Source organism: Lamprocystis purpurea DSM 4197 (assembly GCF_000379525.1).
GTDB lineage: Bacteria > Pseudomonadota > Gammaproteobacteria > Chromatiales > Chromatiaceae > Thiodictyon > Thiodictyon purpureum.
Genome location: NZ_KB902496.1, coordinates 1 through 57,202, shown reverse-complemented (window position 1 = coordinate 57,202; position 57,202 = coordinate 1). Strand labels below are relative to the sequence as shown.

The window sequence follows — 57,202 nt, the reverse complement described above, 5'->3', positions numbered from 1 at the left end:
ACCAAGACACGAAGACACGAAGAAGAAAAGAGAGATAAGAAGCCATGAAAGGCTTCTCTATCTTTGTGTCTTTGTGTCTTTGTGAGAGGATTTCTTCTCTTTCTTCCGTGTCTCAGTGAAAAACCCTTGATCGGGCTCCCAGGCTCCAGCGACGATCAACGGGCTCACGCCGACTCCCCGCGTGTTCCGGATAAGCGATCGATCAATCCCTGCAAGTCGGCGAGGCCGACGGGTTTGACGAGATGGAGATCAAAGCCGGCAGCCGCGGTGGCTTGGTGGTGCCGGTCCTGACCCCAGCCGCTCAGGGCCACGATGACCACGCCGGCGCCGGCCGGCTCGGCGCGCAGGCGCCGACAGGTGTCATAGCCGTTCAAGCGCGGCATGCCAAGGTCCATCAGCACCAATTCGGGTTTGAACAGCGCCGCGATCTCAAGCGCTTCCATGCCATCCCTGGCGGTCCGCACCTCATGCCCGAGGATGTCGAGCAACAGCGTCAGGCTGTCCGCGACATCGACATCGTCATCCGCGACCAGAATCCGACGGTGCACCGGGCGCGTTGCCGGTTCGCTCCGACTGGGCGCCGCCGCCGGGGTCGGCGCGCTGACGCGCGGCAAACGGACGATGAACTCGGCGCCTGTACCTTCACCCGCGCTCTGCGCGGCGATGGTGCCCCCATGCAGGGCGAGGAGTTGCCTGACGATATTCAGTCCGATACCGAGTCCGCCGGGGCACCGTTCCCGCGACCGGTTGACCTGGGCGAACATGTCGAAGACCCGATCGAGCATCGCCGTCGGGATGCCGATGCCCGCGTCTTTGACCCGGAGCACGATGGTGTCGCCCTCCTGCGCAACACTGAGATCGATGCGTCCGCCGGGCTCGGAGTACTTGGCGGAATTGTTGAGCAGATTCGAAACCACCTGAGCCAACCGGATCAAGTCGCCCTTCACGCCCAGGGGCTCCGCGGGGAGGTGCAGGAACAGATCGTGCCGGCGTGCCGCGATCAGCGGCCGGCTGGTTTCTACCGCCCGCTGGACGATGTCCGCGACGGCGAGCAATTCCTGATGGAGTTCGATCTTGCCGCTGCTGATCCGGGCGATGTCGAGCAGATCGTCGACCAGCCGGGTCAGGTGTTGCACCTGGCGCTCGATCAGCTCGCGACACCAGGCGACCGCGGCGCCATCGTCGGCCGATCGTGCGAGGATGTCGGTCGCGCTGCGAATCGGGGCGAGCGGATTGCGCAGTTCATGCGCCAGGACGGCGAGGAACTCATCCTTGCGGCGGTCGACATCGCGCAGCGCCTCATCGATCCGCTTGCGCTCGGTAATGTCCTGGGAGGTGCCGAAGCCGCCCAGCAGTTTTCCCCCATCGCTGAACTCCAGCTCCGCTTTTTCGTGGATCCATTTGACCTGCCCATCCACGCTGGCCCGATGTTCGATGTCGTAGGGCTCCCCTTGAATCGCCGCCAGCCACGCTTGATTGACAGCCGCCTGATCATCGGGATGGATGGCGCTCAGAAAGGTTTCATAGGTCATCGGCGTGCCGACTGGAATGCCGAAGATGCGATGGGTTTCCTCCGACCAGGTGAGTACATTACGTTGGACATCCAGCCGCCAACTCCCGATCTTGCCCACGGCTTGCGCCCGTTGCAGGTCGTCCTGGCTGATGCGCAGTGCGGCCTCGACGGTTTTTTGTCTGGTGATGTCGAGCGCCATCACCAGGATGCGCAGCACCCGACCCGAGGCGTCCTTCAGCGGCACTTTGTCGGTGCGGATCCAGCGTTGCTCGCCGGACGGCAGGCGATAGGGTTCTTCGATCCCGAGGCGCGGTGCGCCGGTCTGAATGACAGTGAGGTCGTCCTGATAGTAGCGATCGGCCTCCGCCGGATAGAGCTCGGCGCAATTACGGCCTTCGATCTGCGCCTTCGGCAGGCCGAGTGAATCGGCAACCGCTTGATTGGCGCGCAGAATGCGATTCGTCGTATCCTTGTACCAAACCAGCGCCGGCAGCGAATCCAGAATGAGTTCCTGCTCCTGCTGCATTTGCCGCAGGGCCTCCTCGGTCTTCAGTCGCTCCGAGAGATCGCGGCAAATGGTCGTAATGAACTCGATATCGCCGGTCTCATCGCCGCGGTGCACCATGACGAGTTGCGATACCGGAACCTCGATCCCATCGTAGCGTTTCAGCGCGGTATCGCCGAGCCATTGGCCGTGTCGCTTGGCCGCGGCCAGGCCTTCGGTGATGATCCGTTGGTAAGCCCAGCTCGGGAAGCAGTCTGCGATACGCATCTGCCCCAGATCGTCCAGCGCATCGATTCCCAGGAGGGCACGCCCGGCTTGGTTGATATAGTCGATCCGACCGGTCAGGGTGCCGCTCGCAATCAGGTCGGTGCTGGCCTCGATGATGGCGGCCAGCCGCCAATTCGGCGCCTCGGTGCGCTTGTGCCGTTTGCGGGGTTGCGCATCCAACTCGGTGGGCTCTTGGGCAACGCGTTCCGAGCGTTCACGATCGAGTCGCTGATTCTCGCGTTCAGCCCATTGTTGCTCGGTGATGTCGCACAGGGTGCCGGCGCTGCGCACCGGTGCTCCGGCGGCATCGCGTTCGATGACGCGGCCGCGGCCGCGCAGCCAACGCCATTCGCCGTCCTGATGCTGGATGCGGAAGTGCGCCTCGACCACCGGGAGGTCACCCGCCACCGCGGCATCCATCCAGTGCCGCAGTTTAGGCCGATCGTGCGGATGGACCAACGCAAACCAGCCGTCACCGGGACGCTCCGCTTGGCATCGACCGAGCATCGCGGCCACCCGCGTGCACCAGCGCGGCTGGTCGTCGCGATGGTGATACTCCCACAGTCCAGTGGCGCCGGCCTCCAGCATCTGCAGGACAGACTGCGGATCACACTGCAACAGGTCCAATGCGGGTTCTTGAGACATGTGCGTCATTCTGCGGCTCGGATCAGGTGTGAATTAGCGTCGGATCAAGACTCGCGCAGCGCCGCGGTGACGGCCAGCGTTGCGGCCCGCAGCGCCGGGAAGAGCCCGCCGATGAAGCCGATGCCCAGCGCCCATAGCAGCCCGTGGAACATGAGTGCCGGGGTGACCTGAAATTGAAATACGATTTGACTGAAGTTCGACCCGAGGGTGGAGACCGCATAGCCGTTGAACATGGCCCAGGCGATACCCGCACCCAAGACCCCGCCGGCCAGGGCCAGCGCCATGGTTTCCAGCATCACCGCAACCACCACCGGGACCGCCGTGAACCCCAGGGCACGCAATGTCGCAATCTCGCGCGCCCGCGCGGCGACGGCCGCATACATGGTGTTGAGTGCGCCGAAGACGGCACCCAGCGCCATGATGACCGCCACCCCGGTGCCGATGCCGCGGATGATCCGGGTGAGGCGTTCCGACTGTTTGCTGTAGTAGGCGCGCGTGGTCTCCACGTCGACCCGCAACCGCGGGTCGGCGGCCAGTGCCGCGCGCAGCTTCTCAATGGCCGCCGGTGTCGTCAAGCGCGCCGTGACCGACTGAAACCCATTGCGTCGATAGGCCGCCATCAGCGATTCGGCATCGCCCCACACCTCCGACTCATGGGTGTCGCCCGACGCGAAGACGCCGACGATCCACCAGTCCTGACTGTTCAGCCGCAGTCGGCTGCCGATGCCCAGTCCGTTGAACTGACGCAGGGCGCCCGCGCCGACGATCAATTCGCGTCGACCGGGGGTGAAGCGCCGGCCGCTCGCGATTCGGACCTGCGGGCGCAGTGCCCAGACGTCCGGACCGACACCGCGAATCTCGAGATTCGCATCGGTCCCGGTGGCGCGCTTGGCGACATTGGCCACCACGACGATCTCGGCCGAGGCGATGGGCACATCGCGGGCATCGCGGGCGATTCCCGGCGCCTGCATGATGAGCGTGACCGCCGGCCGATCGAGTGCCGAGGACAACTCGGCATTGGCCCCGGCCCGCAGCACCATGACGGTATCGTCGCGCCCGGCCGCCTCCAGCGTGGCCGCGAACCCCGCCGCCATCGCCTGCAAGGCGACCAGCACACCCACCACCCCGGCGATGCCCACCACCACCACCGAGGTGGCACCCAGCCGCTCGGGGACCGTGGTGAGGCCGATCCAGGTGATCGCGAGTGACTGACGCCCGCTCCGGGTCAGGAGCAGCCAGCCGGGCAGCAGGATGCCGAGTGCGGCCAGCAATGGCACATTCATTCAGCGGCCGCTCAGCCGCCGTGCCGCTTGCGGTAGCCGTCGAGGAAGCGGGCGATCCGCTCCATGGCGTCGCCCAAGTCGTCGGTGTTGGGCAGGAAGACGACACGCAGATGGTCCGGATGGGGCCAGTTGAAACCACTGCCCTGCACCACCAGCACCTTCTCTTCCAGCAGCAGATCCAGAATGAAGTGCTGGTCATTGACGATGGGATAGACCTTGGGGTCCAGCCGCGGGAACAGATACAGCGCCGCCTGCGGCTTGTGGCAGGTGACGCCGGGGATGGAGGTCAGAATGTCGTGGGCGAGATCGCGCTGTTTGCACAGCCGCCCACTGGGGGCGACCAGATCGTCGATGCTCTGATAACCGCCCAGCGCCGTCTGGATGGCGTACTGGGCCGGGACATTGGCGCACAATCGCATCGAGGCGAGGATATCCAGCCCCTCGATATAGTCGCGGGCGTGGCGTTTCTCACCGGACACCACCACCCAGCCGGCGCGGTAGCCGCAGGCGCGGTAGTTCTTCGACAAGCCGTTGAAGGTCAGGAACAGCACATCTTCCGCCAGCGAGGCGATGGAGGTATGGGCGGCGCCGTCGTAGAGCACCTTGTCGTAGATCTCGTCGGCGTAGATGATCAACTGGTGGGTGCGGGCGATCTCGACGATTTCGCGCAGCAGTTCCACCGGGTACAGGGCACCGGTCGGATTGTTGGGGTTGATGACGACGATGGCACGGGTGGCCGGGGTGATCTTGGCGCGGATGTCGTTGAGATCCGGCAGCCAGCCCGCCCCCTCGTCACAGATGTAGTGACAGGGCGTGCCGCCGGCCAGGGAGACGGCGGCAGTCCACAGCGGATAGTCCGGCGCCGGCACCAGCACCTCGTCGTCACTGTCGAGCAGTGCCCCCATGGTCATCACGATCAGTTCGGAGACCCCGTTGCCGATATAGATATCGCCCACCTGGACGCCGGGGATCTGCTTTTCCTGGGTGTACTGCATGATCGCCTTGCGGGCGGCGAACAGCCCCTTGGACTCGATATAGCCGGCGGCGTTGGGCAGATTGTGGATCACGTCGCGCACGATCTCGTCCGGCGCCTCGAACCCGAACACGGCGGGATTGCCGATGTTGAGTTTGATGATGCGGTGGCCCTCTTCCTCCATCTGGTAGGCGCGGGCCATCACCGGCCCGCGGATGTCGTAGCAGACATTGGCCAGTTTGGTGGATTTCAGGACGGGCTGCATGGCGGGTACTTCCGGTTGGTGGGGGTGCGGGACGCGGTCCGATGAACCGAATGCGCCGGGATGGCGCGGCCGGAACGCGGATCGGGGCCGTTCTTGGCAAGCCGGTCAAGGTACTAGATCCCGCCGGGGGCTGGCAAATCCCGCGGCAACTACAGCAATTCCAAATTTGGGTGGCCGCCGCCAACAGCGTGTCGGCAGCGAGGCCGATGGTGGATGCGCTGCGCTTATCCACCCTACGAAACCNGCTCCGTTGTAGGGTGGATAAGGCGCGCCGCTCGGTGTCGGGGACCCGGCACGGCGGTCGCGCGCGCCGCATCCACCAGAGGTCGCGTGGTGCCGCCCAAATTTGGAATTGCTGCGGCAACTACCGGCGCTGCGACAGCCTGGAGCGCGTAGGATGGGCAGAGCGAGAGCGATGCCCATCCGGCCACCGCAACGCTTGAGGATGGGCAGCGCCCTCGCTTTGGCCTCGTGACACCGCTCCCGCGGTGTCACGCAGGTCTCGGGCGCTCTGCGCCCCGGAACCCGCTAGGGGTCTTCCCTGTCAACCCGCGGCCGTAGGTAAACGATGGATGCCTTCAAACCGCAGACCCTCGCGGACCTGCTCGTCTTTCCGGAGGCGTCATCGACCTGCCGCCGGACTGGGTCTGCGAGATCGTTTCCCCTGGCCATGAGCACAAGGACACCCACCATCTGCCGCTGCTGCTGAAGCGCCACCGGGTGCCGTATTACTGGCTGATCTGGCCCGAGGCGCGCACCCTGGCGGCCCATGCGCTGCGGGACGGCGAGTGGCGCGTCGTCATGACGCTGACAGCGGCGGATCAGGCGGTCGGTCGGGGACGGGCGCGCATCCCGTCCTTCGATGCCATCGAACTGGACCTGGCCGATCTGCTGGGGACCGCCGGACAAGACCTGCGGCCGTAGCGGATCGGCAGCCCATTGATGCCTTTCTAGCCATCGGTGGTAATAACCGGACGTAGGGGCGGGTTTCAAACCCGCCCCTACACCAAGGGTCTGGCCGGATATCAGGTAGGAAAGCTATAGCACCATTTTTTTCGTTGTCGTTGTCCTGATTTTCTCAGCGTTTCGGATGCGCTTGCATCCCACGGCATCACCGCCCGCTAAAGCGTCGGCCTCCGGTCGAGTCGCCTCGGTTACCGGAGGTCGGTCCGGGGCGGGATGAAGTTCTTCGGAAATCGCCTTATCCGACAACGACAACGACAACGACAACGATCTTGTCTCGTATGTCACTTGTTCTTGACGCGTGGCTTACGTGGATCAGACCGGCGTCATCCGCGTGCCCGGCGCTCAGGGGATATAGCCCGGCGCGTTCGGTCCCATATTCTGCTCGTCCTCCAGCGCGGCGTCGCGCAGGTCGACCGAGACCTCGGGCACGCCGCCCTCGTTGGTGGTCCCATCACTGAAATCCTGGACGTCCTGGCCGATGCCCGCATCGGCATCGCGCTGCGGGGCCGTGTCGATGACCCCGCGGACGTCCACATTGATGCCGTCGGTGATGACTTCCTCCTCGGCGGCGGCGGTGAGGCCGAGCGCCAGCAGCAGGGCGCCGATGGTCGCGCGGGTCAGATTCTTGGTCGTTGCAGTCTTGGGGCGCACGGGGTACCTCGTGGGTTGAACAGCGCAGGGGTAGGGGAACTGTAGCCCCAAATCAGGATGTGTCACACCCGACACGCTAGTCTAGACCGGATCGACGCGACCGGAGGTCGACGCTTGAGCGGGCGGCGCCGCGTCCGGCTGAAGCCTCGGCCTCCGGTCAGTTGGGCAGGTACCACGATCGTCCGCGACCACATCCCGTTGGACCGCACCCCCTCGCACCCGTTGCGCATTGCGCCGCCGGGTGGCGAGGGTTACTCTGTTTGCTTATCGCTCAACAAGCGCCCTCAATATGAGCGATAGCCGCTCCCTCTATGCCTCATGGTCTGGAACTGGCAACAACCCGACTGGCCCGCATTCGCCTACGACAGCCTGCGGCTCGCGCCGCTGGAGTCGCGCCTGCTGCACGAATCCGGATTCCTGTTCGGGGCCTTCGCCCATCTGAGCGACGCCGAACAACGGGCGCTGACGGTCGAGCTGATCGGCGACGAGGCGCTGATGACCGCCCGGATCGAGGGCGAGTTTCTGGACCGCGACAGCCTCCAGTCCTCGCTGCTGCGTGAGTTCGGACTGGCCGAAGACGGGCACCGCATCACCCCGGCCGAGGCGGGAATGGCGGAGTTGATGGTCGATCTGTATCGGCACTTTCAGACCCCCTTGTCGCACGCGCGGCTCTGGGCCTGGCACAGCATGCTGATGGCGGGGCGGCGGGATCTGCGCGAGGTCGGCGGTTATCGCACCCTGGAAGAGCCGATGCAGGTGGTTTCGGGCGCCGTTTACGCGCCGCGGGTCCATTTCGAGGCCCCGCCCGCCGGGCGGGTGCCCGCGGAGATGGAGCGCTTTCTCGGCTGGTTGGCGCGTAGCGCCCCGACCGGCGACCGCCCGCTGCCGACTCTGACCCGCGCGGGCATCGCCCATCTGTATTGCGTTACGATCCACCCCTTCGAGGACGGCAACGGCCGGATGGCGCGTGCCATTGCGGAACAGGTTCTGGCGCAGGGGCTCGGGCAACCCACGCTGATCGCTCTGTCGCACACCATCGAACGGCACAAGAAGGCGTACTACAGCGCGCTGGAGCGGGCGAACAAGACCAATCGCATCGACGATTGGCTTGACTATTTCGCCCATACCGTGCTGGATGCACTCGACTCCAGCCGCGCGCGGGTGGTCTTTCTCATCGGCAAGGCCAAGCTCTACGACCGCCTGCGGGGACAATTGAACGCGCGCCAGGACAAGGCGCTGGCACGCCTGTTCCGCGCCGGACCGGATGGCTTCGTCGGGGGCTTGAGCGCCGAGAACTATCGCGCGATCACCGGCAGTGCGCGAGCCACCGCGACCCGCGATCTTCAGGATCTGGTCGCCAAGGGGGCGCTTGTTCGCAGCGGGGAGCGTAAGCATACCCGCTATGCCTTGAATCTCTTGCCGGGTCAGTGACCCAAGAAAGCGTTGTTCTCTCACAAAGGCACAAAGATCACAAAGATCTTCAACGCGAGGGGGGTGATCAAAAGCGCTGGGGCCAGGCCTTTCGGTAGGATCAACCGCGCTGCCGCGTTGACAGCGCCCGCCCGCCCTGCGAAACTCGGGTCATGATCACGCACGCTTCCAATCTCAGCCTGCACCGCCGCCGCGCTCCGCGCGTGTGGCGCTGCTGCCGTGGCCTGTGGTCCGTGCGACGATGAACCGCTGATTCGCTTCATCCGCTCTCGGGCAAGGCCGCGGACCCGCCGGGTTTCGCGGCTTTTTTATTGGCGCGCGCCAGCGGTCCGGCCGTCGGAGGCCCTCTCATGCCGATTCCTGTTGCTTATCTTTCCATCATTCTCATCTGGTCCACCACGCCGCTGGCTATCCAGTGGAGCGCACTGGGTGCGGGTTTCGCCTTCGCGGTGACGGCCCGCATGGCGATCGGCCTCGCCCTGGCGATCCTGATTCTGCTCCTGTGGCGTTTGGGCTTTCCGAGGCACCGGGAGGCACTGGCGACCTATGCGGCCGGCGGGCTCGGTTTGTTTGGAGCCATGACGCTGACTTATTGGGGTGCTCAATATGTGCATTCGGGTCTGGTGGCGCTCGTGTTCGGTACGGTGCCGCTGGTGACTAGCCTGATGGCCGCGCTGTGGCTCAACGAGCGGGCGCTGACCGCGCCCCGGCTGGCCGGGATGCTGATCGGGCTGGCAGGGCTCGCGGTGGTCTTCAGTACTGCGGACGGATTGGGCAGCGACCGGGCCTGGCTCGGGTTGCTCGCGCTCCTGCTGGCGGTGCTGTGCTATTCGGCCGGGTTGGTGTGGGTCAAGCGCATCGGCGACGACAGCCCGCCGCTCGCCATCACCGTCGGGACCATGACGGTGGCCCTGCCGCTGTTCCTGCTGGTGTGGCTGGTGACGGACGGCGGCTGGCCGGATCAGTTGTCGGGCCGTGCCGCCGCGGCCATCCTCTATTTGGGGGTCTGCGGATCGGTGCTGGGCTTCGCCCTCTATTTTTATGTGATCCAGCACCTGGACACCGGACCGGTGTCGCTGATCAGTCTGATCAATCCGGTGATCGCCCTGATGCTGGGCAGCCTCGTCAACGGCGAGGTGTTGCCCGGCCGGGTCTGGGCCGGTGCCGCGGCCGTCATCCTGGGATTGGCCATCTATCAGTGGGAGACCCTGGCGGGGTTGCCGCGGGCTTGGTTTCCGGCGGCGAAGTCGTCCAACTGAAGCGGGAGGTGAGGGGGCCTTGACCGTAATCCCGGCCGGCGGCGTGCGTCGTCAGGGCTTCCAGCCCTGACGGTGTCAGGCCAGGATGGCCTGACTACGCAGTCGGACGTACGATGCCAAGCTTCTGCATCCGCGAGCGCAGGGTGTTTGGATTAATCCCCAACCGGTCTGCGGCATTGCCCCTACCATTGATCCGCCAACCGCACGCCTGACAAACGAGGAGGATGTGGTCGCGTTCCACCTGCTTCAGCGTGCGGATGGCCACCAGACCGGAATCCGCCGACGGCAGCGTACGCGCGCCGGTCGCGCGCGGGAGTCCGTTGATCTCCAAAGTCGATCCGGCCGAGAGAATCATCGATCGCTCCACCACATTCGCAAGCTCTCGGATATTTCCGGGCCAGTCGTAGGCCATCAGCTCGGCCAGGGCGCGGTCCGGGATGCGGGTGATCTGCCGGCCGAGCTTGGGACCCAGCTTGGCGACGAAGTAGGCCGTCAGCAGCCCGATGTCCTCGTTGCGCTCGCGCAGCGGCGGCAGCTCGATGGGGAAGACCCCGAGCCGGTAATAGAGATCAGCGCGAAAGGTTCCGGCCCGGGCCATGGCGGCCAGGTCGCGATTGGTGGCGGCGATCACCCGTGCATCCGAGCGCCGGGCAGTCGGCGAGCCCAGGCGCTCGAAATCCCCGCTCTGGAGTACGCGCAGGAGCTTGGCCTGAAGCTCCAGGGGCAGCTCGCCGATCTCGTCCAGGACTAAGGTGCCGCCATCGGCGACCTCGAAGCGGCCCAGCTTACGGGCAATGGCCCCGGTGAAGGCTCCCTTCTCGTGACCGAATAACTCGCTCTCGATCAAGGTGGCAGGGAGTGCGGCGCAGTTCACTCTCACCAGCGGCCGCTCGGCGCGGCGGCTGCGCCGGTGAATCGCCGTGGCGATCAAGTCCTTGCCGGTTCCGGTCTCGCCCAGGATCAGCACGGTGCTGTCCGTGGGGGCGACCTGCTCCACTTGGCGCAGCACCCGCGTCAAGGCCGGGCTGGTCCCGACCAGTTCGTCGAAGTCGAACTGGTGCATGACTTCCTCGCGCCACACCGCGTTCTCTGTTTCCACCCGTTCGCGCAGTGCCACGTTCTCGGCAAGGGCGCGTCTGAGTGCCTGCTCCTTGTGCCTGCGCATGAGGGCATTGGCGAAGATCCCGGAGATCAGGCGCAGGCGTCGCACCAGGTCCTCCGGCCAGGGATGTTCGGTGCGGATGGTGCCGAACGAAAGACCGCCCATGACTTGGCCTTCCGCAATCAGCGGAAAGAGCGCCAGCGACTTCTGATCCAGCGCGCGCAGCATGGCCTTGTCCTGGGCGGCCTCGGAGGGAAGATCGGGGAGATGGCTGCATACGGTCACGATCCCGGAGCGCAGCCGACCCACCAGATAGGGGAGCTGTGCCTCGGTGAGCGGCGAGGGGACTTGGGCGATGCCGGAGCGCGCCCAGGAGTGCGTGCGGAGCCATTGCCGGGACGCGTCGTCGAAGCGCCCGACCGTGGCCCGGTCGATCCCCAGAAAGAGCACGATGCGACGCAGGGCTGACTGGATATGCCCGTCGAGTGCGTCGGATTCGACGTTGATGAAAGATGCCGCCAGATCGGTCAGCAGATCCTCGAAGCTGGAGTCACCAACCGCTGCCGTCATCGGTGTCTCGACGGTTGAGTCGCACGAACCCGGAGTGCTCAAGCGAACCTCCTGCAATCGTCGGGAGCGATAGGTGGGACGAAGCAAGCTCGGGGCAAACCCGACCCAAGCGGCTCGCGGCGGACCGCACAGACGATCCGTCGGCACATAGCGTAGCCGCACCCACGCCAAGCCGATAGCGATATTTCGTGACTTACGAGATGTCGCAATCGCGTTGACGATATGTCGTGACCCTGGCTTGAGCAAGCCGCCCGGTCGGTGCCCAGCACGCAGGGATCCCTATGAAAATCGAACTGTTTCTGATATCCGAGTTAATCGATCGGAGTTGGCCCCATTGCTGCTGACAGGGTGCTGTGACCTTTCGAATCACCCACGTCGAGGGGCCAGGTCAGACCTTGCTGCAGGTCGATGGTTGCTTTCGACAGACACCGAGAGAGGAGAGCGCGAGATGAGTCATCGAAGCGGCGGCGGTTCGAGCCGGCTGACGGTCGATCGGGATGTTCCGCCGGGCAGGGCATCCCTTGCCTTGGCCCTGTTGGCGGTCGGCATGGTTCTGGGGCTCGCTCCCCCGGCCAGTGCAGTGGACAAGCCGAACATTGTGGTGATCTGGGGCGACGACATCGGCGTCCACAACATCAGCGCCTACAACCACGGCATCATGGGCTACCGAACGCCGAACATCGATCGATTGGCCAATGAAGGAGCCAAGTTCACCGACTCCTACGCCCAGCAGTCCTGCACCGCTGGGCGGGCGTCCTTTATTCTTGGTCAACACCCGTTCCGCACCGGCCTGCTGACCATCGGGATGCCGGGCTCGGAGCACGGCATCCCGGCGTGGAGTCCGACTATCGCCGACTTGCTGAAAGAGCAGGGCTATGCCACCGGTCAATTCGGCAAGAACCATCTGGGCGACCGCGACCAGCATCTCCCTACCGCCCATGGTTTCGACGAGTTCTTCGGCAACCTCTACCACCTGAACGCCGAGGAGGAGCCGGAGACCTACTACTACCCGAAAGACCCCGAGTTCCGGAAGAAATACGCGCCTCGCGGCGTGCTGCACACCTTTGCCGACGGCCGGATCGAGGACACCGGACCACTGACAACGAAGCGCATGGAGACGATCGACGAAGAGATCCATACGGCGGCAATGGACTTCGTCGATCGGCAGGTCAAGGCCGATACGCCCTTCTTCCTCTGGTACAACAGCACCCGGATGCATGTCTGGACCCACCTGAAGCCCGAGTCCGTGGGCAAGACCGGTATCGGCCTCTACCCGGATGGCATGGTCGAGCACGACGGCTACGTGGGCCGGGTTCTGCAGAAGATCGACGATCTCGGCATCGCCGACAAGACCATCGTCATCTACAGCACGGACAACGGTGCTGAGACCTTTTCCTGGCCCGATGGCGGCGTCACCCCCTTCCAGGGAGAAAAGGGCACCACCTGGGAGGGTGGATTCCGCGTCCCGCTGATGGTGCGCTGGCCAGGCGTCATCAAGCCGGGTACGACCTATAACGACATTATTTCCCAGGAAGACTGGATGCCGACGCTGCTGGCTGCCGCCGGCGTGCCTGACCTGGTGGCGAAACTGGAGAGCAAAGACGGCTATGCGGCGAACGGCAAGACGTGGCGGATTCACCCCGACGGCTACAACTACCTGCCTTATCTCAAGGGCGAGACGGATCAGGCGCCGCGCAAGGAGATCTACTATTTCGGCCAAGGCGGAGAGCTGAACGCCATCCGGGTCGGCAACTGGAAGATCCACTTCGCCACCATCGCCGGCAACATCGCCACCGGCGTGCGCCAGACGCCCGGCTGGCCGCTCATCATCAATCTGCGGGCCGACCCCTACGAAAAGATGTGGAAGGAGGGCGAACTGGGCTACTTCCGCTGGTACGCCGACAACCTCTGGACCTTTGTGCCGGCCCAGGAGTACATCCGCAAATTCCTGGACACCATCCCGGACTACCCATTCCAGGAGGGCAGCAGCCTGAATGCCGCCGGGATCAATTACCAGACGCTCAAGGCGGCTCAGGTCCTGAAACAGCTCGAAACGCTGTCGTCGCCGGTGAATTGACACGGGAAATCGAGCTGGCGCTCGGCGAGGTCAAGCAATTGGGAGCGTTCCCGAACGAGCCCTACCAACTGCATCGGCTGCCTGGCGGCCTGATCGAGCGGGATCGCGACGGGCTCGCCCGTCACGCTGCGGCCAAGAGCGAGCTGACCCAGGCTGTCGAGCGTCGGCTGGAACGCTCCGGGAGCAAGCAGATCATGCTCTATGTTCATGGCTTCAACGAGACCTTCGCCACCGCCGCCTACACGGCCGCCGAGCTCTGCCATTTCCTCGGACGCGAAGACGTTTCCTGGAAGTTTCCACCACCAGCGGCCGTGCGCGACGCGCGCTGATCGTCCGGTGCAGCTTCAGCGCCCGGCCAAGGCATCCACGATGCGCATACGCATCGCCTTGAGCGCCGGCGGCAGTCCGACCGCGATCCCGATGACGGTCATCAGCCCCAGACCGAGCACCCAGCTTTCGGTTTGCATGCTCAGGTCGATCTGACCGGCGGTGGCCTCGCGGATGGCGGGCAGGGACAGGCGCGCCAGCACGAGGCCGAGCAGACCGCCGATCCACAGCAGCAGCACCGCCTCGGCCAGCACCAGCAGCAGCACCGCCCGATTGGTGAAGCCGATGGTCTTGAGCACCGCCAGTTCCGGGATGCGTTCGCGCAGCGACTGCGCCATGGTGTTGCCGGTGAGCAGCACCAGCGTAAAGAAGACGGCACCCATGATGGCCTTGACGATCAGTCCGATATCGCCGATCTGTTCGGCGAATGCCAACTGGAACTCGCGCTCGCTCTGGGTCCTGGTCTCGTAGGCCGAGTTGGCGAATTGCCGATCGATCGCCTGGGCGACCCGCGCGGCCTGGGTGGGATCGGTCACCCGCTCCACATACCACCCGACCGTGCCCTGGTCCAGGTCGCGTCCCTCGTCGAAATAGTCGTGGTGAAACAGCATCTGCCGTTCGGAGGCGCGCAGTTCCGGGGCCGCGGCCTGAAAGATGCCGACCAGCGCGAAGGTCCATACCGCGCTGCCGTCCCGGTTGGGGAAGATGGTGGCCTTGAGCGGAATCCGGTCGCCGACCCGCCAGCCGAACCGGTCGGCGAGTGTCTGACCGACCACGGCGCCGGTGCGGGTCTTGAGGAACGCCAGACGTTGCGCCGGGGGCAACACCAGTTCCGGGTACATGTCGAAATAAGTCGCCGGGTCGACCGCGAAATTGGCGAAGAAGTTCTTGGGGTCCTGATAGATGCCGCCAAACCAACTGGCGAAGGTGACGGCCCGCACGCCAGGCAACGACGCAATCCGCGCGCGATAGGCCGCGGGGAGCGGCTGGATCAGCGACAGGCGCGAGGACGTGATAAGGCGGTCGATGCCGACCACGCTCCGCGGCGCTTCGAAGGCCACGCGTACGGCGTCCAGCATGCCGAACAGGGCAAAGGCCGCCGCGACCGACAGCAAGGTCAGCAGAGTGCGCACCTTCTTGCGCAGGAGCGCGGCGATCAGCAGCGGCAGGTATTTCACGCGCAGATCCAGATCGGGCGGTCAGGGAGAGTTCACTGATAAGTTAAACAAGTCTATTAGGGAACACCGTTGGTGCCTTGGTCGTTATCGTTGTCGTTGTCGTAATCGAGGCACGACGCACGTTGCTGGAGTAACCGCTTCGCAGGCTTGCAGACGCTCCTGAATCGATCCGGAATCCGATAACGATTACGACAACGACAACGACAACACTTGTATTCGTTGTATAACTGATTTCTGACTCGTTATTCAGCCATCAACCAAAGTCCCCTTATCCAATTGCAGGGTGCGCCGCGAAAACTCCGCCGCCTTGGGGTCGTGGGTGACCATGATCATGGTCTTACCATACTCCCGGTTCAGCCGCTGCAACAGCGTCAGCACCTCCTCGGCGGAATGACGGTCGAGATCGCCGGTCGGTTCGTCGCACACCAGGAGTTGCGGGTCCGAGACGATGGCGCGGGCGATGGCGACCCGTTGTTGCTGACCGCCGGAGAGTTCGTTGGGTTGGTGGGCGGCGCGGTCGCTGAGCCCCACCAATTCCAGCGCGATGGCGGCATGACGCCGCCGCCGGGCGGCGGACAGCCGGGTCAACAGCAGCGGCAATTCGACATTGCGCTGCGCCGAGAGTGCCGGCAGCAGGTTGTAGAACTGGAAGACAAAACCGACATTGGCCGCCCGCCAGCGCGCCAGCGCGGTGGCCGACAGGCGATCGATGCGCTGACCGTCGACGCTCAGTGAGCCCTGGGTAGGCAGGTCCAGACCGGCGATCAGATTGAGCAGGGTGCTCTTGCCGGAGCCGGACGGCCCCATCAGCGCCAGGAAATCGCCGCGCGGAATGTCCAGGTTGACGTGGTGGAGGACTTCGATACGCTGCCGGCCGCGTTCATAGACCTTGCTCAGATCGCGGATCACGACCAGGGGCGGCGCCTGCGGCAGAATGCGGGTCGGGGCGGACTCGGTCATCGGCTAGTACACCGTTCCAACTTAAGTTGCATCGTCATTCCGGCAGGATGCCGGAATCCAGTGCCATGGATGGTACCTTGCAGCAAGCACGGACCCGCAAGACAAGATGGAACGCTCTACTAGGTGCCGTCGCGCCTGATCACGCGTCCGCCGTCCACCAGTCCCGGCGGCGGCTCGCTCACCACCCGCTCGCCGACCGCCAGTCCCTGCAGGACCTGACGCCGCTCGCCGAACAACTCGCCCAAGGTGACGCGGCGCTCGCGGACCCGATCGCCGTCCAGCACGAAGACCAGGCTGTGGTCCGCGCGCGCGACGATGGCGCCGGCAGGCACCAGCACCCCCTCCCTGGCCTGGCCGAGTTCCTCAAGGAAGGACACCCGCACGCCCATCTCGGGCAGCAGGCGCGGGTCTTTGGCCGTGATCGCGATGCGCACCTTGACGGTCGCCTTGGCGCGGTCCGCGGTGGGGATGATGGCGATCACCGTGGCCGGGATCTTCCAGTCGGGATAGGCATCCAGCACCGCCTGCACCGGTTGATCCGGCTTGACGCGATTGATGAATGACTCGTTCACATCGACCTCGATCTCCAGCGAGTCCATGTCGACGATGGTCCCGATGCCGGTGCGGGTGAAGCCGCCGCCGGCGGACATGGGCGACACGATCTCGCCGAGTTGGGCCGCCTTGGCGACGACCACGCCGGTGAAGGGGGCGCGTACGATGGTGTTGTCGACCGCCACTTGGGCGACCGCAACCTCCGCCTCCGCCACCCGCACCTGACTGCGCTGGGCTTCGAGCAGGGCGGCCCGGGTCTCGACCTGGGTGCGTGCGTTTTCCAATAACTCTTCCGAGGTCAGTTGTCTGGCCCCCAGCCCCTCCTGGCGCTTGAGGTCGCGCCGGGCCTGCTCCAACGCGATCCGCAGTTGATCGAGTTGGGACCGGGCTGCCGACAGCCGCGCCTGCGCCAGGCCGAGTTGCGCCCTGGCGTCGGTATCATCCAGGCGCGCCAATATCTGACCGGTCGCGACCTGGACGCCTTCCTCGATCAGCACCTCGGCAAGTTTGCCCGAGATCTTGCTCGACACCGTGGCCTGGCGCCGCGCGATCACATACCCGGTGGCGTCGAGCACGGTCGCCGCCCCGACGCCCGGCGCTTCGGCCGGCACCGTCTCGACTGTCGGGGTTTGACTCAATCGCATGACGTAACCGCCGACCGCGAGCCCGCCGATCACCAGGACCAGCAAGAGCCGCCACAGCCAGGGTTGCCCGCCGCCCTCACGGGCCTCGTGATCGAGGTGCAACTCCTGCAAAATGTCCTGTTTCGGCATAGCGCCTTTGCACCTGATATAGCGTTCGCACCTGAAATCAAGACAGACCTTCGTGTAGGGGCGGGTTTGAAACCCGCTCCTACATCCGGCTATCACGTCCGAAAGCTCTATTCAGACCTGGCCTTGGCGTAGGGGCGGGTTTGAAAACCACACCACGTCCGAATCGTCGCGTTCGACGCCGTTGCGATACGCTATTTTAGCCGGAAACGCGCGCGGGTCTTGATCGTCGTTCCAGCGAGCGCCAAAGGCTGCTTCAGCCGGATGTGAGCGGCGTCAAGCAGCTTCCCTGGTTCGTATCCCCCGCTGAAAAGCGCAGGTCCGGGTGGCGAGATCCTCACCCGCAGTGCTGACTGCGTCGACCTGAAGGGGCCGCTCGGGTTACCCTAGCCCGACCCGGGACGCCACCGGAGACATTCATCCACGTAGTCGAGTCCATGCAGCGTCGCCCCCCGCCCACATCCCTCCTGCCGCGGCCTCTGCTGCGGTTGTGCCTGATCCTTGTTTGGGCGCTGACGGCCCCGGCCATGGCGCTTGCGGCAGAGCCGATCCCGGCCGCCCGCGACTTGCCCGCCCCCGCGCCGCGCACCATCATCGCTGCCTTGGGCCGGATCGAGCCCGCTTCGGAGGAGATCCGCGTCGCCGCGGCCATGACCGGACGGCTGGCCGAGGTGGCGTTGGACGAAGGTCAACCGGTCCGTCGGGGGCAGGTGGTGGCCACCCTGGAGAATGACGACCATCTGGCGCGCATGCAGGCGGCCGCGGCCAATGTCGGGGTCGCGCGGGCGGCCCTGGACCGGGTGATCAACGGGGCACGTCCGTCCGAGCGGGAGGAGGCCGCGGCCGCGGTGCGCGAGGCGCAGGCGGTGCTGGCGCGTGCCGAGCGCGAGGCGGGGCGTCAGCAAGGCTTGGCGGACAAGCGGCTCGGCAGCGGTCAGGATTTGGACAACGCGCGCAGCAACCTGGATGTCGCCCGCGCTCAGGTCGCGCGCAGCCAGGCGCACCTGGCAGTGGTCGACAGTCCGGCGCGGGAAGACGAGCAAGCCAGGGCCGAGGCGGAGCTGGCCCTGGCGCAGGCGCGGCTGGCGGAGGCGCGGGCGGTCTATGAGAAGTCATTCGTGCGCAGTCCGATCGACGGAGTGGTGTTGCGCCGCTTCCGACGTGCCGGGGAGCAGGTCACCGAGATGGGCGATACGCCCATTCTGGCAGTCGGTGACCTGTCGCACCTGCGGGTGCGCGCGGAAGTGGATGAGGCGGACATTGATTTACTGCGCCTGGGTCAGAATGCCTACATCGAGGCCACCGCCTATGGCGAACGCCGCATCCCCGGCAAGGTTGTCCGTATCGGTAATCTCATGGGACGTAAGCAAATCGTCTCCGACGATCCCGCGGAGCGCAAGGACAGCCGCGTGCTGGAAGTGCTCATCGACCTGGAGCCGGGGATCGCCATCCCGGTGGGTTTGCGGGTCGATGCCTTTATCGTACTCGATCGTTCCCAATGATGCGCGGCCAAGCCTATCGCTGGGGTATGGGAATGGCCGGGCTTCTGGCCTGGCGCAACCTCGCCCATGACCGCTCGCGCTTTGTGGTCACCCTGGTGGGGATCAGCTTCGCGGTGGTCCTGATCGCGATGCAGATCGGGCTCTTTCTGGGCTTTACCGACAGCGCTACCAATGTGATCCGCCACACCCGCGCGGACTTTTGGATTGTTCCCAAGGGGTCCCGCAACTTCGAGATCACGATGCCGCTCAGTGAGCGCGAGTTGTATCTGGCGCGCTCGGTGCCTGGTGTTGCCCATGCGGAAGCCCTGTTGGTCCAGTTCGCAATCTGGAAGAAGCCCGGCGGGGGCGACGAGAGCGTCCTGCTGGTGGGGGCGGACCTCAATACGGGCCTCGCCGGTCCCTGGAACATCGTGGCGGGTCACCTGGAGGACCTGCGGCGGCCGGATACGGTGATGATCGACCGTCTCTTTGCCGAGACGCTCGGGGTCAGCGCGCTCGGCACGACGGTCGAGATCCGTGACCAGCGGGCGCGCGTGGTTGGGTTTACCCAGGGTATCCGTTCCTTTACCACCAATCCCTGGGTCTTCGCCTCGTATCGGACCGCACAGCACCTGACGCAGTTTGCCGAGTCCGAGACCAACTATGTCATCGGCACCTTTGAGCCCGGAGCCGACCCGGTGCGGGTGCAGGATGCCCTGGCCCGCATTCTCCCGCGGACCGACGTCGATCTGAGCGAGCAATTTGCCGCTCGTACCCGCGATTACTGGATGTTCACCACGGGCGCCGGCGCCTCGGTGCTGGTTTCAGCCGTCCTGGGTCTGCTCGTGGGGATGGTCATTGTCGCCCAGGTGCTCTACGCCACGACGGTGGATCATTTGCCTGAGTTCGGGACGCTGCGTGCCATGGGTGCGCCGCGCGCCTTTGTCTACAAGGTGATCCTGAGTCAGGCCGTGATCAGCGCCACCTTGGGTCACCTGCCGGGGATCGCCGCGTCGCTGCTGCTGGCCAAGGCCAGCGAGTCGGGGGCTGCATTGGTTCTGATACCACCCAGCTTGGCCGTTGGGCTCTTTGGCGTGACGCTGATCATGTGCGTGTTCGCTTCGATCATCTCCATCCGTAAGGCCATGGACATCGACCCGGCGATGGTCTTCCAGCGGTGAGCGCAGCAGCGCTCGAAGCGCGTGGTCTGACCCTGGTCTACGGGAGCGGGGAGACCGCCGTGCGTGCCCTGGATGGTGTGGACTTTCAGGCCAACGCGGGCGAGATCCAGGCACTGATGGGGCCGTCGGGAAGCGGCAAGACAACGCTGCTGATGATTCTTGGCTGCCTGCTGCACCCCACTGCCGGCGAGGTCCGGGTGGAGGGTCAGCTGGTGGCGGGGCTGCCCAATCCCGCGCTGGCGCGGCTGCGGCTCCAGCGCATGGGTTTTATCTTCCAAAGCTATAACCTGTTTCCGGCCCTGACCGCGGCGGAGAACGTCCAGGTCGCGCTGGAACTGAAGGGGCACGACCTGGGGGAGGCGCCCGCGCTGTTGGAACTGGTCGGGCTGGGCGGGCGTTTGCACAACTTCCCCCGGCAACTCTCCGGTGGCGAGAAGCAGCGGGTGGCGATCGCCCGCGCCCTGGCCGGCGCCCCGCCGATCCTGCTGGCCGACGAGCCGACGGCCGCGCTGGACTCGATCAATGGTCGGGCCGTGGTCAAGCTGTTGGCGCAGTTGGCCCACGAGCAGAGACGCGCGGTGGTGGTGGTGACCCATGACCCGCGGGTCGGCGATCTGGCCGATCGGATTGTTCATATCGAGGATGGACGCATCCAGTGTTGAGTCTGCACGCACGTTTCGAAAAGACCGTCCTCGGCCTTCTGCTGACAGTCTGGGCTGGGGCCTTGCTGGCCCAGTCTTCGCGTGAGACGCCGTTTCCCGGCATCACCTACCGGCACGAGCGTCGGCAGGATCCGCCGATGCGTTTGTTCATCGCCGAGGTGAACCTAACCAACCCGCGGTTGAACATCCGGGTCGTCCCCGGCGGCCCCGACCCGGACGGGCCGGGCGAGTGGGAAACCACGCTCATGACGCCGACCCGGATCGCCGCCCGCGAAGGATTCGACCTGGCGGTGAACGGCGATTTCTACCGCACAGCGCCGGAAGGCTGGGCGAACGTCATCGGACCGGCGGTCAGCGACCGCAAGCGCTGGTCGACCAGCAACAAGAAGCGGCCTTGTCTGGTCGTGCGGGGCAGGGGACAGGTCTCGATCGAGATGATCGGCAAGCCCGCGAACGACATGCAGCAGCTCATTGCCGGCAACGTCATGCTCGTCGAAAATGGGAAAAGCGTGCTGCGGCAAAACCAGGATCGTCATCCGCGCACCGCGGTCGGGCTGAATTCCAAGCGCACGCGGCTGCTGATCCTGGTGGTCGACGGTCGCAGCCCGAGCCATTCGGTCGGCATGCGTTATGACGAATTGGCCGATGAGATGATCCGTCTGGGCGCCAAGACGGCCATCAACCTCGACGGGGGCGGCAGTTCCGTGATGGTCCTGCGCGATCCAGGCACGCAGCGCCTGCAGGTGCTCAATCAACCCAGCGACGGTCAGGAGCGCGCGGTGGCCAACGTGCTTGGCATCACTGTCGGTGACGGCAAGTTGCCCCCGCACCAACCTCCCGATCCGGTTCCTGCTTCCCGGCCTTGATCTTCGATCTGCCGATTTGGCGTCCGGTGTTGTTGACAGCCTGCGCCCTAATCCCAGCTCGACAAAATCAGGTGTCGTCGAGTGATCAAAGCGGACGAACGAAAAGACCGAACTCGAACCGGACACAGTTGACCTGAAGGAGTCGACCCTCTACCCGTGGACAAAAGCGCGCAACCGCGCACGGAAGACCTTGAGCGTCACTTCAATCGCTGGAGCCAGAACATTTAAGTAGAGATGTAGTTATAATCATCTCAACAGACCAAGGAAGGCAGGGGGCAGGGTATGTCGGCACCGGGGGGAGAGGCCGTCCGTGATACGTCTGGTGGCCGGCGTGCCCTGATCCCCGCAGACCGGAATACGCTCCGGGCGGGGTGAAACGCGCCGACCGTTTTCATCCTCGCGCCGCTCGGAATGTCCCCGTGGGAGCGGCGTCCCGCCGCGAGCGGTGCCGCGGTGACCTCGAACGCTGCGGTTACGCGCGCGGCCCCATCGCGGCGGGACGCCGCTCCCACAGGCTCGCTGCGCGACTTTTTCCAGCAAAGCCTCGACCTCCAATGGTCGGGACGATGATCAAAGCCAGCCCGTGCCGAAAGAACCACGGCGGAAAAGGTAACGCTGGTGCAGCGCCCTCAAGGCGTACACTCGTGATTGCCGATAATGTATATTATGTTAAGTCATGTGTCAGGATCGCGTTTGCCGCGGTTGCGCAACCGGTGCACCTGATACACCATTATCGAGAAGCCTTTCATGGCTTCTTATCTCCCTTTTCTTCTTCGTGTCTTTGTGTCTTTGTGTCTTTGTGAGAGCATCTTCTTTTGGTGCCGGCCAGGAGTCAGCGTCATGAACCCTTTATTGCGTATCGATCCCGACGATCCTTACCCTGAGAGTGACGGAGCACCCATGGCGGAGAACACGCTGCAGTTCGACTGGATCGTTAAGATCAAGGAGAACCTGGAAATTCTGTTCGCGGACCGCCCGGATGTCTTCGTCGCCGGGGATCTCTTCTGGTACCCGGTGCCGGACCGGCACGTGATCGGCCCGATGGCGCCGGACGCCATGGTGGTCTTTGGACGGCCAAAAGGCCCGCGCGGCTCTTACCGCCAGTGGGAGGAAGCCGACGTCGGGCCGCAGGTGGTTTTCGAGGTGCTGTCGCCGTCGAACAGTGCCAAGGAGATGCGGGACAAGCTGGAGTTTTACGACACCTACGGCGTCGAGGAGTATTACGTCTACGACCCCGCGCACAATCGATTGGAGATTTGGATTCGTCAGGCAAGCCAGTTACGTCCGGTGTCACACCTGCACGGCTGGACCAGCCCGCGGCTCGGGATTCGCTTTGCCGTGCGCCCGGAGACGCTGGAGATTTTCGACCCGGCGGGCCGTCCCTTCCTGAGCCCGGTGGAGCTGGCGCGGCAGGCCGAGCAGGAACGGCTGCGTGCCGAACAGGAACGGCTGCGCGCTGAGCAGGAATGGCTGCGCGCTGAGCAGGAACGTGTGCGCGCTGAGCAGGAACGTGTGCGTGCTGAGCAGGAACGGCTGCGCGCCGAACAGGAACAGCTTCGTGCCGAGCAGGCCGACGAGCGCGCCGACCGGGAGCGGCTGCGAGCGGAACAGGAGCACCAACGCGCCGAGCAGTTGGCGCGGCGGTTGCGGGCGCTTGGGATTGACCCTGACGCCCCCGACGGTTCGGGCTAGCAGCCTGTCGGACTTCCCCTACGGATAAGGGCATGAGTCAACATAAAGGCTTTTTGTTGCTCCACAATCTAACGTAAAGTGATTGCCGCGAAAAATCCAACCCGTAGGAGCCCGCTTGCGGGCGACGGGTGGGGGCACAATGACGCGATTCCGGCAGGTCACGTCGCCCGCAAGCGGGCTCCTACAAGGTCGAAATCCGCACCGCGTAGACCCCGCCGATCACCACGTACTCGTCCTCGCCTTTGAGCATCCCCGGCAGCAGGCGGTTGTAGAAGAAGATTTTCGGGCGCGGCACCTCAACCGTCAGCAGATAGTCGCCGAACTCGTCGGCGCGCTCGCGCTCGCTGGTGAAGCTGTTCAGGTTGTTGAGCAGCACCAGATAGCCGCCGTCGGCCTCGCGCCCCAAGACCTCATGATCACCGATATGGTTGATGCCCCGGTGCAGGGTGAGATGGGTGACCCCCGGGTTCTGGCGCGCCAGTTCGTACTGACAATAGGTGTAGAGGAGGTCGAGTTGGGACTCCACGGCATTGGTGGCGTAGATGCCGCGGGCCGCCTCGGTCAGATAGTCCTGATAGGCCTCGCTGCCGCGTCCGTACAGCGGTCCCCCGTGATGGCGGGTGAGCAGGCCGAAGCGCGTCTCCGCCCAGTGCTTGAGCACCGCCCCCTCGCGGCCGTCCGAGTCGAAGGACCAGCCTCGCACCAAGCGCAGATAGTTGGCGTTGGCCCGGGATTTCTTGCGTCCACCGGGCGTCAGCCCCGCTTCTTCGAGTTCCTCCAGGCAGAACCGGACCGTCATGTAATCGACGAAACGCTCCGCTCTGACCCGATGATCGGGGACCTGATCCAGGCGCCGACACAGATCCGCGTGAAAATCCCGCACCCCGTCGATCGCCAGTGGGACCGGGTGTCGCTGGAAGGTCAGACTGCCCAGGATCACTGCTGGCAGATTGCAGCGATTGATCGACAGCCGGGCCGACCCGGGCAAGGTCGGCACCGGCGTTTCCCGCCCGCTATCGAAAGCGCTCAGGCAATCGGCGGCGGGATGCGCTTCCCCCCCATTCGATACATGACGCGAACCCTGTGTCGTTCTCATTTCCGACTAATGATCTCTGTTGTTATCCATACAGCCGCTTTGGACTTGTCGTGGATGCTACCAATGGCTGCAACCCGGAATACTTGTCACAAACCTTTATATAACAATATTTTACAATATTCTTCATGGATGGCACGGTGCTTGCTCTAGTGGGCATGAGCGCGAAATTTGTTCAACCGCTGCGAAAGCGACCCACAGGAGACCCTCCCCATGGCACTGCGTCAATGCGCCATCTACGGCAAAGGCGGAATCGGCAAGTCCACCACCACCCAGAATCTCGTTGCCGGCCTTGCCGAAGCCGGCAAAAAGGTCATGATCGTTGGCTGCGACCCGAAAGCTGACTCCACCCGTCTGATTCTCCATGCCAAGGCCCAGAACTCCATCATGGAGATGGCGGCCAACGCCGGCAGCGTCGAGGACCTGGAACTGGAGGACGTCCTCAAGGTCGGCTATCGCGACATCAAGTGCGTCGAGTCCGGCGGCCCGGAGCCGGGTGTCGGCTGCGCCGGCCGCGGTGTCATCACCGCCATCAACTTCCTGGAAGAGGAAGGCGCCTACGAGGCCGACCTCGACTTCGTATTCTACGACGTGTTGGGCGACGTGGTGTGCGGCGGTTTCGCCATGCCCATCCGTGAGAACAAGGCGCAAGAGATTTACATCGTCTGCTCCGGCGAGATGATGGCCATGTACGCGGCCAACAACATCGCCAAGGGCATCGTGAAGTATGCCAACTCCGGCAGTGTGCGTCTGGCCGGCCTGATCTGCAACAGCCGTAACACCGCCCGTGAAGACGAGCTGATCATGGAGCTGGCCCGTCAGCTCGGCACCCAGATGATCCACTTCGTGCCGCGCGATAACGTCGTGCAGCGCGCCGAAATCCGCCGGATGACCGTCATCGAGTACGACCCCAAGGCCAAGCAGGCCCAGGAGTACCGCGATCTGGCGCACAAGATCATCAATAACAAGAACTTCGTGATTCCGACCCCGATCACCATGGATGCCCTCGAAGCCTTGCTGATGGACTTCGGCCTGATGGACGAAGAGGACGAGTCCATCATCGGCAAATCCGCTGTTGCGGAAGCCACGGCCTAATCCGGCAGGGACCAAGATCGAGCCCCAGGGCGCCGACGGCGCCGCGGTGGTTCAGAACAGCGTTGTTGCAGAGCGTCTTGTCGGCGGATTAGCCGCGGCGCCCTTCGTGGAGAGCCAGAATGGCAAATTTGACTCGTGAAGAGACCCTCGACCTCATTCAGGAGGTCTTGGAAGTCTACCCGGAGAAGGCCAAGAAAGACCGGGCCAAGCACTTGGCGGTCAACGATCAGTCGATCGAACAGTCCAAGAAGTGCATCACCTCCAACCGCAAGTCCCTGCCCGGGGTGATGACGGTGCGCGGCTGTGCCTATGCCGGCTCCAAGGGCGTGGTCTGGGGTCCGATCAAGGACATGATCCACATCTCTCACGGCCCGGTCGGCTGCGGCCAGTACTCGCGCGCCGGTCGCCGGAACTACTATGTCGGCATGACCGGGGTCAACACCTTCGGCACCATGAACTTCACCTCGGATTTCCAGGAGAAGGACATCGTCTTCGGCGGCGACAAGAAGCTCGCCAAACTGATCGACGAGATCGAAGGCCTGTTCCCTCTCAATAAGGGGATCACTGTCCAGTCCGAGTGTCCGATCGGTCTGATTGGCGACGATATCGAGGCGGTCTCCAAGAAGAAGGCGAAGGAACTCGATAAGCCGATCGTTCCGGTGCGCTGCGAGGGTTTTCGCGGCGTCTCGCAGTCCTTGGGTCATCATATTGCCTGCGACTCGATCCGTGACTGGGTCATCGGCAATCGCGACGGCGACGACAGTTTCCAGACCACCCCTTATGACGTGGCGGTGATCGGCGACTACAACATCGGCGGTGACGCCTGGGCGTCGCGCATCCTGCTCGAAGAGATGGGTCTGCGCGTGGTTGCCCAGTGGGCCGGCGACGGCACCCTGGCCGAGATCGAGCTGACCCCCAAGGTCAAGCTCAACCTGATCCATTGCTACCGCTCGATGAACTACATCAGCCGGCACATGGAAGAGAAGTACGGGATTCCGTGGATGGAATACAACTTCTTCGGGCCGACCAAGATCGCCGAATCGCTGCGCAAGATTGCCGCCTGCTTCGACGAGACCATTCAGGCCGGTGCCGAGCGGGTCATCGCCAAATACGAGGCGCAGTACGCCGCCGTGATCGCCAAGTACCGTCCGCGCCTGGAAGGCAAGCGCGTCATGCTCTACGTCGGCGGCCTGCGTCCGCGGCACGTGATCGGCGCCTATGAGGATCTGGGAATGGAGGTGGTCGGCACCGGGTACGAGTTCGCCCACAACGACGACTACGACCGGACCATCAAGGATATGTCCGACTCCACTCTGCTCTATGACGACGTGACCGGGTATGAGTTCGAGGAATTCGTCAAGCGCATCAAGCCCGACCTGATCGGCTCCGGCATCAAGGAGAAGTACATCTTCCAGAAGATGGGCATCCCCTTCCGCCAGATGCACTCCTGGGACTATTCCGGCCCCTATCACGGCTATGACGGCTTCGCCATCTTTGCCCGCGATATGGATATGACCATCAACAATCCCTGCTGGGCCAAGCTGCATGCGCCCTGGCTCGCCGACCAGGCGGCCCAGTCCGAGCAGCCCGCGCTGAAGCGCGCCAGCGCCTGATGGTTGCCGGCCGCCGGCGTCGAGCCGGCGGCCGGGAGCAGGATTCCCATAGACCGCACAGCAGTCTCAATCATGCCGTCGTCCGCGGATTAGCGGCGCGGCAGGAGCATACGAATGAGCCAAATAGTCGACGACATCAAGCCGAGCTTCCCCCTGTTCAGGCAGCCGGAATACAAGGAAAACCTCGCCAAGAAGCGCGACGGGGTGGAGGAGCGTTATTCCGACGAGAAGATTCAGCAGGTCTTTCAGTGGACCACCACTGAGGAATACAAAGAACTCAACTTCAAGCGCGAAGCCCTGACCATCAACCCGGCCAAGGCCTGCCAGCCGCTGGGCGCCGTGCTCTGTGCCCTGGGCTTTGAGAAGACCCTGCCCTATGTGCATGGTTCGCAGGGGTGTGTGGCCTATTTCCGCTCCTACTTCAACCGGCACTTCAAGGAGCCGATCGCCTGTGTCTCCGACTCGATGACGGAAGACGCGGCGGTGTTCGGCGGCCAGAAGAACATGTTCGACGGTCTGGAGAACGCCATCGCGCTCTACAAGCCGGAGATGATCGCCGTCTCCACCACCTGTATGGCCGAAGTCATCGGGGACGACCTCAACAGCTTCATCAACAACGCGCGTAAAGAAGGGCATATTGCGGAGGGCTTCCCGGTGCCTTTCGCGCACACCCCGAGCTTCGTGGGTTCCCATACCACCGGCTGGGACAACATGTTCGAGGGGATCGTCCGGCATTTCACCCTGAACACCATGGACGATAAGGTGGTCGGCAGCAACGGCAAGATCAACCTGGTGCCGGGCTTCGAGACCTACCTGGGCAATTACCGCGTCATGCATCGTATGATGACCGAGATGGGCGTCGACTATTCGATGCTCTGCGATCCGACCGAAGTGCTGGATACCCCGGCCGACGGCGAGTTCCGGATGTATGCGGGCGGCACCACCCAGGACGAGATCAAGGACGCCCCCAACGCCATCGACACTCTGCTGCTCCAGCCTTGGCAGTTGCCCAAGACCAAGAAGCATGTGGAGATCACCTGGCGCCAGAACGCCGCCCACATCAATATCCCGATGGGGTTGGACTGGACCGATGATTTCCTGATGAAGGTCTCGGAACTGACCGGCAAAGCCATTCCGGAGTCCCTGGCCAAGGAGCGCGGCCGACTGGTCGACATGATGACCGACAGCCACGCCTGGCTGCACGGCAAGCGCTTCGCCGTCTATGGCGATGCCGATTTCGTGCTGGGCATGGTGAAGTTCCTGTTGGAGCTGGGCGCCGAGCCGACCGATATTCTGTGCCACCATGCCAACAAGCGCTGGAAAAAGGAGGTGGAAGGGATCTTGGCGAAATCGCCCTACGGCAAGCTTGGTCAGGTGCATACCGGCGCCGATCTGTGGCACTTCCGGTCACTGATGTTCACCAACAAGCCGGACTTCATGATCGGCAACTCCTACGCCAAGTTCATTCAGCGTGATACCTTGCACAAGGGCAAGGAATTCGAAGTTCCACTGATCCGGATCGGTTTCCCGATCTTCGACCGTCATCATCTGCACCGGATGACGACCATGGGTTACGAGGGGGCGATGTACATTCTCACGACCCTGGTCAATGCGGTCCTGGAGCGGCTCGATGAAGAGACCCGCGGCATGGGCACCACGGACTACAATTACGACCTGGTTCGCTAGGCCGCTACCGTCGACCGGCCGGCGCGTTCGCGCCGGCCGGCGACGCCAGGAGAGAAGTGAATGCCCAGTGTAATGATCCGCAAGAGTGATTCCGGCGCCCTGTTATTCTACGTGGCGAAAAAGGACATGGAGGAGACCATCGCCACCGTTGAAACCGATACCGCGGAGAGCTGGGGCGGTGAGGTCGAGCTGACCGATGGGTCCAAATGGTATGTGGACCCGATCAGCCCGCCGCCGGTCTTTCCGACCACCTTGCGCTTCAAGCGTGCTGAATAAATCCGGGTCGGGATGCGTGCCGCATCCCCGCCCCCATTGACTGGAGAAATCGAATGGCCATGCAAATCGTTAGATCCGCTTGCACCGCATGTGGCGACTGCGAGCCCATCTGCCCTACCAAGTCCATCACCCCTTTCAAGGGCGTGTATAAGATCGATCCGAACACCTGCAACGAGTGCGAAGGTGAGTTCGATATGCCGCAGTGCGTCAATGCCTGCATGGAAGACAACTGCATCATCGCGGCTTGATCCCCATGGCTAGCCCAATCTCAGACGCTATTGCCCTGCGCATCGGGCTGGCCGCCCGGACCCTGCCGGAGACCGATCCGGCGCGGTTGATCAAAGTATTGGCTTCCGCCGTCGGCTTGCCGCCGACGGTGGAGAAGCTCGCCACCTTGCGCGTCAAGGACCTCAAGTCCGCGGCCGATGGTGAACTGGCCGATATCGATCAGGACGCGCTCAAGGCCGCGTTGGCCATTCTCAAAGGCGAGGGTGTGGCGGAGTCCGACCCCCCTCCCCCGCTCGACCCCTATCGCGACGGCGACCTGCCCGGGTCGATCCGGGTCGCCTGCGCCTCGGATACCGGCGAGTTGCTGGACGGACATTTCGGCGCCGCCCGCCGTTTTCTGGTCTATCAGGTTTCGGCGTCCGAGGTACGGCTGATCGACGTGCGGCGTATCGATGACAGCGGCGCCGAGGATCGCAACGCCTATCGCGCCGGACTGATCGCCGATTGCCAGGTGTTGTATGTGGCCAGCATCGGCGGTCCGGCGGCCGCGAAAGTCATCAAGCTGGATATCCATCCGATCAAAGACGCGGCCGGCGGCAGCGCCCGCGAGCGCATGGTCAAGCTGCAGGATGTGTTGTCCCGGAAAGCCCCGCCCTGGCTCGCCAAGGTGATGGGTCAAGCGCCCGAGGAACGTATCCGCTTCGAAGCGACCGCGGACCTGCTGGACGGGGATAGGGCATGATCAGCGCGGAACGGATCGAGCAGGTGGTGCAGGTCGTGGAGCGCGCCGGGCTCAACGACCAGACCCTCTCGGCCTTGCGCGAGGCGTTTCGGCCGATCCATTTCACCTACTGCATGGATGACGATATCGGCACCGGGATCGGTGCGCCCGTCCCGGTCCGAACCACCGACACTTTCAATCTTTACCTGATCGACGGACAGGCGCACTGTATGCGCTTTACCGCCGATCCGGACGCCGCCACCGGCCTGGTGCTGGCGCAACTGGACGTCGCGTCCTGATCCTGTGCGCCGAGCGTGTCTGGCGTGACCGCGAAACCCCTCGTCAGTTGTGCCGGGTGCCCGCACCGCGGTGACCTGCTGACGCAAGGTCGGTGCCTGCCGGGTGACGTGTGCGTGCGCGCCATGAGCGGGCGTCAGATCGAGCGCTTCTTCCGGGTCAATCCGTCCCTGGCGGACGACTACGCCGGGGATACCTTCTGGGAACGCCGCGCCATCGCCGCGCGCTATCTCTCCCAGCAGAAACTCCTGAGTCTGATCACCGACCCCGACGAGGTCGTACGCCGGGTCTTGGCCTACCGGCTGCCGGTCGAGGCCCTGGGACCCCTGATCACCGACCCGGACCGCGAGGTGCGGATCACGGTCGCCGACCGCCTGCCCCCGGCCGGTCTCGAGACCCTGGCCGGCGACCCGGACTATCTGGTGCGCCAGACCGTCGCCCGGCGCCTCCCGGTCGGGCGGCTGTTCCGGATGATCCGCGATCCCGACCGCCAGGTGCGCTGCACCGTCGCCGAACGCCTCCCGCCCGAGAGTCTGGGATTGATGCGCGACGATCCGGAGTCGGAAGTCCGCCTCAAGGTGGCCGGGCGCATCCGCTGCGACGAGGCTGCCGACCTGCTCCGGGACCCGGACTGGCGGGTGCGTCTGTGTCTGGCGGAACGCTTGCCGACGGCGCAGCTCGCCGCGCTGCTGGAGGATGCCGACGCCGATGTCCGGTCGGCGGCCCAGGCACGCATCGAGGGCGGGGGAAACCCGTCCGTACCTGAACGCAAATGAACGCAACTCACCAACTGAAAGGCCCGACATGGTAGCGACAGCCACTGACCTTGATCCAGACCAGTTCCAGACGCCCGCGTTGCGCGTCGCGAATGCCTGTGCCGCGCTGCCTGCCGGTGCGGATCTCGACGCCTTGATCGCGGCCGTTCGGGAGACCTTGGGCGCGGAGGACGTCCAGCACGCCATGACGCGGGGCGGCTGGCACCGCTTGGGCGGGGTGGTGGGTCTGGACGGGACACGCATCGCCGATCACGTCGCTGAATGGGCGGTGACGGTGTCGGGCGGCGACATCGACGAACTGATGGCCTACGTCAGTGACCTGCGCTGCTTTGTCACCCGTCTCAACGGCCAGACCCACTACCTGGTGGTCCCGACCGGCCCGGCCGCGCGTGACTACATTCAGATCGAGGTCGAAGAGGTGCAGGAAGTCCTGGATCGGGTGATCTCGGATCCGGACTGGTTCCCCGACAGCATCGCCGAGTTCGTCGACCCGCTCGACTTCCCCCGGCTGGAACCTGAACCGGTGGGACCGGCACGGATGATCTTTCGGCGTCTGGTGCCGGTCAACGAACTGATGGACTCCAGTGATTCGGGTCCCCGTCTGCGCCGCTTCCTCGACGACTGGGACCGCAGCAGCGCCGGCGAAACCAGCGCCTTTTGCGAACACTGGGTACTCTCGATCCGCGAGTATCGCGACCAGGACGGTGACGATCACCTCAGCGCCAAACCGGTGCCCATTCCGCGGGTGGAGATCCCCAGCCTGGCGGATGCCGAGGTGGCGCGCGGCGTCAAGCTTGCCAATCAGATCCATGGCTTCGATCGGGTGCTCGGCTACCCCTTCGCCTGGTACTTCCACATGCTCACCAACCCCAAGGTCTCCCACCGGTTGGCGGAGGCCGTCCACGCCGACCTGATCGGCGCCTACGCCTACCTGCCGGTGCGCGATTTGAAGGTCCTGCGCGATTGGTACAACCAACCCTATGGCATCTGAAACACCGATCCCGGCCGCGCCCCTCGCCTGGCCCAAACACGCGGCTCCCATCTGCCCGTCCGCCGAGCTGGCGGAATTGGGGCGACACCGGTTTCGCGTCCTGTATCGCGGCACCCCGCGGGAAGCCATCCTGGTGCGCTTCCAGGGTGTCGTCTACGGGTATCTGAATCAGTGCGTGCACATGCCCAAAGAACTGGACTGCGAGCAGCCGCGCGTCTTCGACGCCGCCGGCGAATCCATTCGCTGCTCCATGCACGGCATCACCTATGTCCCCGCCACCGGGGCCTGTCTGAGTGAAATCTGCGCCGGTGAATCACTGACCGCGCTGCGGGTGCAGGAGCGCGACGGGATGCTCTATCTCACCGAGAAGCGGACCACACTGCTCGGTACTGACTGATGACTCAAGAGGCTCACTCCGATGCTGCTCGAAACCTACCAGGAACAGGAACGCTACTGGCTCATTACCGCCCAGGGTCAAACCAGCACCGACGGGCTCTATGCCTTTCGCGGTGACTTCATCGTGCTGGCCGGCGAATTCGACGAGGTCGCCCGCAAACGCGCGCCGCCGCGCGCACTGCTCAAGGAAGCGGTGCTGCTCGCGAGCGCCGCCCAGTTGCAATTCGTCGCCGGCAACTTCGCGAGTATCGACGAGGTATCCGAGTTCGTGTCACTGTTCCAGGCCGATCTGGGTCCGGACTGCATCCCGATCTTCTACGTGGACAACATCTCCGCCAGCGCCCTGGTGCAAATCGGCGCCCACCGTTACTGCCTGATCCGGTTCGACGAAGGGATCGTCTGGAACAACCTGATGGAAGAGTTCTACGTGGAGAAAAGCGACCTCAAGAACCTCGGCGCGGAAGACAAGGTGCTTGCGCTCGCCCAGGCCGCCAAGGGGCATGCCTATAAATACCCCCAGCAGACCCTGGACCAGGTCATCGCCGGCAAGACCGAGCGCCGTCGCGAGGGTTGGGGGGCGGTTTGACGCATAGCCGTCGAACGTAACAACCGGATGTAGGGGCGGGTTTCAAACCCGCCCCTACTCCAACGGTCGGTCTGGATATCAGTGCCGTAGGTTGGGGTGACGAAGGAACCCCAACGATCCCAGGCGTTGGCCGTTGGGGTTCCTTCGTCACCCCAACCTACCGGGCTAACTTGCACTATCATTCCGGCAGGATGCCGGAATCCAGGGCCAGGGGATCCATGCCACAACAGACGCCTTTGACACGACTCCATGCCGACATTGATGCGCGTGTGCGCATCACCCTGGCGGAGCATCCCGGCTGGCTGTGCGGCAAGGGCTGCGGCGGTTGCTGTCGGGCACTCGCCGACGTGCCGCAACTGACGGCAGCGGAATGGGACCTCCTGCGCGAGGGTCTCGCCGGACTCGCGCCGGAGCAGTTACGGGACATCGAGCGCGACATCGCGGCCTTGGCCGGTCAGCAAGCACGGCCCCTGACCTGCCCGCTCCTGGACCAGCAGTCCAGCACCTGCCTGGTCTACGCACAGCGCCCAACGGCGTGCCGCACCTACGGCTTCTATGTCCAGCGCGATCTGGGGCTGTATTGTCACGACCTCGAAGCACACGTGGCAAACGGCTCTTTGGCGGACGTGGTCTGGGGCAATCAGGATGCGATCGATCATCGACTCGCCGGCTTGGGCGAGAGCCGGCCCCTGACCGAGTGGTTCGCGGCTGGGCGACTGCCAAGCGACACCAGAAGCGGTACTTGAAGGTCCTCGGCAACAGAACCAGGCGCTCAGGGGCCGGACCGCGGTCAGTCAAGCACCAGACTGACCATCCCATCCGCCAGCTTGGTTTCGAACCAGGTGCACTTGGGCGGCATGGTCTCGCCGCGGTCGGCGACCGCGAACAGGTCGGATAAGGCCGTCGGATAGAGCGAGAAGGCCAGGCGCATGGCGCCGCTGTCCACCGGTTGCATCAGCCCTTCCAGACCGCGGATGCCGCCGACGAAGTCGATGCGCGGATCATGGCGGGGATCGCCGAGCCCCAGTATCGGTACCAGCAATTGATCCTGGAGCAACCGCACATCCAGACGGGCGACCGGGTCGGCGGGTGGGATGCGGCGCGGGTCCAGGGTCAGGCGATACCAGGCCCGGTGCCCGATCTGATCACGAGACTCATCAAGATACAGGCCGAACTCACCCGGTCGGTCGGGCAGCACCGGCACCGGGCTTGCGGTCACGGTGAAGCGCGCGGCGACCCGACGCAGGAAGTCCGCCGCGCCCAGGCCATTGAGATCACGCACCAGCCGGTTGACTGACAGGACCTGCAGCACATCGGCGGGGAAACTGACCGCCAGGAAACGGTTGTAGGCTTCGGCGCCGGTATGCTCCGGGTTGGCGGCCTGGCGGGCGGTGCCGATGCGCTTGGCCGCCGCGGTGCGATGGTGTCCGTCGGCGATGTAGAGACGCTGCTGGACCTCAAAGCCGGCGGTGAGCAGGTCGATCAGCGGCTGGTCCGCGATCGGCCAAAGTGTGTGCCGCACCTCGTCCGCCGCCAGGATGTCCACGTCCGGCTCCCCCCGGGTGATGGCCGCCAGGGTATCATCGATCTGCGGCAGGCGCCGGTGGATCAGCAAGGCCGGCCCGGTCTGAGCGTTCAGGGCCGCAATCTGCAGCACCCGACCCTCTTCCTTGGCCGCCAGCGTGACCTCGTGGCGCCTGATGCGCCCCTTGCGGTAGGCCGCCAGCGACGCCGCCACCACCAGCCCGGTCTGAACTTGGGCGCCGCGGATGAGTCGATAACAGTAGTAGCAGGGCCGCGCGTCGCGCCGCAGCAGTCCGGCCGCCTGCATCCGCGCCAGCGTGGTCGCGGCCCGCGCAAAGCAGACCGGATCGTCGGGGCACTGATCGGCAGGAAAGTCCACCTCCGGGCGCGACAAGTGCAGGAAGCTCCAGGGGCGTCCGGCGACCAGGGCGCGCGCCTCGGCGGTGTCCATCACATCATAGGGCGGTGCGATCAACTCGGCGGCGCGTCCGGCGGCCGGGCGCAGGCCGGTGAAGGGGGCGATCAGAGGCATGGTGAAAGGGTCCGCGGCGGTCATGGGTGCGACTATAGCGCGGGACCTGAGAGTCAAGAACAGGTTAAACACGACCGCAATCGTTGTCGTTGTCGTTGTCGTTGTCGTTGTCGTAATCGGAGAAACGATTCAACTCAGGCATGAACATGCCGTTGTCGATCCGGTTTCGGGTTTGAATTCTCGATTACGACAACGACAACGACAACGACCGGGATCGCTGTGCCTCAAGATCCGGTAGACTCCCGCCCTGCGCAACCTGTCTCCTAAAAGCTCGCCACACGATCCACGATGACCGTCCACTGCCCTGCCCTGTTCATCGCCGCCCCGGCCTCCGGTCAGGGTAAGACCACGGTGACCGCGGGGCTTGCCCGACTGCATCGGCGCCTCGGCCGCCGGGTCCGCATCTTCAAGACCGGACCGGACTTTCTCGATCCCATGACGCTGGAGCGCGCCGTCGGCAGTCCCGTGTATAACCTCGACCTGTGGATGGGTGGTGAGGATCACTGTCGGGCGCTGCTGCACCTGGCCGCCGGCGAGGTCGACCTGATCCTGGTGGAGGGGGTGATGGGCCTCTATGATGGTGTGCCCTCGGGTGCCGATCTGGCCGCCCGCTTCGAACTGCCGCTGCTGTGCGTGATCGACGCCGCCGCCATGGCGCAGACCTTCGCCGCGCTGGCCTGGGGGCTGACCCGGTTTCGTCCGGGGCTGCGCCTCGCCGGGGTCTTGGCCAACCGGGTCGGGGGCGCGCGTCACGCGGCCATGCTGACCGAACACCTGCCGGCTGACCTCCCCTTCCTGGGAGCGCTGGCCCGTGACGCCGGGATGGAGTTGCCGCATCGTCACCTGGGACTCTGGCAGGCGGCGGAGATCGCCGACTTGGACGCGCGCCTGGAGCGCGGCGCCGACGCGCTGGCCCGGACCGGGCTCGCGCAACTGCCGGTCCGGGTCGCCTTCCGCCCGGCCGCGCCCCAGCCGGCGATCGAACCGCTGCTGACCGGGGTGCGGATCGGCGTGGCGCGGGATCTGGCTTTCTCTTTCCTCTATCAAGCCAATCTGGACACCCTGTGCGAAGCGGGTGCCGAACTGTGCTTCTTCTCGCCGCTCGCGGACCCGACGCTCCCCGTGTGCGACGCGCTCTATCTGCCCGGCGGCTACCCGGAACTGCACCTGGACGGGCTCGCCGCCAACCGGGCCATGAAGGACGCCATCCGCGCCCACCAGGCCGCCGGGCGCCCGCTCCTGGCCGAATGCGGCGGGCTGCTCTATCTGCTCGATTCATTGGCCAACCCGGATGCCGATCCGGCCCCCATGATCGGTCTGCTGCCCGGCCGGGCGCGAATGCAGACACGCCTTGCCAACCTGGGGCTGCACGGCGTGACCCTTCCCGAGGGGGACCTCAGAGGTCATACCTTTCACCATTCCAACGCGATGATCGACCTGGAGCCGCTGGTCCGCACCACGCCGCTCCGCGATCAGGGTACCCCCGAAGCGGTTTACCGCCTGGGCCGGCTCACCGCCTCCTATCTGCACCTGTATTTCCCATCCAACCCCGGCGCTGCCATCCGACTGTTTCTGCCATGAACCGATTCGCTGAACCCGAGATCACCGCGCTCGACCTCGACGCGCTGCTGCCCCACGGCGGCCGACTGCGTCAGGCCGCCGCCCGCTACCGGATTCCCCTGGCGGACTGGCTCGACCTGTCCACCGGTATCAATCCGCAGAGCTGGGCACTGTCCTGGTCCGGAGCGACCGAACCGGGCTGGTGGTCGCGCCTGCCCGAGGATGACGACGGGCTGGAACAGGCCGCCGCAAGTTACTACGGCACCCGGCACCTGCTGCCGGTGGCGGGAACCCAGGCGGCGATCCAGGCCCTGCCGCGCCTGCGTGCGCCCGGCCGGGTCGGCGTCATCGCGCCCGGCTATGGCGAACACGCCCGCGCTTGGGCGCTCGCGGGACACCGGGTCACCCCGCTGGCGGTAGAGGCCATCGAGTCCGCACTGCCGAGCCTCGATGTCCTGGTGCTGATCCATCCCAACAACCCGACTGGCGCCCGTTTCCTGCGGGCCGACCTGTTGCGTTGGCATGGCTTACTCGCCGAGCGCGGCGGCTGGCTGCTGGTGGACGAGGCCTTCATGGACACCACGCCGGGGAAGAGCCTCGCCGCCGTGTGCCCGCGGCCCGGCCTGATCCTGCTGCGCTCACTCGGCAAGTTCTTCGGTCTGGCGGGGGCGCGGGTCGGCTTCGTGCTCGCCGATGCGGCGGTGACTCAACCGCTGGCCGCGCTGCTCGGCCCCTGGACCATCGCCGCGCCGTCGCGCTGGATCGCCACCCAGGCACTCGCCGACACCCCCTGGCAACTGGCGGCCCAGGCCCGGCTGGTCGCGGCCGGGTCCCGCCTTGCCGAGTTACTGCGCGGCCATGGTTTGCCGCCCCAGGGCGGCTGCGCACTGTTCCAGTGGGTGCCCACCGACCGGGCGCCTGAGATCCACGAGTCACTGGCCCGTGCCGGCATCCTCACCCGTCTGTTCGACAACCCGCCGGCGCTGCGCTTTGGACTGCCGGGAACCGAAGCCGCATGGACCCGGCTGGACGCGGCCCTGAGCACAACGGTTTGACGGCCTTGATCACGGTTCCGACCACGGGACATCGTAGGGTGGACAAGCGCTAGCGCAGCCCACCGAATCCCGCGTCGTTGCTGGTGGACTGCACTGCGCTTGTCCACCCTACGACCGGAACGATGATCAAGGCCGGTTTGACCCTCAGACCCTAAGCCTGCCAGTCTGCCGCCGTCCGGCCCTGTTGGCACGGCAGCGCCCGGTCCGTGAACCCCCAGCCGCAACCCCGAGTCGAAACCCCGAGTCGAAACCCCGAGTCGTAACCAGGATGAAGACGCCCACTCTCATGGTGCAAGGCACCACCTCCGATGCCGGAAAGAGCCTGCTGGTCACCGCCCTGTGCCGCTGGGCGACCCGCCGCGGGCTGCGGGTGGCGCCTTTCAAGCCGCAGAACATGGCCCTGAACAGCGCCGTGACCAGCGACGGCGGCGAGATCGGCCGCGCCCAGGCGGTGCAGGCCCAGGCCGCCGGCCTGCCGCCCCACACCGACATGAACCCGGTGCTGCTCAAGCCCAACACCGACATCGGCGCCCAAGTCATCATCCAGGGTCAGGCCGTCGGCAACATGAACGCGGTCAGCTACCAGGACTACAAACGCATCGCCTGGAACGCGGTGCTGGAATCCTATGAGCGGCTGGCCGACCAGTACGACGCCATTCTTGTCGAGGGCGCCGGCTCGCCGGCCGAGATCAACCTGCGCGCCCAGGACATCGCCAACATGGGTTTTGCCGAAGGCGTGGACTGCCCGGTGATCCTCATCGCCGATATCGACCGCGGCGGGGTCTTCGCCCATCTGGTCGGCACCCTGGCGCTGCTGTCCGCGAGCGAACAGGCGCGGGTTCAGGGCTTCGTCATCAACCGCTTTCGCGGCGATCTCGCGCTGCTGCAATCGGGTCTCGACTGGCTCACCGCGCACACCGGCAAACCGGTGCTCGGGGTGCTGCCCTACCTCAAAGGGCTACACCTGGAAGCCGAGGACGCGGTGGCCCGTGACCAGGACGACAAGACCGGGGCCGGGCTGCGGGTGGTGGTGCCGGTGTTGCCGCGCATCAGCAACCATACCGATCTCGACCCGCTGCGCCTGCATCCGGGGGTGGACTTGCGCCTGGTCGGACCGGGCGACCCCATCCCGGTGGCGGACCTGATCCTGCTGCCCGGCTCCAAGTCGGTGGCGGCGGACCTCGACTGGCTGCGCGCGCGCGGCTGGGTGGCGGCCATCAACCGCCACCTGCGCTACGGGGGCAAGCTGATCGGCATCTGCGGCGGCTTCCAGATGCTCGGTCAGGCCATTCATGACCCGCTGGGCCTGGAGGGTGTGCCCGGCCGCACCGCCGGTCTCGGGCTGCTGAACTTCGAGACGACCCTGGACGCACACAAGCGCTTGACCAACGTCAGCGGCCGGCTCGCCCTGGATGACGCGCCGGTCACCGGCTACGAGATCCATGCCGGAATCAGCACCGGACCCGCCCTGGAGCGGCCGGCGGCCTGGCTGGATGAGGGCCCGGACGGAGCCATCAGCGCCGACGGCCAAGTGCTGGGCACCTATCTGCACGGCCTCTTCGAATCCCCGGCCGCCTGCGACGCCCTGCTCGCCTGGGCTGGTCTGGACCATCCCCGGACTCGCGATTATGCCGCCCTGCGCGAGGCCGCCATCGAGCGGTTGGCCGATGCGGTGGAGGCCCATCTGGATACCGCTGCCATTGAGCGCCTGCTGCTGCGGCAACCGGGTTGAACTGGCCCAGCAGATCCAAATTTGGGTGGCCTCCGCCGACCGCGTCCCGTCGGCGAGGCGGATGGTGGATGCGCTGCGCCTATCCACCCTACGAAACCGGCTCCGCTGTAGGGTGGATAAGGCGCGCTGCTCGGTGTCAGGGACTCGGCACGGCGGTCGCGCGCGCCGCATCCACCAGAGATCGCGCGATGCCGCCCAAATTTGGAATTGCTGGGACTGGCCGCAGCGTCATCTGATCGGATTTTTCGGCTTGGGGAGGCCGCACGGTCGGATTACAAACACTAGCCGATGCCTCGAAGCGAAATGCCTGGGATTGCACGCGCCGACAAGCAACCGACCTGCGGGATAACCCCATGAAATGTACTCTGAGCGACCTGGAACTAGCCCACATGTTCGCGGATGCCGCCGGAACATTGGGCGGCGGAGCCTATCTGGACCGGGAGACCGGGGCCTTCCATTATATCGGTGACGAGTGGTCCGGCCAGGACGATCCGAACGCCGAACCGGAAGAATTCGACCTGTCGGACCGGTATCTGCGCGTCCCCGGCAAACGCGAGCTCGATCTCGGCAATGTGCTGGTCTACGACTTCGCGGCGACGCGGCTGCCGGACGACTACGACCGGGTGCGGGACATGTTCCGGCACCGCGGTGCCTATCGCCGGTTCAAGGAATTCCTGGAGCACCAGGACCTGCTCGAAGCGTGGCAGGACTACGAGCACAGTAAGACACTGGAGGCCCTGCGCGAGTGGGCGCAGGACAAAGGCATCGAACTCGTCGAGGCTGGGACGCCGCGTTAAGGACCCGAGCCGGCTGCGGCTGCGGTCTTGGACTTGAACGGATTTCGACCCGCACCGTTTGGTTCGCCTCAGCGTGAGCGCTCGTGTGGACGAGCCGGGGAGGCGCAGGTCGAGGGCGGCCAGGTTCCTGAGCTAAAGACCCATTGCCGATCCCCGCTGCGCCCAAGCGGGGACCAGGGTCCAGGCGTCCCGCATACTGCCATGCAGTACATCCGCTTTAGGCTCGAATTGGCGAAGCAGTGCCCAGTAGCGAATGGAGTGGTTGAGTTCCAGCGTGTGGCAAAGCTCATGGACCATCACGTAGCGAACTTGATCCCGATTTAAGAACAGAAGCTTGCAGTTCAGGCTCACGCACCCCTGGCGCGTGCAACTGCCCCAGCGGGTGCGCTGATTCTTCACGCCCCAGTCGGTGTAGCGAAGCCCGGTCTGTTGGGCGACCATGGCCAGCCATGGGCCGAGCGTCTCTTTGGCCCGTCGCGCAAGCCAACGTCGCAGTGCCGCCTGACAGGCCCCCAAGTCCTCGACCGCACCCACCACGACGACCCGCCCGGGTTGGTCGGTGCGCGCACCGACCGTCCCGGCGCGGGTCTCGCGATACTCCACGCGCCACGACTCGGCCAAGGCAGGCAGATCGAATGCCTGGGGACGGGCCGGCACGGCATCGCCGATCAACTGGCGCACGGTGTCGAACTGAGTCAAGCGATCCGCGATCCATTGTGCCTTGCTTGCCACCAGTTCCATGACGCGAGCGCGATCGATTCCACGGGGCGCCGTCACGGTCAACCCATCACGGGCACTGATCTTCAGCCGGAGCGACCGCGCCTTGTCCGATGAGCGGATCTCAAAATCGATCCCTTGCCCATCCGGCAGATCGAGATGAGCGGGCTGCCGATCCTCATGCGGACTTGCTGCCACTGACCTAGCCCTCGTGCAGCGGCTGGTAATGCCGGCCCCTGAGCAGTTGCACCAGGGTCGCGATGAAGCCCATCGCGTCATCGGCCAGGAGCCCGGACGCGGGAAAGCGCGTGGCGATCATGAACAGCAAGGCACGCGACAGATCGGGGTCCACCGCGCTGCTGTTCCACCAGCCGGGAAAGCACAGCTTATCGGCCTCGTCCAGCGTGGCGGCGGCGATGGCGGCGGCCTGGACATCGGCGATGGCGGGATTGCGCGCCTTGACCTTGAGCGCGATTTGCTGGGCAATGGGTCGGTTGCCTTCATCCACCGCGGCACGGACGGCCTCGCTCAGCCGCTCCAGTTCCTCGATCAGCGCAATACCGGCCAGCGTACCCGCCCGTTTCTCATCGATCAAGCGTTGCAACCGCTCGGACAGCGACCGGAATGACTCGTCCTGATCGAGCCGGATGCGTAACTCGGCCGACAACATGGCCTCGATCTCAAGTGCCTTGGCGTCGGGTTTCTTGTCTTTGAGCTTGGTCAGGAAATGCTCGTCCAGCACATAGGTTGGAAACTCGATCTCCAGCGCATCGACGTCGATATGCGCGCGGATCAGCTCGCGGGTGCGCGCGGCATCTTCCGTGGTGGCCTCGATGCTCCTGCTCGCATCCGGGTAGAACTTCTTGCGATAGAGCAGGTAGAGCTTGGTCAGCCAGGCATAGGGGCGGACGAAGTCACGCAGTTGTTCATCGGGCTGTAGCGCCTCATAGAGTACGCGCAGATTGCGATAGCCGGTATCGAACTGCTTTTCCGCAGCCTCCTGATCGCGCAGAACCTTCATCGCCGCGATAAAGGAATCGTGCGACCCGTCGCGCGGCACTGCATCCGTCGGGAACAGGTCCCAGACCTGCGCAAAGGTCTTGCGGAAATGCTCGCGGATGGCGTCGAATGGAAAGGCTACATCGCCCAGCTCGTCCGGTCGGTAATTCAGTGCCTCGTTGAGATGATCGAAGATGCCGTAATAGTCCAGAATCAGCCCATGGCCCTTGATCTCGTTATAGGGCCGGTTCACTCGGGCGATGGTCTGTAACAGGTTGTGATTCAGCAGTTTCTTGTCGAGATAAAGTGCTTGAAGAATGGGTGCATCGAAGCCGGTGAGGAGCATGTCGCACACCACCAGCAACTCGACCTTGCGGTAAGGCTTGTCCTGGTGCTCGGCCAGCTCGGACTGCGCCGGCAGCAGGAACTCATTGAGCAGCTTCTTGCGCTTGGCATCGCTGAGATAGAGCGTCTGGATGTCCGCGGAGTCTTCTTTCGGCGCCTGAGAGATCACCGCGGTGACCACCTCATCGCCGAGCAAGGTGCGCAAGGCCCGCGTATACAGCAGCACGGCCTTCTTGTCCTTGCAGACCAGCATCCCCTTGAGAGCGTTGGGCCGGACGTGTTCGGTCAAGTGGCTGGCGACATCCTCGGTAATCTGGGCGATGCGCTGGGGGTGGAACAACAGCGCGTCGAGTCGCGCCCCTTCCGAAGTCAGTTTGTTCTGTTCTGCTTCCGGCAGATGACCGAACGCGCGTTTGAATGCCAAATCGAGTTTGGTGCCCTGCAACTGCCAGTCGGTCACACGCGGCTGCCAGTGAATGGGCTGCACCACCCCGTCGCGGAGTGCATCGGTTACCGTGTAGGGACGCCCCATATAGCGCTCGATCCGGCCGTCGTCCTTCACATAGCCCCACGCCTTGGGAGTGTTGTGGTCATCGTTCTCGATCGGCGTACCCGTGAAACCGAATAGCGAGGCGCCTTCGAGCGCGGAGCGCATATAGGTCCCGAGCTCGCGCTCCTGGGTGCGGTGTGCCTCGTCGGCCATGACGATGACATTGGCGCGGCCCTTCGTCACCCGCTTGGGCATGCCCTCGAACAGATGCACCGTGGTCAGGATGACGCCGCGATAGTCGCCGCTGAGCATCTCCTCCAAATCGCGTTTCGTGGCCGCCACATGAACGTTCTCGGTGCCGACGGAGCTCAGCTCACGGTCCATCTGATCGCCCAACTGCGTGCGGTCCACCAGCAGGATGACGGTCGGCTGCTCCAGATCAGGCTCTTCCCATAGGCTGCGGGCGGCGAAGATCATGGTCAGGGTCTTGCCCGAGCCCTGAGTCTGCCAGATCAGGCCGCGCCGCTTCTCCGGCGGCACGGTCAGATTCTTTGCGCGGCTAAGGACATCCTTCACTGTCAGGTATTGCTGGTAGCGCACGACGACCTTCTCGGTCTTGCCGTCGCGGGTCGCGAAGACGATGAAATGGCGGATGACATCGAGCAGATTATTGCGGTCGAAGAGTCCGTAGAGCGAGACCCGCATCTCGTCGTATTCATCGATCTCGTGCGGCCAGGGGTCACGCCATTGCAGCCAGAACTGGAGCCGCCGGCCGGGCACGCCGTACATCATCCGCGTTTCATTGACGCCGACGCCATAGGCGTTGGTGTAGAAGAGCTGGTCGATCTCCTGCGCATACATGCCCAGTTGCTTGGCGCCCTCCCGCCAATCCGGCTTGGCGCGGCTCGCCGTCTTGGCCTCGATCACCACGATGGGGATGCCGTTGATGATCAGCACAATGTCGGGGCGGCGCAGCGAATGGCCCTCGACCGAGAACTGGTTGGTCACCCACCAGTCGTTGGCCTCCAGGTCGTCGTAGGCGATGAGCCGCACATCCTGGGCCTTTTCCCCCGGATCGAACTGGTAATTGACGCCCTGTTTCAGCCAACTCAGCCATTGCTGGTTGTCGCGGCAGGCGCGAAGCCGGGTGATGATGGCCTCGACTCGGTCATCGTCGGTCAGTATCGTCGGATTGAGGGCTTTAAGCTTTTCCCGCAGCACCGGCAGCAACAGCACCTCGCGCTCGTCGGGGCGGTACAGCGACAGTTCCTCGCGCGAACGCCAGGTCCAGCCGAGCTTGGCGGATCGCAGGTGTTCGATGATCTCCCGCTCGACGGTGGTCTCCTCGTTGAACAGCCGGACCACATCATAGGGCGTGGGCGGCTTTTCGACCCGGTGGACTCCCCCGAAAAATGGCTCACTCATAGCGGTGTCTCCCTGAGCGGCGGCTTGGCAACACGGTAATCACTGAAGGGGCGGCAATGCCGGAGCGATGATGTCGGCAAACTGTCGCACGCTGACGATCCGCGGGTCGATCAACTGTTGGGCCTCGCTGAAATCGCCGTCGCCGGTAATCAGGTAATCGGCCTGCCCGGATTGGGCGCAAATCAGGAAGCGCGCGTCCTTTCGGTCACGCGGAAACTCTAACTTGACTGTCGGCGCTATGACACGGGTATCCGCCGCCAGCAGTTCCAGCCACCAGTTCACCGTCTCCTCGGGCAGGTCAAACTTCGGGCGGCGAATCACCGTGACATACTCCGCGAGGATATCCGGGGTCACCAGACACTCCACGTCGGCCTGACCTAGGCACCACAGCAGGACCTGTTCCGGCAGCCGGTCGCGAATGACCGCGGATACCAGGACATTGGTGTCTATCACCACCCTCACTGACCACTCCGGCAGGCGTCGATCTCGGCCGCGATGTCCTCGTCCGTGATGGTCTGGGCCTGCGGGAGTGACTGCACGTGACGCATCAAGGCACTCCATTCCTCCGCCCGCTCCTGTGGCGGTCGGCTCTGATCGATGATTAGCACCTCCAGCAGCGCGCCCTGGCGAAACGGCAGCCCCTCCAGGACCAGCCGGCCGGTCGCATCGATCTGGACGTAGGTCTTATAGGCGTTCATGCGGCACCTCGATCGGGTAATGGGGCATCAGCGGGGATGCGGATCTTGCCGGTGAGCAGGTTGTGTAGGAGCGACTTCTTGACCTCGTAAAGCGCAGCAAGCTTTTCGGCCGCCTTAATCTCTGCTGTCCTTGCCGCAAACATCACGTCAAGAATCTCTCTGCGTTCTTCGGGACCCGGCAGGGCTATCAAGAATTTCCCGATATCGCGCTGGTTGATGCTCAGTTGTGCGACTGCCGGGCGTCCCATTGCCCAGATCCTCTTTTTCACGGAGGGCACAGACAAGTAGAGCGAGAGGTATTGGGCAATCTCGGCTGTACCGAAGCGAAGGCGCATCATGTTCGACTCAAACACACAGAATTCATCCATGCGATCGACGTAGACGACTTTACCAAGAAAGGGGATGCTGTTCACGCGGTTGACCAGAAGATCTCCGGCCTCCAGTGAAAAGGCTGTTACATCTGCCTTATCGACCCGGATACGTTTGAATTCTCTTGTGTCGAAAAAGCCGTCACTGAATGTGTCAATTCGGATGATGGGGATACCGCTACCATATTGGTTTTCCGGCACATAAATCCCGTTGGTCGAACTCTTCCAAATTGAGCGCAGTTCCGCAGTTGTCCAGTCAATGGGAATCAAGCCAAGCTTCGTTTCTTGAGTCTTTCTAACCTTGCTCCGAATGCCTCTGGTGAAAACCTCTGTCATCAGCGACCTTTTCAAGTCCCGTGTTGCATCTAGTGCGACCCTTGCCGTTGAGATGGCGTTGTCTGCCAGCTTTATAGCGCCGACGATTGGACTTTGCTCATTCTGGTCCGGCGACGGCAATAAGAGCCGCTGATACTCGCGCCAGTTGAGGTTACGCATCTGCGTGGACTGCTGCTGCACCCGCTCGATGATTCCGGTACGCTGCAACTCAAAGAGGACCCAGCCGAGAAACGCAGGGGCCACCTTTTTCGGATCTGGTCGCAACACCTGAACGAAGTTCGATACCATTGCGCCCGGCATGTCGTTGGTAATGAAGCCAATCCGTCCAACTGGCTGGTCTGGCCCTCCTCCCGAGCGCTCGACCAACAAATCCCCGCATTTGAGCCCAGACTGGTCCGCCTTCTGCTTTGGGAAATAACGCGTGGCGACATTGCTCATGTCGAGATTGCCGTTATTGGTAAAATTAGTTGACCGTATTACCGGGACCGCGATTTCGCCATCGTCATCGCCCCAGTCACCGGCAAACTGCTCGGCAATGAGTTCTCTGATCGGCTTGGCCTGCCAGTCATCGGGAATATCACCCAGGATTGTCTTGTATCGGTGGGTAAGCATCACCCTTCACTCGCGATGGCAGCGGCCGTACCGATGTCGGCAAGCAGCGATTGTAAGGCGTTCTGTGCCGCTTGAGCTGCTGCGGCGGCCGTCGCCAGTTGCGTTGTCGCTTCTGTCAGAGGCAGCAGCCTCTCCACTTCAAAGGTATCGACATACCTCGGCAGATTGAGATTGAACTCGTTCTCCTCGATCTCCTCCCGCTCGACCACCGCGAAATAGCGCCGCGCCTCGTCCGCATTCGCGCAGATACGCCGCAAGTCCGTGGCGGTCTCGCGCAGGTGCGTGATCTCACGCTCGGCGGCGAGTCGGACCTCCTGCTCGCGGGTGTCGCGCTCCTCCTGGAGCTTGCCGATTTCCTTGACTGCCTTGGCGACCTGTTTGTGCCGCGCCTTGATCGCCGCGATCAGACGCTTGCGGGCGCCATCGAATCGGGCCTTGGGCATGACCAGCCGCGCCTTGAGTGTGGCCTTGTCGCCCCGATCGGCGGCGTCGATCTGGCCTTCGATGCGCTCGACCTCGGCCTTGAGCGGGGCCAGTGGGCCGAACCAGGGGTGCTCGGGGGTGATGGCATCCTTGACTGCCTGAAGCTTCAGGTCCAGTGCATCCAGTGTGGCCAGTTCGGCCGTGAGCCTCGGGAGCGGCTCCAGCACCGGGCCGAAGGCGTCCTCGATGTCGGTGAGGCGGGCGTCGCGTTTGGTCTCTTCCTCCAGGATCAGTTGGGCCTCCTGCTTGTCGATCAGGAGTCGCGCCTGCTCCAGATCGCCGAAGGCGCGCCAGGGCACGAGGATGCGCATCAGATCGGAGGGCCGCAACAGGTTCTGCGGGTTGCCCTTCTGGAAGTGACGCGAGGCCCAGATCATCAGGACCTTGCCCCGGCGCTCGGCGGGTTTGGCCTTGTTGAGCAGGATGAGGCTGCCCGGCACGCCGTTGCCGTAGAAGAGCTTGCTCGGCAGGACGACGATGGCCTCGATCAGGTCGGCCTCGATGAAGCCGCGGCGGATCAGATATTCGGCATCGGCTTTCTGGTTCTGGCCGTCCTCGGCCTCGGTCTGCTCGGGCTGGCCGCGGAAGAGCACGCCCTGGGACATCACGACCATGCCCTGACCGCCCTCGCCGGTATCCGGGTCGGCGTCCTTGAGCGACTTGACGATCTGTTGCAACCAGGCCCAGTCGCCGTTACTCGCGGGCGGCATGCCGAACGACAACCGTCCGAACTTGTCGCCGGCGGCGACGGTGTCGTAGCCCCAGTCCTCCAGCGAGAAGGGCGGATTCATGATGACGCGGTCGAACTGTTTGACGCGGTGTTCCGCGGTCAAGTGGCGCGGGTCGCGCAGGCTGTCGCCCTGCTTGTGCTCCCACACTGGGATGCCGTGCAGGATCATGTTGATGCGGGAGATGTTGTAGGTGGTGCCGTTGGATTCCTGGCCGTGCAGACGCAGTTGGCGCAGGTCGCCGCCATGTTTCTTGACGTGGCGGATGCACTGCAAGAGCAGGCCGCCGGAGCCGCTGGCCCAGTCGCAGATGGACATGCCGGCCTTGGGTTGCAGCACCTCGGCCATGAGAAAACCGACCTCGGCCGGGGTGTAGAACTCGCCGCTGGACTTGCCGGCGCGGCTGGCGAAGTTGCGGATCAGATACTCGTAGGCGTTGCCGAACAGGTCGTCGGAGACATGGGCGCGGTCGAAGGTCTGGCTGCCGAAGTGGTTGATCAGGTTGACCAGCTTGTCGCGCGGTAGTTCGTCGTGCCGGTTGAAGTCGATCTTGCCGGTGAGGATGCCGTCGAAGTTGTTCTCGCGGTGGGCATTGGCGCGTTCGATGGCGAGCATGGCGTTGTTGAGCGCGAGCCCGAGTATACCCTTGACGGAGCGCGCGACCTTGCCCCAGGCCGCCGACTCGGGCACGATGAAGTGGTGGTTCTGCGGGTCGCGCGCCAGCACCAGCGCCTGTTCCCGCGGGACCCCGGCGCCGGTCAGGGTCGCGGCCTGGGTGCGGACCTCCTCATCGAAGCAGTCATTGATGCGTTTGTAGAAGAGCAGCGCGAAGACGTAGCCGCGAAATTCGGAGTGGTCGGCATTGCCGCGCAGGATATCGGCCGCCTTGTCGAGATAGGATTCAAGCTCTCCCTGGGTCATCCGGCGCGTCGGGCGCACCAAGATGGGCGATTCGAGGGTGCTCAGGAGTTCGTCGAGGTTCATTCACGTCCAGTCAGTCGCGTACGGTGCTGGGAGGGTAGCAGGTGTCGCGGTCAGGGAGTAGAGTTTGGCAAATTGCGGTAAGCTGGAATCGTGAACACAGAATCGCCGCGCACCCTCGACCCGGATACGACGCTGGCCCTGCGTCTTTATTCTGGCGCAGGTTGCGACACGCTACGCCGTCAGCGGCGCCTACCTGTTTGGCAGCCGCGCCAGGGGCGATTGTCGTGTGGACAGTGACGCCGATGTCGCGATCCTGCTGCGCGGCCAGCCAGGCGATTTTCTCGACACCAAACTGGACTTGGCGGATATCGCGTATGACGTCCTGCTGGAGACCGGAATCCGCATCCAGCCACTGCCGGTCTGGGATCTGGAGTGGTCTCACCCGGAGGTCTACCCCAATCCAAGATTGCTCGGGAACATCCGCCGTGAGGGAATACGCCTGTGAACGCCGCCGAAGTGTCTACAGCGATTCTATAAGCGCAGCGAAGATCGCTTCCTGGACCTGATCTGGCCGCAAGTCGCGGAGGATGCCCGCCCGGCATTGAGGGGCTGGACCGCAGCGGCTAGCCGTCCGCCAGCAGATCGGCCAGATCGAGTTCGATGGCATCGAACGGCGGGATGCGGCCACGGCCCTGATCCTTCAGGGTCGCGATTTCGCGCCAGTCCCCGCCGTCCAGGGCATAGGCGACCAGCGTCCTGTCCTCGGGCCAGATCAGCCAATAGCAGGGCACCCGGTGACGTTTGAGCAATTGCGGCAGGTGGCGGGTATCCTTGCGCTCGTGGCCGGGGGAGACGATCTCGCAGGCCCAGTCCGGCGGCAGTTCGATGACACCGGCGGGCGGGTGCGGCAGGCGTTCGCGGCGCCAGCCGGCCAGGTCGTGCGACGGGCACTCGTGGGGCTCGTAGGCGACGCTGATTTCGGTTGCGAACCACCAGTCGCCGCCGGGGCCGCCATCGCGATCGAAGGGCCCGAGCCGGCGCGCGGTACGCATTTGTGTCTGTCCATGGGCGAACCGCGTCATCGGCCGGCGCACGATCTCCCCGCCGATCAGTTCCACCCGCTCCTCGGACGACAGCAGCAGGTCATCGAGTGTCTTGAGTTTCAGCGCTTCCACCGGGTACCTCCAGCCAAGACGGCGACATGGAGTCATCATGGTGCCGCAACCGTCGCGCGCGCTAGGATCCACCGATGAACTTAGCCACTCACCTCGAAATCATCCTCACCGCCTGTCTGCTCGACGCCCTGTTCGGCGACCCGGTCTATCGCCTGCACCCCGTGCGGTTGATGGGTGCCTTGAGCCTTGCCGGGGAGCGTCTGCTCTTTGCCGTCGGACTCGATGGTCGACTTGGCGGCCTGCTGCACTGGGTCCTGGTAGTCGGCGGGGCGCTCTTGGTTTGGTGGGGTGTCCGCCTGGGGCTTGCGTGGTGGCATCCCTGGCTGGCCCTGGCCTGGGACTGCTTCATCGCCTATAGCCTGCTGTGTATGCGTGACCTGTTGGTTCATGGACAGCGGGTGCTGGAAGCGCTGGACGACCTGCCGACCGCGCGCCGACGGCTCGGGATGCTGGTCGGCCGTGACACGGATCAACTCCAGCGCGACGGCGTGGTGCGCGCCACCATCGAGAGTCTGGCGGAGAATCTGACCGATGGGGTGCTGACCCCGCTGTGGGCGCTCTGTCTGTTCGGGCTGCCGGGGCTGATTGTGGTCAAGGCGGTGTCGACGCTGGATTCGATGGTCGGCTACAAAAACGCGCGCTATGCCCGCTTCGGCTGGGCCGGGGCGCGTTCAGACGATCTGGTGCACTGGCTGCCGGCGCGCCTCTCGGTTCCCTTGATCGCGCTGGCTGCCGCACTGCTCCGGCTGGACCCGCGCCTTGCTGTCCAGGCCGCCTGGCGCTATCACGCCCGCTTGCCGAGCCCCAACTCCGGCTGGAGCGAGGCCGCCTGTGCCGGCGCCCTGCGGGTACGCCTGGTCGGACCGGCGCGCTATCACGGTGAATGGGTCGAACGTGACTGGATCGGCGACTCCGACTGGCCGGCCGATCTGGATGGCGGCCACCTGCGCCGCGCGCTGCGGCTGATTCTGGTGTGCTGCGTGCTGGCGCTGGTGGCCGGGTTGGCGCTCGCACCGCTGCGACCGCTGCTGCCTTGGTGATCGTCGCCCACCGGCTAACGGCCATGGAAGGAACATCAGCTACCCCGGAAGATGAATGTCCCCCGTGGGAGCGGCGTCCCGCCGCGATGCGGTGCCGCGGTGATCTGCAACTTCGCGCCCGGCCCCGTCGCGGCGGGACGCCGCTCCCACAGGGTCGCTGCGCGACTTTCACGGTAAAGCCTCGACGGTTGATGTGATGCGGCGGTCATGACCGAAAGGGTCAGCGAGGCTCCGAGTCCGGTTCATCGGCCGCCGTGTCTTCCTCAGCGGCCCCGGCGTCCACCGCATCGCGCAAGAACCGGAACAGCTTACGCGGGGCCTCGGGTTTGCCGCGCTCGGTGTCGCGTTTGGCGGCGCGCACCAGGGTGCGCAATTGCTGACGGTCGGTGTCCGGGTGGTCGTCAAGGAAGTCGCTCAGGGCGGCGTCGCCCTCGGTGATCAGGCGTTCGCGCCAGCGCTCCAGGCGATGGTGGCCGGCGGCGGCCGCGCGTTCGCGGGCCTCGGTCTCGTCCATCAGAGCGTGAACAGCGTGCATGTCCTCGCGTTGCAGAAGGTTGGCGATGCGCTTGTAGTGCCGCCCCAGGGCGCGTACGTCCTTGATGCGCACAGTCTCGTCGAGCGCGAGCCAGGTGACCGGGCTGAGCTTGAGCCGCTCCAATTGGGCGCGGGGCATCCTGGTCATCCGCTCGGCCAGGGCTTGGAGCGCCTGATGCTCGCGTTTGAACTGGCTTTTGCTCGGACCCTCCGGGCGTTCCTCCCAGTCCTCACCCGCCGCGGGGACTTGGTGACCGGCGCCGCGGATCGGATCGGCCGTGTCCTCGGCGTCTTCCGCATCCTCGGCATCAAAAGGGTCGATGGTATCGTCTAGGTGGTCGATTGCAGGTGCTCCAGAATCAGTTGGGGGGTCCGTTCACCCCGGTATTCATTGACGTCCAGGCGGTAAGCCAGGTGCACCCGGCCGCGCGCCAGTTCCAGGCGTTCGCCTTGGCCGAACCCGATGGCTTCCAGCAGCGGGCCCCGCTCGGGTTTCAGCCGCAACTTCAGGTGCCGTTCACCGACCAGCCGCGCGCCAATGACCTCGAACTCCCCGTCGAACAGGGGTTCCGGGAAGCCCTTACCCCAGGGTCCGCCCAGGCGCAGGGCGTCGCAGGTCTCCAGGTTCATCAGCCGCGGCGGCAGTTCGCCGTCCGAACGAATCTCATGCACCGGCGGGGCCTCGCCCAGTTGCTCACGCACCGCGTCGCGGAAAGCGAGCCGGAAGTCGCTCAGGCATTCGGGTTTCAGGGTCACCCCGGCAGCCATGGCGTGTCCGCCGAAGCGCGCGATCAGTCCGGGGCGGCGCCGGTCGACCAGGTCGATGGCGTCGCGGATGTTCAACCCCTCCACTGAGCGGGCCGAGCCGCGCAGTAAGCCGTCGGCGGCGTCCGCGAAAGCGATGACGGGGCGATGATAGCGCTCGCGGATGCGCGCGGCGACGATCCCCGACACGCCCTCGTGCCAGCCCTTGCCGTAGAGACACAGACCGGGCGGCAGATCGTCACCGCGCAGGACGATGCGCTCGACCAGCGTCTCGGCCTGATCGCGCATGGTCCCTTCGATCTCGCGGCGCTCGCGGTTGAGTGCATCGAGCTGCGCGGCCAGGTCCAGGGCGCGGATCGGATCGTCACACAGCAGGCATTCGACCCCCAGACTCATTTCGGTGAGCCGGCCGGCAGCATTGAGCCGTGGGCCGACATAGAATCCCAGGTCCGCCGCGGTGGCCCGGGCCGGATCGCGCCCCGCCGCCTGGAGCAGTGCGCGGATGCCCGGCCGGCAGCGTCCGGCCCGGATACGCCGCAGGCCCTGCTCCACCAGGATGCGGTTGTTGCGGTCGAGCGTCACCACGTCGGCCACCGTGCCCAGGGCGACCAGATCCAGGTACTCGGCCAGGTTCGGCTCCGGCCGGTCGGCAGTGAACCAGCCCGCCGCGCGCAGGTGGGCGCGCAGGGCGGCCAGCACGTAGAAGACCACGCCGACCCCGGCCAGGTGCTTGCTCGGGAAAGGACAGCCGGGCTGATTAGGGTTGACGATGGCCGCTGCAGCGGGCAACTGCGCCCCGGCCAGGTGGTGGTCGGTGATCAGCACCGGGATGCCGAGCTGATTGGCCCGCTCCACCCCGGCGACACTGGCAATGCCGTTATCGACGGTGATCAGCAGGCCGGGAGATTGCGGCGCCGCGGCCTCGACCACCGGCGGGCTCAGACCATAGCCGTAGGCGAAGCGGCTCGGCACCAGATAGGATACGGCGCGGGCGCCCAGGGCGCGCAGACCCAGCACGGCCAGCGCACTGCCGGTGGCGCCGTCGGCGTCATAGTCGCCCACCACCAGGATCGACGCGCCGCAACGCAGGGTCGAGGCGAGCAGCGCGACCGCGGGCTCCAGCCCCGCGAGCGTCTCATAGGGCGCCAGATCCGCGAGGCCCAGCGCGGTCCCGGATGCGTCCTGTCCACGGCTGCGGTAGAGTTGATGCAGCAGTTCGCGCGGGTTGGCGGCAGGTGGCTGCGCCGGGTCGACACCGATACGGCGGATGTGGGTGGGGGTCACTTGGGCTCGTTGCGGCAAGAGGTGGGTGGACGCGTTCGGTCGGAGTATCGGCAGCCGGCGGTCAGCCCTCAGCGTGCATCCGGGAACGCGGTTAGGCGATTGCCGAAACATCATGTCGGCGGCGGATCGCGTTTCCGGCAACAAAAACCGCATCGGTGCTTAACCTGCGGCCGCGACCCGGCTACCATATTGCGCTTGCGGGGAACAGACAACCCGAAAATCACGCGGCCCCGATTCCGCGGCACTCGCCGCAACACCTTTAGTTATGGATCCTCAGATGAGCGTGAATCACCGAACCGCGCGCGTCCTGCTCGCCCTCGCCCTCGCTCTCCCCCTGGGCGTGGCCCTCGGGGCCGACCCGGAGCGCAACAGCGCGGCAGGCACTGCCCCGTCCCGCAAGACCACCCCCAACCTGAACCTCCAGTCGGCGGCCGTGCTGGTGGTGGATGAGAGCGGACAGCCGCTCTATGCCAAACACAGCCATGATCAGAAGCCGATCGCCTCGATCACCAAGCTGATGACGGCCATGGTGGTGCTGGATTCCGGCGCACCGCTGGATGAACCGCTGACCATCCTGGAATCCGATCGCGATCAACTGCGCCACAGCCGCTCGCGCCTGCGCATCGATCGGGCGGCCACCCTGCAGCGTTGGGAGACCCTGGCGGTGGCGCTGATGTCCTCCGACAATCGGGCGGCCTCCGCCCTGGGGCGGACCACCTTCCCCGGCGGTAAGCCGGACTTCGTCGCCGCCATGAACCGCAAGGCGGCCGCGCTCGGGATGGCCGACACGCGCTACGCGGACCCGACCGGGCTGGACGGCGGCAATCGCTCCACGGCGGAAGACCTGGTGAAGCTGATCCGCGCCGCCGCCGGTTACCCGCTGATTCAGGAACTCACCACCCGCGCGACCATGGAAGTGCAGCCCTACGGCGACGCCGACCGCCTGGCCTACCGCAATACCAATCCGCTGGTGCAGGACCCGAACTGGCGGGTGGAACTGAGCAAGACCGGCTATGTCAGCGAATCCGGCCATTGCCTGGTGATGCGGGCGGTGATCAGCGGGCGGCGGCTCGACATGGTGTTCCTGGATTCAGCCGGCAAACGCACGCCGATGGGCGATTCACAGCGCATGCGTCAGTGGCTCGAAGCACAATTTCGCGGTCGTTCGGGCTGATCGGCAGAGGGCATAACCAACATGTACCGCGGCGAGCGCTTCAACAGCATTTCCCATCTGGTCGGCGCGGTCCTGGCGCTGATCGGGGCCACGGTGCTGGTCACCCTGGCCGGCGTGAAGGGCGAAGCGATCCGCATTGTTAGCTTCTCCGTGTATGGGGCCACACTGTTTCTGCTGTATCTTTCCTCCACGCTCTATCACAGTCTGCGCGGGCGTGCGAAAGACTTCTTCCAGGTCATGGACCACCATGCGATCTATCTGCTGATCGCCGGGACCTATACCCCCTTTACCCTGGTCGCGTTGAAGGGCAAAACGGGTTGGTGGCTGTTTGGCGCGGTCTGGGGTTTGGCCGTCGCGGGGATGGTGATCGACACCCTGCGCAGCGGCGGCGGGCGGCTCTTGTCGGTCGCCATCTATCTGCTGATGGGCTGGCTGATCCTGTTCGCACTAGGCCCCATCATCGCCGCCCTGCCCCCGGCCGGCTTCTGGTGGCTGGTGGCCGGTGGTCTGTTTTATACGGTCGGGGTGATCTTCTACGCGCTGGATAACCGCTGGCCCTGGTGTCACGGGATCTGGCACCTCTTTGTCCTTGCCGGCAGTGTGAGCCATTATTTCGCGATCCTGCTGTACTTGTAGCAGCGAGTAGGGGCGGGTTTGAAACCCGCCCCTACGACAAGGCCATGCCTGGGTACGAAGGCGATGTCACGCCAAGCCCGGCGTATACTCGGTTCAGCGTGACAGACGGCTCCGCTACCGCCCGCCCTGCCAAACACGCGCGGCGGCGTTGCGCAGCCGCGGCTTGCGCGGCTCCGACTCCATCCCGGCCAGTGACAGCAGCAGCTTGCGCTCGTCGTCGAGCAGCGGCCGCCAGTTGCCGGGGAAGAGCCGCCGACCTAATTCCACGTTGCCGTAGCGGACCCGGATCAGGCGGCTGACCTGGCAATCGGCCGCCTCCCACAGGCGGCGCACCTCGCGGTTGCGGCCTTCTTTCAGCACCACGTGGTACCAGGTGTTGGCACCGGTGCCGCCGCGCGCGCTGACCGCATCGAAATGCGCGGGGCCGTCTTCGAGCGCAATGCCGCTGGTCAGCCGGTCCAGGGTGCCGTCCGGGACCTGACCCAGGATGCGCACCGCATACTCACGCTCCAGTTCCCGCGACGGGTGCATGAGCCGGTTGGCCAGTTCGCCGTCGGTGGTGAAGAGAATCAAGCCGGAGGTGTTGATGTCCAGCCGGCCGACCGCGATCCAGCGCCCGGTTTTCGGCCGCGGCAGATGCCGGAAGACGGTCGGACGCCCCTCCGGATCGCGGCGGGTGACCATCTCGCCCTCCGGCTTGTGGTAGGCGATGATCTGCATGTCCTCGTCGCGCCGCGGACGACGGCGGATCTCCTGACCATCCACCCGCACCCGATCCAGGGGCGTGACCCGGTCGCCGAGTGTGGCGACCTGACCGTTGACCCGCACCCGCCCGATGCGAATCCAGGCCTCGATCTCACGGCGTGAGCCCAGCCCCTGGTCGGCCAGTACCTTTTGCAGGCGCTCGCCGGGCGCATCCACGGGAGCCGGCAGGTCGACCGGGTCGTTGCGGCCGCGCCGCCCGACGTTGCGGTTCAGCGGCGGCCGGTTGCCGGATGGGGCGCGATGATGCACTCAGATCTCCGAGACGACTTTGTCGTAGAAGGCCAGGAAGTCATCCCGATTGGGGCCCTCGGTCCACTCGATGGCGGAGCGCGGGTGCTGGTTGAGCTGGCCGGTGAGGTTGAAGGGCAGCGACGGCCCCCAGATCAGTTCCTTGCGCAGGGGTGCCACATGATGCTGGATCACGTCGACGATGGGCCGCAAATCGAACTTGGGGTTGCGCAGGAAGCCGAGCAAGAGTTCGGTATGACAGTTGCCGGCACCGCGGCCGAAGCCGTAGATCGTCGAGTCTACCCGATTGCAGCCCAGGATGATCGCTTCGATCGTGTTGGCGAAGGCGAGTTGCAGGTTGTTGTGGGCATGGATGCCGATCTCCTTGCCGCTCCCCGCCATGGCCGCGGCGTATTTCTTGTAGAGCCGATCGATCTGCTCGCGATAGAGATAGCCGAAGCTGTCGACGATGACCATGGTGCTGGCCGGGGTCTCGGCGATCGCCTCCAGGACGGTGTCGATCTCCTCCTCGGTGATATTGGAGACGGCCATCAGGTTGGCGGTGGTCTCGTAGCCCAGCCCGTGGCAGTGGTGGATCATTTCCACCGCCTCCGAGACCTGATGGGCGTAGAAGGCGACCCGGATCACGTCGAGCGGGCTGTCCGCGCAGGGACAGATATCCGTCTGCCAGTCACTCTTGCCGGCGTCGGCCATCGCGGCGAGCTTCAGCCCAGTGCGGGCGGCGTCATGGTCGCCGACGACCCGCCGGATATCGGCCTCATCGCAGTGCCGCCAGGGGCCGAACTTGTCTTTCGGGAAGACTTTTTTCGAATTCTTGTAGCCGATCTCCATGTAATCCAGGCCGGCGTCGACGCAGGCGCGATAGACGGCACCGACGAAGGTGTCGGAAAACTGGTGGGCATTGACCAGACCGCCGTCGCGGATGGTGCAGTCGAGGACCTTGAGTTCAGGACGGTAGGTGATCCAAGGGGCCTTGTCGGACATCGGGGGTGTTCTCGGTAGCGTGGTTAGCCGACCATTGTCCCCAGATTCGGGCATGGCGGCAAACCGGATGCGTCAGTGAGACATTTGCGCTGCGGCGTTTTTCGCGGACGCGCCGGAACCCGGGGTCGGCGCCAGGTGGGCTGACGCACAGGCATTTCCTGGCGAGCATCGGCGAAATCGGGTCGCCGGGGCGCCCATTTGAGAATTATTCTCAACAACCCTGTCCCGCGGACAGCCGCGCCCGCAGGCGACGCGCGAGCGGCCTGGCCGGACGTGGCAGTCGGTGAGGGGCTATCCGGTCGCGGGGATGGGCTGAACCAGCGAACGCATTTGTTCG

52 protein-coding genes are annotated in these 57,202 nt (G+C 64.8%); 31 read left to right on the top strand and 21 right to left on the bottom strand.

What is annotated here, in order from left to right:
- Positions 1-164: 164 nt before the first annotated feature.
- From A39O_RS36610 to A39O_RS0113820, 3 genes are read right to left on the bottom strand one after another with little or no spacing between them, the layout of a single operon-like run.
- A complete protein-coding gene (locus tag A39O_RS36610) occupies positions 165-2,930 on the bottom strand; it encodes a hybrid sensor histidine kinase/response regulator (protein WP_051088818.1) in 2,766 nt (921 codons plus the stop codon).
- Between the two features lie 44 nt (positions 2,931-2,974).
- The gene (locus A39O_RS33445) at positions 2,975-4,213 is read right to left on the bottom strand and encodes an ABC transporter permease (RefSeq protein ID WP_083924675.1); all 1,239 of its coding nucleotides are present in this window, start codon (positions 4,211-4,213) and stop codon (positions 2,975-2,977) included.
- 11 nt (positions 4,214-4,224) lie between these two features.
- Complete coding sequence (locus tag A39O_RS0113820) at positions 4,225-5,451, bottom strand: pyridoxal phosphate-dependent aminotransferase (protein WP_020505256.1); 1,227 nt, start codon at positions 5,449-5,451, stop codon at positions 4,225-4,227.
- 624 nt (positions 5,452-6,075) lie between these two features.
- Here A39O_RS0113820 and A39O_RS33440 point away from each other — a divergent pair.
- Positions 6,076-6,375 carry a Uma2 family endonuclease gene (locus A39O_RS33440; protein ID WP_083924674.1) on the top strand — a complete coding sequence of 100 codons (300 nt, stop codon included), beginning with the start codon at positions 6,076-6,078 and terminating at the stop codon, positions 6,373-6,375.
- 384 nt (positions 6,376-6,759) lie between these two features.
- On the opposite strand, the gene A39O_RS0113805 is transcribed toward A39O_RS33440, so the two are convergent.
- On the bottom strand, positions 6,760-7,068 hold the full coding sequence (locus A39O_RS0113805) for a hypothetical protein (protein ID WP_020505253.1): 309 nt from the start codon (positions 7,066-7,068) through the stop codon (positions 6,760-6,762).
- 318 nt (positions 7,069-7,386) lie between these two features.
- Between A39O_RS0113805 and A39O_RS0113800 the strand changes: the two genes are divergently transcribed.
- Both A39O_RS0113800 and A39O_RS0113795 read left to right on the top strand, forming a co-directional pair.
- A complete protein-coding gene (locus A39O_RS0113800; protein WP_020505252.1) occupies positions 7,387-8,499 on the top strand; it encodes a Fic family protein in 1,113 nt (370 codons plus the stop codon).
- Between the two features lie 350 nt (positions 8,500-8,849).
- On the top strand, positions 8,850-9,758 hold the full coding sequence (locus A39O_RS0113795; protein ID WP_040527827.1) for a DMT family transporter: 909 nt from the start codon (positions 8,850-8,852) through the stop codon (positions 9,756-9,758).
- 94 nt (positions 9,759-9,852) lie between these two features.
- Here A39O_RS0113795 and A39O_RS33435 read toward each other — a convergent pair whose 3' ends face one another.
- On the bottom strand, positions 9,853-11,430 hold the full coding sequence (locus tag A39O_RS33435; protein WP_020505250.1) for a sigma-54-dependent Fis family transcriptional regulator: 1,578 nt from the start codon (positions 11,428-11,430) through the stop codon (positions 9,853-9,855).
- Between the two features lie 448 nt (positions 11,431-11,878).
- On the opposite strand from A39O_RS33435, the gene A39O_RS0113785 reads away from it, so the two are divergent.
- Positions 11,879-13,507, top strand: coding sequence for an arylsulfatase (locus tag A39O_RS0113785; protein ID WP_083924673.1), 1,629 nt, complete (start codon positions 11,879-11,881; stop codon positions 13,505-13,507).
- Complete coding sequence (locus A39O_RS0113780; protein WP_020505248.1) at positions 13,504-13,836, top strand: alpha/beta hydrolase; 333 nt, start codon at positions 13,504-13,506, stop codon at positions 13,834-13,836. Before A39O_RS0113785 ends, A39O_RS0113780 begins: the two co-directional genes overlap by 4 nt.
- Positions 13,837-13,851: 15 nt before the next feature.
- Here the strand turns inward: A39O_RS0113780 and A39O_RS0113775 are convergent, their stop codons facing one another.
- From A39O_RS0113775 to A39O_RS0113765, 3 genes are all read right to left on the bottom strand, one after another.
- Entirely contained in the window at positions 13,852-15,012 is a 1,161-nt protein-coding gene (locus A39O_RS0113775; RefSeq protein WP_020505247.1) for an ABC transporter permease, read from the bottom strand.
- Positions 15,013-15,258: 246 nt separating this feature from the next.
- On the bottom strand, positions 15,259-15,972 hold the full coding sequence (locus A39O_RS0113770) for an ABC transporter ATP-binding protein (protein WP_020505246.1): 714 nt from the start codon (positions 15,970-15,972) through the stop codon (positions 15,259-15,261).
- Positions 15,973-16,091: 119 nt separating this feature from the next.
- Positions 16,092-17,297, bottom strand: a complete 1,206-nt coding sequence (locus A39O_RS0113765; protein ID WP_020505245.1) for an efflux RND transporter periplasmic adaptor subunit — start codon at positions 17,295-17,297, stop codon at positions 16,092-16,094.
- A gap of 434 nt (positions 17,298-17,731) precedes the next feature.
- On the opposite strand from A39O_RS0113765, the gene A39O_RS33430 reads away from it, so the two are divergent.
- The 5 genes from A39O_RS33430 to A39O_RS0113740 all read left to right on the top strand — a co-directional run bounded on the left by A39O_RS33430 (position 17,732) and on the right by A39O_RS0113740 (position 23,176).
- Positions 17,732-18,796 carry an HlyD family secretion protein gene (locus tag A39O_RS33430; RefSeq protein WP_020505244.1) on the top strand — a complete coding sequence of 355 codons (1,065 nt, stop codon included), beginning with the start codon at positions 17,732-17,734 and terminating at the stop codon, positions 18,794-18,796.
- Entirely contained in the window at positions 18,793-19,956 is a 1,164-nt protein-coding gene (locus A39O_RS0113755) for an ABC transporter permease (protein WP_020505243.1), read from the top strand. The genes A39O_RS33430 and A39O_RS0113755 overlap by 4 nt, the downstream gene beginning before the upstream one ends.
- On the top strand, positions 19,953-20,618 hold the full coding sequence (locus tag A39O_RS0113750; RefSeq protein WP_020505242.1) for an ABC transporter ATP-binding protein: 666 nt from the start codon (positions 19,953-19,955) through the stop codon (positions 20,616-20,618). The genes A39O_RS0113755 and A39O_RS0113750 overlap by 4 nt, the downstream gene beginning before the upstream one ends.
- 62 nt (positions 20,619-20,680) lie before the next feature.
- Positions 20,681-21,484 (top strand): phosphodiester glycosidase family protein, encoded by an 804-nt coding sequence (locus tag A39O_RS36605; protein ID WP_157640080.1) that lies wholly within the window; start codon positions 20,681-20,683, stop codon positions 21,482-21,484.
- Between the two features lie 840 nt (positions 21,485-22,324).
- Entirely contained in the window at positions 22,325-23,176 is an 852-nt protein-coding gene (locus tag A39O_RS0113740) for a Uma2 family endonuclease (RefSeq protein WP_026199397.1), read from the top strand.
- A 181-nt stretch (positions 23,177-23,357) separates the two neighbouring features.
- Here the strand turns inward: A39O_RS0113740 and A39O_RS0113735 are convergent, their stop codons facing one another.
- Positions 23,358-24,173: an NAD(+)--dinitrogen-reductase ADP-D-ribosyltransferase gene (locus A39O_RS0113735; RefSeq protein WP_020505239.1), complete on the bottom strand. Its 816-nt coding sequence runs from the start codon at positions 24,171-24,173 to the stop codon at positions 23,358-23,360.
- Positions 24,174-24,482: 309 nt separating this feature from the next.
- Between A39O_RS0113735 and nifH the strand changes: the two genes are divergently transcribed.
- From nifH to A39O_RS0113675, 12 genes are all read left to right on the top strand, one after another.
- Entirely contained in the window at positions 24,483-25,364 is an 882-nt protein-coding gene (nifH, locus tag A39O_RS0113730; protein ID WP_020505238.1) for a nitrogenase iron protein, read from the top strand.
- A 119-nt stretch (positions 25,365-25,483) separates the two neighbouring features.
- Positions 25,484-26,977 carry a nitrogenase molybdenum-iron protein alpha chain gene (gene nifD / locus A39O_RS0113725; protein ID WP_020505237.1) on the top strand — a complete coding sequence of 498 codons (1,494 nt, stop codon included), beginning with the start codon at positions 25,484-25,486 and terminating at the stop codon, positions 26,975-26,977.
- 114 nt (positions 26,978-27,091) lie between these two features.
- A complete protein-coding gene (gene nifK, locus A39O_RS0113720) occupies positions 27,092-28,663 on the top strand; it encodes a nitrogenase molybdenum-iron protein subunit beta (protein ID WP_020505236.1) in 1,572 nt (523 codons plus the stop codon).
- A 60-nt stretch (positions 28,664-28,723) separates the two neighbouring features.
- The gene (nifT, locus tag A39O_RS0113715) at positions 28,724-28,939 is read left to right on the top strand and encodes a putative nitrogen fixation protein NifT (RefSeq protein WP_026199395.1); all 216 of its coding nucleotides are present in this window, start codon (positions 28,724-28,726) and stop codon (positions 28,937-28,939) included.
- Between the two features lie 53 nt (positions 28,940-28,992).
- On the top strand, positions 28,993-29,187 hold the full coding sequence (locus tag A39O_RS0113710) for a 4Fe-4S binding protein (protein WP_026199394.1): 195 nt from the start codon (positions 28,993-28,995) through the stop codon (positions 29,185-29,187).
- 5 nt (positions 29,188-29,192) lie between these two features.
- The gene (locus A39O_RS0113705; RefSeq protein ID WP_020505233.1) at positions 29,193-29,909 is read left to right on the top strand and encodes a dinitrogenase iron-molybdenum cofactor biosynthesis protein; all 717 of its coding nucleotides are present in this window, start codon (positions 29,193-29,195) and stop codon (positions 29,907-29,909) included.
- A complete protein-coding gene (locus A39O_RS0113700) occupies positions 29,906-30,187 on the top strand; it encodes a DUF6129 family protein (protein ID WP_020505232.1) in 282 nt (93 codons plus the stop codon). Before A39O_RS0113705 ends, A39O_RS0113700 begins: the two co-directional genes overlap by 4 nt.
- 24 nt (positions 30,188-30,211) lie before the next feature.
- Positions 30,212-30,961 carry a 4Fe4S-binding leucine-rich repeat protein gene (locus A39O_RS0113695; RefSeq protein ID WP_020505231.1) on the top strand — a complete coding sequence of 250 codons (750 nt, stop codon included), beginning with the start codon at positions 30,212-30,214 and terminating at the stop codon, positions 30,959-30,961.
- Positions 30,962-30,989: 28 nt separating this feature from the next.
- A complete protein-coding gene (locus tag A39O_RS0113690) occupies positions 30,990-31,952 on the top strand; it encodes a hypothetical protein (RefSeq protein WP_051088817.1) in 963 nt (320 codons plus the stop codon).
- The gene (locus tag A39O_RS0113685) at positions 31,942-32,349 is read left to right on the top strand and encodes a Rieske (2Fe-2S) protein (protein WP_020505229.1); all 408 of its coding nucleotides are present in this window, start codon (positions 31,942-31,944) and stop codon (positions 32,347-32,349) included. Before A39O_RS0113690 ends, A39O_RS0113685 begins: the two co-directional genes overlap by 11 nt.
- A 21-nt stretch (positions 32,350-32,370) precedes the next feature.
- The gene (locus A39O_RS0113680; protein ID WP_020505228.1) at positions 32,371-32,934 is read left to right on the top strand and encodes a hypothetical protein; all 564 of its coding nucleotides are present in this window, start codon (positions 32,371-32,373) and stop codon (positions 32,932-32,934) included.
- A 236-nt stretch (positions 32,935-33,170) separates the two neighbouring features.
- Positions 33,171-33,680, top strand: coding sequence for a YkgJ family cysteine cluster protein (locus A39O_RS0113675; protein WP_211211584.1), 510 nt, complete (start codon positions 33,171-33,173; stop codon positions 33,678-33,680).
- A gap of 44 nt (positions 33,681-33,724) precedes the next feature.
- Here the strand turns inward: A39O_RS0113675 and A39O_RS0113670 are convergent, their stop codons facing one another.
- The gene (locus A39O_RS0113670; RefSeq protein ID WP_020505226.1) at positions 33,725-35,014 is read right to left on the bottom strand and encodes a DUF1015 domain-containing protein; all 1,290 of its coding nucleotides are present in this window, start codon (positions 35,012-35,014) and stop codon (positions 33,725-33,727) included.
- A 264-nt stretch (positions 35,015-35,278) separates the two neighbouring features.
- On the opposite strand from A39O_RS0113670, the gene A39O_RS0113660 reads away from it, so the two are divergent.
- The 4 genes from A39O_RS0113660 (at position 35,279) to A39O_RS33420 (ending at position 40,134) form a co-directional block, all read left to right on the top strand.
- The gene (locus A39O_RS0113660) at positions 35,279-36,571 is read left to right on the top strand and encodes a cobyrinate a,c-diamide synthase (protein WP_020505225.1); all 1,293 of its coding nucleotides are present in this window, start codon (positions 35,279-35,281) and stop codon (positions 36,569-36,571) included.
- Positions 36,568-37,605 (top strand): threonine-phosphate decarboxylase CobD, encoded by a 1,038-nt coding sequence (cobD, locus tag A39O_RS0113655; RefSeq protein ID WP_020505224.1) that lies wholly within the window; start codon positions 36,568-36,570, stop codon positions 37,603-37,605. The genes A39O_RS0113660 and cobD overlap by 4 nt, the downstream gene beginning before the upstream one ends.
- Positions 37,606-37,873: 268 nt before the next feature.
- The gene (locus tag A39O_RS0113650; protein ID WP_026199391.1) at positions 37,874-39,337 is read left to right on the top strand and encodes a cobyric acid synthase; all 1,464 of its coding nucleotides are present in this window, start codon (positions 37,874-37,876) and stop codon (positions 39,335-39,337) included.
- A 353-nt stretch (positions 39,338-39,690) separates the two neighbouring features.
- The gene (locus A39O_RS33420) at positions 39,691-40,134 is read left to right on the top strand and encodes a UPF0158 family protein (RefSeq protein ID WP_040527826.1); all 444 of its coding nucleotides are present in this window, start codon (positions 39,691-39,693) and stop codon (positions 40,132-40,134) included.
- A 132-nt stretch (positions 40,135-40,266) separates the two neighbouring features.
- Here A39O_RS33420 and A39O_RS0113640 read toward each other — a convergent pair whose 3' ends face one another.
- From A39O_RS0113640 to A39O_RS0113615, 6 genes are read right to left on the bottom strand one after another with little or no spacing between them, the layout of a single operon-like run.
- Positions 40,267-41,049 (bottom strand): M48 family metallopeptidase, encoded by a 783-nt coding sequence (locus A39O_RS0113640; RefSeq protein ID WP_020505221.1) that lies wholly within the window; start codon positions 41,047-41,049, stop codon positions 40,267-40,269.
- 4 nt (positions 41,050-41,053) lie between these two features.
- Positions 41,054-44,110: a type I restriction endonuclease subunit R gene (locus tag A39O_RS0113635; protein ID WP_020505220.1), complete on the bottom strand. Its 3,057-nt coding sequence runs from the start codon at positions 44,108-44,110 to the stop codon at positions 41,054-41,056.
- Between the two features lie 39 nt (positions 44,111-44,149).
- Positions 44,150-44,563, bottom strand: a complete 414-nt coding sequence (locus tag A39O_RS0113630; RefSeq protein ID WP_245561893.1) for a putative toxin-antitoxin system toxin component, PIN family — start codon at positions 44,561-44,563, stop codon at positions 44,150-44,152.
- A gap of 5 nt (positions 44,564-44,568) precedes the next feature.
- A complete protein-coding gene (locus A39O_RS0113625) occupies positions 44,569-44,808 on the bottom strand; it encodes a hypothetical protein (protein WP_020505218.1) in 240 nt (79 codons plus the stop codon).
- Positions 44,805-46,127: a restriction endonuclease subunit S gene (locus A39O_RS0113620; protein ID WP_157640074.1), complete on the bottom strand. Its 1,323-nt coding sequence runs from the start codon at positions 46,125-46,127 to the stop codon at positions 44,805-44,807. The genes A39O_RS0113625 and A39O_RS0113620 overlap by 4 nt, the downstream gene beginning before the upstream one ends.
- A complete protein-coding gene (locus A39O_RS0113615; RefSeq protein ID WP_020505216.1) occupies positions 46,124-48,319 on the bottom strand; it encodes a type I restriction-modification system subunit M in 2,196 nt (731 codons plus the stop codon). The genes A39O_RS0113620 and A39O_RS0113615 overlap by 4 nt, the downstream gene beginning before the upstream one ends.
- Positions 48,320-48,443: 124 nt before the next feature.
- Here A39O_RS0113615 and A39O_RS33415 point away from each other — a divergent pair, with 124 nt between their 5' ends.
- Positions 48,444-48,764, top strand: a complete 321-nt coding sequence (locus tag A39O_RS33415; protein ID WP_407635637.1) for a nucleotidyltransferase domain-containing protein — start codon at positions 48,444-48,446, stop codon at positions 48,762-48,764.
- A gap of 118 nt (positions 48,765-48,882) precedes the next feature.
- Here the strand turns inward: A39O_RS33415 and A39O_RS0113605 are convergent, their stop codons facing one another.
- Positions 48,883-49,434: a Uma2 family endonuclease gene (locus tag A39O_RS0113605; protein WP_020505214.1), complete on the bottom strand. Its 552-nt coding sequence runs from the start codon at positions 49,432-49,434 to the stop codon at positions 48,883-48,885.
- A gap of 74 nt (positions 49,435-49,508) precedes the next feature.
- On the opposite strand from A39O_RS0113605, the gene cbiB reads away from it, so the two are divergent.
- On the top strand, positions 49,509-50,474 hold the full coding sequence (cbiB, locus tag A39O_RS0113600) for an adenosylcobinamide-phosphate synthase CbiB (protein WP_020505213.1): 966 nt from the start codon (positions 49,509-49,511) through the stop codon (positions 50,472-50,474).
- 220 nt (positions 50,475-50,694) lie between these two features.
- Here cbiB and yjgA read toward each other — a convergent pair whose 3' ends face one another.
- Positions 50,695-51,156: a ribosome biogenesis factor YjgA gene (gene yjgA, locus A39O_RS33410; RefSeq protein WP_322786451.1), complete on the bottom strand. Its 462-nt coding sequence runs from the start codon at positions 51,154-51,156 to the stop codon at positions 50,695-50,697.
- Between the two features lie 27 nt (positions 51,157-51,183).
- On the opposite strand from yjgA, the gene A39O_RS43370 reads away from it, so the two are divergent.
- Positions 51,184-51,342, top strand: coding sequence for a hypothetical protein (locus A39O_RS43370; RefSeq protein ID WP_322786450.1), 159 nt, complete (start codon positions 51,184-51,186; stop codon positions 51,340-51,342).
- On the opposite strand, the gene recJ is transcribed toward A39O_RS43370, so the two are convergent.
- Positions 51,339-53,057 (bottom strand): single-stranded-DNA-specific exonuclease RecJ, encoded by a 1,719-nt coding sequence (gene recJ / locus A39O_RS0113585; protein WP_020505210.1) that lies wholly within the window; start codon positions 53,055-53,057, stop codon positions 51,339-51,341. The genes A39O_RS43370 and recJ overlap by 4 nt on opposite strands.
- A gap of 277 nt (positions 53,058-53,334) precedes the next feature.
- On the opposite strand from recJ, the gene A39O_RS0113580 reads away from it, so the two are divergent.
- Both A39O_RS0113580 and trhA read left to right on the top strand, forming a co-directional pair.
- Positions 53,335-54,231: a serine hydrolase gene (locus A39O_RS0113580; RefSeq protein ID WP_245561892.1), complete on the top strand. Its 897-nt coding sequence runs from the start codon at positions 53,335-53,337 to the stop codon at positions 54,229-54,231.
- 21 nt (positions 54,232-54,252) lie between these two features.
- Positions 54,253-54,867, top strand: coding sequence for a PAQR family membrane homeostasis protein TrhA (gene trhA, locus A39O_RS0113575; protein WP_020505208.1), 615 nt, complete (start codon positions 54,253-54,255; stop codon positions 54,865-54,867).
- 114 nt (positions 54,868-54,981) lie between these two features.
- On the opposite strand, the gene rluB is transcribed toward trhA, so the two are convergent.
- Positions 54,982-55,881, bottom strand: coding sequence for a 23S rRNA pseudouridine(2605) synthase RluB (rluB, locus tag A39O_RS0113570; RefSeq protein ID WP_020505207.1), 900 nt, complete (start codon positions 55,879-55,881; stop codon positions 54,982-54,984).
- Positions 55,882-56,865: an aldolase catalytic domain-containing protein gene (locus tag A39O_RS0113565; protein ID WP_020505206.1), complete on the bottom strand. Its 984-nt coding sequence runs from the start codon at positions 56,863-56,865 to the stop codon at positions 55,882-55,884.
- Positions 56,866-57,202: the final 337 nt, after the last annotated feature.

What these genes read in the sequence shown, in the direction of transcription:
- A39O_RS0113635 (WP_020505220.1), bottom strand. Translation starts at nt 44,110, where the DNA reads ATGAGTGAGCCATTTTTCGGGGGAGTCCACCGGGTCGAAAAGCCGCCC.
- A39O_RS0113680 (WP_020505228.1), top strand. Translation starts at nt 32,371, where the DNA reads ATGCTGCTCGAAACCTACCAGGAACAGGAACGCTACTGGCTCATTACC.
- A39O_RS0113580 (WP_245561892.1), top strand. Translation starts at nt 53,335, where the DNA reads ATGAGCGTGAATCACCGAACCGCGCGCGTCCTGCTCGCCCTCGCCCTC.
- A39O_RS0113685 (WP_020505229.1), top strand. Translation starts at nt 31,942, where the DNA reads ATGGCATCTGAAACACCGATCCCGGCCGCGCCCCTCGCCTGGCCCAAA.
- nifT (WP_026199395.1), top strand. Translation starts at nt 28,724, where the DNA reads ATGCCCAGTGTAATGATCCGCAAGAGTGATTCCGGCGCCCTGTTATTC.
- nifD (WP_020505237.1), top strand. Translation starts at nt 25,484, where the DNA reads ATGGCAAATTTGACTCGTGAAGAGACCCTCGACCTCATTCAGGAGGTC.
- nifH (WP_020505238.1), top strand. Translation starts at nt 24,483, where the DNA reads ATGGCACTGCGTCAATGCGCCATCTACGGCAAAGGCGGAATCGGCAAG.
- A39O_RS0113785 (WP_083924673.1), top strand. Translation starts at nt 11,879, where the DNA reads ATGAGTCATCGAAGCGGCGGCGGTTCGAGCCGGCTGACGGTCGATCGG.
- A39O_RS0113670 (WP_020505226.1), bottom strand. Translation starts at nt 35,014, where the DNA reads ATGACCGCCGCGGACCCTTTCACCATGCCTCTGATCGCCCCCTTCACC.
- A39O_RS43370 (WP_322786450.1), top strand. Translation starts at nt 51,184, where the DNA reads ATGCTCGCGTTTGAACTGGCTTTTGCTCGGACCCTCCGGGCGTTCCTC.
- A39O_RS33435 (WP_020505250.1), bottom strand. Translation starts at nt 11,430, where the DNA reads ATGACGGCAGCGGTTGGTGACTCCAGCTTCGAGGATCTGCTGACCGAT.
- cobD (WP_020505224.1), top strand. Translation starts at nt 36,568, where the DNA reads ATGAACCGATTCGCTGAACCCGAGATCACCGCGCTCGACCTCGACGCG.
- A39O_RS0113800 (WP_020505252.1), top strand. Translation starts at nt 7,387, where the DNA reads ATGGTCTGGAACTGGCAACAACCCGACTGGCCCGCATTCGCCTACGAC.
- A39O_RS36610 (WP_051088818.1), bottom strand. Translation starts at nt 2,930, where the DNA reads ATGTCTCAAGAACCCGCATTGGACCTGTTGCAGTGTGATCCGCAGTCT.
- A39O_RS0113705 (WP_020505233.1), top strand. Translation starts at nt 29,193, where the DNA reads ATGGCTAGCCCAATCTCAGACGCTATTGCCCTGCGCATCGGGCTGGCC.
- A39O_RS0113690 (WP_051088817.1), top strand. Translation starts at nt 30,990, where the DNA reads ATGGTAGCGACAGCCACTGACCTTGATCCAGACCAGTTCCAGACGCCC.
- A39O_RS0113615 (WP_020505216.1), bottom strand. Translation starts at nt 48,319, where the DNA reads ATGAACCTCGACGAACTCCTGAGCACCCTCGAATCGCCCATCTTGGTG.
- nifK (WP_020505236.1), top strand. Translation starts at nt 27,092, where the DNA reads ATGAGCCAAATAGTCGACGACATCAAGCCGAGCTTCCCCCTGTTCAGG.
- trhA (WP_020505208.1), top strand. Translation starts at nt 54,253, where the DNA reads ATGTACCGCGGCGAGCGCTTCAACAGCATTTCCCATCTGGTCGGCGCG.
- A39O_RS0113625 (WP_020505218.1), bottom strand. Translation starts at nt 44,808, where the DNA reads ATGAACGCCTATAAGACCTACGTCCAGATCGATGCGACCGGCCGGCTG.
- A39O_RS0113650 (WP_026199391.1), top strand. Translation starts at nt 37,874, where the DNA reads ATGAAGACGCCCACTCTCATGGTGCAAGGCACCACCTCCGATGCCGGA.
- cbiB (WP_020505213.1), top strand. Translation starts at nt 49,509, where the DNA reads ATGAACTTAGCCACTCACCTCGAAATCATCCTCACCGCCTGTCTGCTC.
- A39O_RS0113795 (WP_040527827.1), top strand. Translation starts at nt 8,850, where the DNA reads ATGCCGATTCCTGTTGCTTATCTTTCCATCATTCTCATCTGGTCCACC.
- A39O_RS0113820 (WP_020505256.1), bottom strand. Translation starts at nt 5,451, where the DNA reads ATGCAGCCCGTCCTGAAATCCACCAAACTGGCCAATGTCTGCTACGAC.
- A39O_RS0113740 (WP_026199397.1), top strand. Translation starts at nt 22,325, where the DNA reads ATGAACCCTTTATTGCGTATCGATCCCGACGATCCTTACCCTGAGAGT.
- A39O_RS0113660 (WP_020505225.1), top strand. Translation starts at nt 35,279, where the DNA reads ATGACCGTCCACTGCCCTGCCCTGTTCATCGCCGCCCCGGCCTCCGGT.
- A39O_RS33430 (WP_020505244.1), top strand. Translation starts at nt 17,732, where the DNA reads ATGCAGCGTCGCCCCCCGCCCACATCCCTCCTGCCGCGGCCTCTGCTG.
- A39O_RS33420 (WP_040527826.1), top strand. Translation starts at nt 39,691, where the DNA reads ATGAAATGTACTCTGAGCGACCTGGAACTAGCCCACATGTTCGCGGAT.
- A39O_RS0113565 (WP_020505206.1), bottom strand. Translation starts at nt 56,865, where the DNA reads ATGTCCGACAAGGCCCCTTGGATCACCTACCGTCCTGAACTCAAGGTC.
- A39O_RS0113710 (WP_026199394.1), top strand. Translation starts at nt 28,993, where the DNA reads ATGGCCATGCAAATCGTTAGATCCGCTTGCACCGCATGTGGCGACTGC.
- yjgA (WP_322786451.1), bottom strand. Translation starts at nt 51,156, where the DNA reads ATGACCAGGATGCCCCGCGCCCAATTGGAGCGGCTCAAGCTCAGCCCG.
- A39O_RS0113755 (WP_020505243.1), top strand. Translation starts at nt 18,793, where the DNA reads ATGATGCGCGGCCAAGCCTATCGCTGGGGTATGGGAATGGCCGGGCTT.
- A39O_RS0113770 (WP_020505246.1), bottom strand. Translation starts at nt 15,972, where the DNA reads ATGACCGAGTCCGCCCCGACCCGCATTCTGCCGCAGGCGCCGCCCCTG.
- A39O_RS0113700 (WP_020505232.1), top strand. Translation starts at nt 29,906, where the DNA reads ATGATCAGCGCGGAACGGATCGAGCAGGTGGTGCAGGTCGTGGAGCGC.
- A39O_RS0113765 (WP_020505245.1), bottom strand. Translation starts at nt 17,297, where the DNA reads ATGCCGAAACAGGACATTTTGCAGGAGTTGCACCTCGATCACGAGGCC.
- A39O_RS33445 (WP_083924675.1), bottom strand. Translation starts at nt 4,213, where the DNA reads ATGAATGTGCCATTGCTGGCCGCACTCGGCATCCTGCTGCCCGGCTGG.